Raw genomic sequence first — 56470 nt, forward strand, 5'->3', positions numbered from 1 at the left:
CGATCTTGCACAGCCGGGCCATGCCCACGTAGGTCATCGGGTTGAACATCGTCGGCCACGTGGTCCGGACCAGGTGTTCGGTCAACGGGCGGCTTTCGAAGCGATCCGTCAGCCAGCGCAGCGCCATCGGCGCCGACAGCGGATGCAGCATCATGTGCTCGTTGAAGGCGTCGCGGTGGTAGGTGACGTGCGCGCCGCCGGCAGAATACGCATCGGCAAGCACGTCGATGTCGTGCACGTCGATCAGGTAGTCGTGCACGGCCTGCACGATCAGCACCGGCGGCGTCGGGACCGCGGCACCCAGCTTGATGTGGTCGAAGACGTAGGTGACTTCCGGAGTGGACAGGATCTGCTCGAGCGGCTCGTCGAGGTAGTCGCCCATGTTCTTGCCGGCCATCCGCACCACGGCTTCCACCGTCGTCATCTTCTCCAGCGAGTCGAGCAGGGCGCGTCCCTCCTCGTTGGTGTGCTCTCGGATGACCCGGTCCAGATCGGGATAGATGTGCGCGAGCGCGGCTACCACCATCGCGGGAAGCCCCGACAGGAAGCTGCCGTTGAGCCGGCGGAAGGTGTTACCGAGGTCTCCGACGGGTGAGCCCAGGACCGCCCCGACGATGTCCAGTTCGGGCGCATATTCGGCGCACATTTCGGCGGCCCACGCGCTGGCCAGTCCGCCACCGGAGTATCCCCACAGCCCGACGGGGGCCGAGGAGGACAGGTTGAGGCGTTCCGAGCTCCGCGCGGCCCGGATGCCGTCCAGGACGCGGTAGCCGGGTTCGTACGGCGCGCCCCACAGGCCGCGCAGGCCCTCGTGGTCGGGCACCGAGACGGCCCACCCCTCGGCTACGGCGGCGATGATCAGGAAAAGTTCGAACTGGCCGATGGCGCCCAGCGCCTTCGCCCGGCGCCGCAGCGCGTAGGACGGGAAGCAGCGCGACGAGACGGCGTCGATCGCGCACTGGTACGACAGCAGCGGGCAGGACTGACCCGGAGCGAGGCCGGCGGGGGCGATCACCGTAGTGGCGGTGGCCTCCGGCTCGCCGTTCATGTCCATGGTCCGGTAGAGCAGCTGGACGGCTTTCATGGGTTGCGGGATCAGCCCGAGGAACGCCAGCTCCACGTCGCGCGAACGCAGCACGGTGCCTGGCTCGGCGTGCTGGAAGCCCAGCGGCGGCTGGTAGAACGGGTCGTCCGAGGGCAGCAGCGGACGCACCTTGCGCTGCAGTTCCTCGTGTGGCGGCCGCGCGATCCATTCCGCGCCGTGCGTGCCTGCCAGGTTGCCGAGCTCAGCCATTGAGGCTCCCTTCGTGGCCACCCGGCATTCTCCCGCACGAACGGCAGGTAACCAAAACGTAATCGCCGCAGTGTGAGCGACTTCTCGTCACACTGGTGAGGTCGGAGCGCTACTCAATTCGAATTGCCCTCCGTCGCCCGATGACGCTTCCCACCAGCCTAGCCCGGCAGCCCCGGCGGCTTGAGCGCGGCGAATTCGTCGGTCACCCGCAACGCCGCGTCGGTGAACCGATACATTGCGGCCGGACGTCCGCCGCTGCGCCCGGATTGTGCAATGGTGCCGGTCGCCGTGATCACGCCGCGCCGGGCCAGCACTCGCTGCAGGTTCGTCGCGTCGACCTGATAGCCCAGCGCGGCGCCGTAGATGTCGCGCAGCGTGGAAAGCGCGAATTCCCTTGGCGCCAAAGCAAAGCCGATATTGGTATAGGACAGCTTGGCGTTCAGCCGGGTGCGGGCGTTGTCCACCATCCGACCGTGGTCGAAGGCCATCGGCGGCAGGGAGTTCACCGGATGCCAGCGGGTGTCCGGCGGCAGCTCGGGGCTGGCGGGGGAGGGCACCAGGCCCAGGAAGGTCGACGCGATCACGCGCGTGTCCGGCACCCGGTGCGGGTCGGAGAACACCGCGAGCTGTTCCAGGTGTGCCAGCTCTTTGAGGTCGACCTTCTCGGCGAGTTGCCGCCGGACGGAAGTGATCATGTCCTCGTCGTTGCGCAGCTGGCCGCCCGGCAACGACCACCTGCCCTGTTGCGGATCCCTGGCGCGCTGCCATAACAGCACGTTCAGCTGCGGTTTCGCCGTGTGGCGTCCCTTCGTAACCTGTTCGGTCACTCCGCGAACCTGGAACACGACCGCGAGCACTTCGTGGGCGGTGCTACCATAGGCCATGTTTTCGATTATAAGTCGAAAACCTCCTGGGCTGAAAGGAGCCGCCATGACGATTATTAATCGCATGGACACGCTCGCCGAAAGCATGGTTGACGACATCACGAATTCACCCGCCGGGTACGCCGGTGTGGCCGGTGATGAGCAATGGGCGGCCGAGGTTCGCCGCCTGGCCAAGCTGCGCGGCGCCACCGTATTGGCGCACAACTACCAGCTGCCCGAGATCCAGGACGTCGCCGATCACGTGGGCGACTCACTGGCGCTGTCACGGATCGCTGCCGAGGCGCCCGAGGACACCATCGTGTTCTGCGGTGTGCACTTCATGGCCGAGACGGCCAAGATCCTGAGCCCCGACAAGACGGTGCTTATTCCGGACCAGCGCGCCGGGTGCTCGCTTGCGGACTCCATCACCGCCGACGAACTGCGCGCCTGGAAGGACGAACACCCCTGCGCGGTCGTCGTTTCCTACGTCAACACCACGGCGGCGGTCAAGGCGCTCACCGACATCTGCTGCACCTCGTCCAACGCGGTCGAGGTCGTCAAGTCCATCGACCCGGACCGCGAGGTGCTGTTCTGCCCCGATCAATTCCTCGGCGCCCACGTGCGTCGGATGACCGGTCGCGAGAACCTGCATGTGTGGGCGGGCGAATGCCACGTGCACGCCGGGATCAACGGCGACGAACTGGGCGACCAGGCCCGCGCCAATCCCGATGCCGAGCTTTTCGTGCACCCCGAATGTGGTTGCGCCACTTCGGCGCTGTATCTCGCGGGCGAGGGCGCCTTCCCGCCGGACCGGGTGAAGATCCTGTCCACCGGCGGCATGCTGGAGGCCGCCAACCAGACCGACGCCCGCAAGGTGCTGGTGGCCACCGAAATCGGCATGTTGTATCAATTACGCCGCGCCGCACCGCAAGTCGACTTCCGCGCGGTCAATGACCGGGCTTCCTGCAAGTTCATGAAGATGATCACCCCTGCCGCGCTGCTGCGCTGCCTCGTCGAGGGCGCCGACGAAGTCGATGTCGACCCCGATGTCGCCGCCGCCGGGCGGCGCAGCGTGCAGCGAATGATCGAGATCGGGCAGCCGGGTGGTGGCGAATGACGGCGAGCCCCCAGTGGACGCACAGCGCCGAGGTCGTCGTCGTCGGCACCGGCGTCGCGGGACTGGCCGCCGCGCTGGCCGCCAATCGCGCCGGGCGCAGCGTCGTGGTGCTGAGCAAGGCCGACCAGGCTCGCGGGGCGACCGCGACGCACTACGCGCAGGGCGGCATCGCGGTGGTGCTGCCCGACAATGACGACTCGGTGGAAGCCCATGTCGCCGACACCGTGGTCGCGGGCGCGGGTCTGTGCGATCCCGAGGCGGTGTACTCGATCATCGCCGACGGATACGCGGCGGTCGCCGAGTTGGTCGGCGACGGAGCACGATTCGATGAATCAACGCCCGGCAAGTGGGCGCTGACCCGCGAGGGTGGACACTCCCGGCGCCGCATCGTGCACGCCGGCGGCGACGCCACCGGTGCGGAAGTGCAGCGCGCCCTCGACCACGCCGCGCGCAGGCTGGACATCCGCACGGGCCATGTGGCGCTGCGGGTTCTGCACGACGGTGCCGCCGTGACCGGTGTCCTGGTCGGCACCCCGAGCGGGTACGGAATCATCAGCGCACCTTCGGTGATCTTGGCCTCCGGCGGCCTCGGGCACCTGTACGGCGCGACCACCAACCCCGAGGGCTCCACCGGCGACGGACTCGCTCTGGGCTTGTGGGCCGGTGTCGCGGTCAGCGATCTCGAGTTCATCCAATTCCACCCCACAATGCTCTTCGCCCCGGACGCCGCCAGCGGGCGGCGTCCGCTGGTCACCGAGGCCATCCGCGGTGAGGGCGCGAAACTGATTGACCGGCAAGGTGATTCGGTGACAGCCGGCGTTCATCCGATGGGAGATCTTGCACCCCGAGACGTCGTCGCCGCGGCCATCGACGCCCGGTTGAAGGCCACCGGCGATGCCTGCGTCTTCCTCGATGCGCGCCACATCGGCGACTTCGCCAACCGGTTCCCGACGGTGACGGCCGCCTGCCGGGCCGCCGGAATCGATCCCGTCCGGCAACCCATTCCGGTCGTCCCCGGGGCGCATTACAGCTGTGGCGGCATCGTCACCGATGTGTACGGCCAAACCGAGCTGCCCGGGTTGTTCGCCGCGGGCGAGGTGGCACGCACCGGACTGCACGGTGCCAACCGGCTGGCGTCCAACAGCCTGCTGGAAGGTCTGGTGGTCGGCGGGCGGGCCGGCAGATTGGCGGCCACACATGCCGCGACGACCGGGCGGGCGCACGCCGTCGCGCCCGAGCCGGTCGTCCACACCGCGCCCGAGCGCGCCGAACTGCAGCGCGCGATGAGCCGGGACGCTTCGGTGGTGCGCGACGCCGCCGGGCTGACCCGGCTGTCCACCGTGCTGTCACAGGCGCAGATCCGCCCGGTGTCCGGCCGCCGCGACTTCGAGGATGTCGCGCTGGCCGTCGCCGCCCGCGCGGTCACGGCCGCCGCCCTGGCCCGCACCGAGAGCCGGGGCTGCCACCATCGCGAGGAGTACCCGCAGACCGCTTCCGAGCTGGGTCGCAGCACTGTGCTGCGCCTGGCCGACAACGAGGACGCGGTGCTGGTGGAGGCCTTGGCGGCCGTCGTATGACCACGATGGACGACTGTGAACTGACCGCGGCGCGCGAGACCATCAAGCGCGGCCTGGCCGAGGACCTGCGTTACGGACCGGACGTCACCACCCTGGCGACGGTGCCCGCCGATGCGGTGGCGACCGCGGCCATGGTGCCCCGCGAGCCCGGCGTGGTCGCCGGCATCGATATCGCTTTGCTGGTGCTCGACGAGGTGCTCGGTGCCTGCGGCTACGAGGTGGTCGACCGCGTCGAGGACGGTGCCCACCTGGAGCCGGGTGAGTCGGTGCTGACGCTGCGAGCCGAAACCCGCGGCCTGCTGACCGCCGAGCGGACCATGCTGAACCTCATCTGCCACCTGTCCGGGATCGCCACCACGACGGCGCACTGGGTCGCCGCCGTGCACGGCACCAAAGCCAAGGTGCGCGATACCCGTAAAACCCTGCCCGGCCTGCGCGCCTTGCAGAAATACGCGATCCGGGTGGGCGGCGGCGTGAATCACCGGCTAGGGCTCGGCGACGCGGCCCTGATCAAGGACAACCACGTGGTGGCCGCGGGATCGGTGGTCGCCGCGCTGCGGGCCGTGCGCGAGGCGGCACCGGATCTGCCTTGCGAGGTGGAGGTGGATTCACTCGAGCAGCTGGATGAGGTGCTGCCCGAAAAGCCCGAGCTGGTCCTGCTGGACAACTTCCCGGTGTGGCAGACGCAGATGGCCGTGCAGCGCCGCGATGCGCGCGCACCCGCGGTCCTGCTCGAATCGTCGGGCGGCCTGCGACTGGACAATGCGGCCGCCTACGCCGCGACCGGCGTGGATTACCTGGCCGTCGGCGCGCTGACCCATTCGGTGCGGGTGCTCGACATCGGCCTCGATATGTAGGTGGCTGTGGTGCGCCGCTGCGCTGGTGCGCTGCTGCGTTGCTGCGCTGCCGAGCTGCGTTGCTGCGCTACGTTGCTCGAGTGTGCATCCTGGGCGGGACTTGTCCGCGTGTGCTGCCCTGGACGCACACTCAACGCCACCAGCGCACACTCAACGCGGCGCGGGCGCCCCGGAACGGCCTCAGACGATATCGCCGACGAATACCCCGATCCGGCGCAGCTGCATGCGCGCCATCCCCGGCAGGCCGTCCCCGTCCGAGCCGGCGGGCAGGATCCGAGGGTTGATCAGGTGCACCGTCCGGTTGCGGCTGAATTTTACGTCCGCCTCACCGGCCGCCAGCACGTTCTTCACCCAGTTCGTTTTGCCGTGACCCAGCGCGATCGCCAGCACATTGCCCTTGCGGTAGGGCGTGATGACGGTCTCGTACGGCTTGCCGGAGGTGCGGCCGCGATGCTGGATCGTCGCTGTCCCGGGCAGAAAGCGGGCAATCGGCTTCATTGCCGGGTTGAAGTATTTGATCTGGAAGCGCTCAAACCAGGGCGGGAAGACCATCGGGACGCCCGGGGCGTTGTTGGGGTGATCCTTGGCGGACATGGCGGCTCCCAGAGTCGGCAACGCGGGGTATGGCCTCAATACCGGCACTGTACCGGTCGGATATTGACTTGAGTTCCTCTGGGACAATGGACACCGTGAGCACCATCCAACCGTCGCCGATGACCCGTATCGACCTACGGGGCGCGGAGTTGACGGCTGCCCGGTTGCGGGCGGCGCTGCCCCGCGGCGGCGCCGACGTGGAGACGGTGCTGCCCACGGTCCGTCCGATCGTGCAGGCCGTCGCGGATCGCGGCGCAGAAGCCGCCTTGGACTTCGGCGCCACCTTCGACGGGGTCCGGCCACGGGCCGTCCGAGTGCCCGATGCCGCGCTCGAGAAGGCCCTGACCGAGTTGGACGCGGGTGTGGCCGACGCGCTGCGGGTGATGATCGAACGCACCCGCGCCGTGCACGCCGACCAGCGTCGCACCGACGTTACGACCACCCTTGGCCCCGGCGCGACGGTGACCGAGCGGTGGGTCCCGGTCGACCGGGTGGGTCTGTACGTGCCCGGCGGCAACGCCGTCTACCCCTCCAGCGTGGTGATGAACGTGGTGCCGGCGCAGGCCGCCGGCGTCGCCTCGCTGGTGGTGGCCAGCCCACCGCAGGCCCAGTTCGACGGCCTGCCGCACCCGACGATCCTGGCCGCGGCCCGGTTGCTGGGTGTCGACGAGGTGTGGGCCGTGGGCGGCGCGCAGGCGGTCGCGTTGCTGGCCTACGGTGGCACCGACCTCGATGGCGCCCCGTTGGCGCCCGTCGACATGGTCACCGGACCCGGGAACATCTACGTCACCGCCGCCAAGCGGCTGTGCCGGTCGCACGTCGGAATCGACGCCGAAGCCGGCCCGACGGAGATCGCCATCCTGGCCGACCACACCGCCGACCCCGCGCACGTGGCCGCCGACCTGATCAGTCAGGCCGAGCACGACGAGATGGCGGGCGCCGTGCTGATCACTCCCAGCGCGGACTTGGCCGCCGCCACCGACGCGGAGCTGGCCGTCCAGCTACAGACGACCGTGCACCGCGAACGGGTGACGGCAGCGCTCGGCGGACGCCAATCGGCCATCATCCTCGTCGATGACGTGGACGCCGGAGTCGAAGTCGTCAACGCCTATGCCGCCGAACACCTGGAGATCCAGACCGTCGACGCGGCCGCCGTAGCGGGCCGAATCCGTTCGGCCGGAGCCATTTTCGTCGGCCCGTATGCACCGGTGAGCCTGGGTGACTACTGTGCCGGATCCAATCACGTGCTGCCGACCGCCGGCAGCGCCCGGCATTCCAGCGGCCTATCCGTGCAGACCTTCCTGCGCGGCATCCACGTCGTCGACTACACCGAGGCGGCCCTGAAAGACGTGTCCGGGCATGTGATCGTGCTCGCCGAGGCCGAAGACCTGCCGTCACACGGTGAAGCGGTACGGCGGAGGTTCGAGCGATGAGCACCGAGAGGCCCACGCGCCAACCGAGACTGGATGACCTGCCGCTGCGCGACGACCTGCGCGGCAAATTGCCTTACGGTGCACCGCAATTGGACGTTCCGGTGCGGCTGAACACCAACGAGAACCCGCACCCGCCCAGCAAGGCGCTGGTGGACGACGTGGTGCGGTCGGTGGCCGAGGTCGCCGCCGAATTGCACCGCTACCCCGACCGCGACGCGGTGGCCCTGCGCACCGACCTGGCCGCCTACCTGAGCGCCCAGACCGGCGTCCAGCTGGGAGTCGAAAATCTTTGGGCGGCAAATGGTTCCAATGAGATCCTGCAACAACTGCTGCAGGCGTTCGGGGGTCCGGGGCGCACCGCCATCGGGTTTGTCCCGTCCTACTCGATGCACCCGATCATCTCCGACGGCACCCGCACCGAATGGCTGCAGGCCGCCCGGGCCGACGATTTCAGCCTGGCTGTCGACGTCGCCGTGGGCGCCATCACCGACCGCCGGCCCGATGTGGTGTTCCTCGCCAGCCCGAACAACCCGTCCGGGCAGAGTGTTTCGCTGCCGGACCTGCGGCGGCTGCTCGACGTGGTGCCCGGCATCCTGATCGTCGATGAGGCCTACGGCGAATTCTCTTCGCAGCCCAGCGCGGTGGAACTGGTGGGGGAGTACCCGACCAAGCTCATCGTCTCGCGCACCATGAGCAAGGCGTTCGCGTTCGCCGGTGGCCGGCTGGGCTACCTGATCGCCACTCCGGCGGTGATCGACGCGATGCTGCTGGTGCGGTTGCCGTATCACCTGTCGGTGCTCACCCAGGCCGCCGCACGCGCCGCGCTGCGGCACGCCGATGACACGCTGGGCAGTGTGGCGACACTGATCGCCGAACGCGAGCGCGTCTCAACCGCCTTGACCGGCATGGGTTTTCGGGTGATTCCTAGCGACGCGAACTTCGTACTGTTCGGGGAATTCGCCGATGCGCCGGCCACCTGGCAGCGCTATCTGGATGCCGGCGTGCTGATCCGCGACGTCGGAATCCCCGGCTACCTGCGCGCCACGACCGGACTCGCGGAGGAGAACGACGCCTTTCTGCGCGCCAGCGCCCAGATCGCCGCCACCGAACTCACACCAGTTACCCCCAGCCCCGTAGGAGCACCGTGACAGCGACCGCTACCCGCCGTGCGCGCATCGAGCGCCGCACGAAGGAATCCGACATCGTCATCGAACTCGACCTTGACGGCACCGGCCAGGTCGACATCGACACCGGTGTGCCGTTCTACGATCACATGCTCACGGCCCTGGGCAGTCACGCCAGCTTCGACCTGACCGTGCGGACCAAGGGCGACGTCGAAATCGAGGGACATCACACCATCGAGGACACCGCCATCGCGCTGGGGCAGGCGCTCGGCCAGGCCCTGGGTGACAAACGGGGCATCCGCCGGTTCGGCGACGCCTTCATCCCGATGGACGAAACGCTGGCCCACGCGGCGGTCGACGTGTCCGGCCGGCCCTACTGCGTGCACAGCGGAGAACCGGATCACCTGCAGCACACCACCATTGCCGGCAACTCGGTGCCCTATCACACCGTCATCAACCGGCACGTGTTCGAATCGCTGGCCATGAATGCGCGCATCGCGCTGCACGTGCGCGTCCTCTACGGGCGCGATCCGCACCACATCACCGAAGCGCAGTACAAGGCGGTTGCCCGCGCGCTGCGCCAGGCGGTCGAGTCCGACCCTCGGGTCTCGGACGTGCCGTCCACCAAAGGGATTTTGTGACCTCGCTTGTTCGGCCGAAAACCGTTGTGGTTTTGGATTACGGCTCGGGCAACCTGCGGTCGGCTCAGCGCGCTCTCGAGCGGGTCGGTGCGTCGGTCGAGGTGACCGGCGACGCCGATGCCGCGGCTGCCGCCGACGGATTGGTGGTGCCCGGCGTCGGCGCCTACGAGGCCTGCATGACCGGGCTACGCGGCATCGGCGGGGAGCGCATCATCGCCGAGCGGGTCGCAGCCGGTCGCCCGGTGCTGGGGGTCTGCGTCGGCATGCAGATCCTGTTCGCCCGCGGCGTCGAATTCAGTGTGGAGACGCAGGGATGCGGTCAGTGGCCGGGATACGTCACGCGACTGCAGGCGCCGGTCATTCCGCACATGGGCTGGAACGTCGTCGAATCCGGGCCCGGCACCGTGCTGTTCAGGGGGCTCGATGCCGACACCCGGTTCTACTTCGTGCACTCCTACGCCGCGCAGAAGTGGGAGGGTTCGCCCGAGGCGGTCCTGACGTGGGCCACCCACGAGGGCCCATTTCTGGCGGCGGTCGAGGACGGGCCACTGTCGGCGACCCAGTTTCATCCGGAGAAGAGCGGGGATGCCGGCGCGGCCGTGCTGAGCAATTGGGTACAGGGATTGTGAAGGACCTCGCGAAAGCGCTTTCTACCAAGCAACAGCCGGGGATGCACGTAACCCGTTGCAATCTCGGCACACAGGAGGGAATGTGTTGATCTTGTTGCCCGCGGTCGACGTGGTCGACGGCCGCGCCGTGCGTCTGGTGCAGGGCAAGGCGGGCAGTGAAACCGAATACGGCTCGGCGCTGGACGCCGCGATGACCTGGCAGCGTGACGGCGCCGAATGGATCCATCTGGTCGACCTGGACGCGGCGTTCGGGCGCGGCTCCAACCGCGAACTGCTGGCCGAGGTGGTCGGCAAGCTCGACGCGCAGGTGGAGCTGTCCGGCGGGATCCGTGACGACGATTCGCTGGCCGCCGCCATGGCCACCGGCTGCGCCCGCGTGAACCTGGGCACGGCGGCCCTCGAGAACCCGCAGTGGTGCGCCCGGGCGATCAGCGAACACGGCGACAAGGTCGCCGTGGGTCTGGACGTGCAGATCGTCGACGGTGAGCACCGGCTGCGCGGGCGGGGCTGGGAAACCGACGGGGGTGACCTGTGGGAAGTGCTGGAACGCCTTGACGGGCAAGGGTGTTCGCGGTTCGTGGTCACCGACGTGACCAAGGACGGCACGTTGGGCGGGCCCAATCTGGACTTGCTGGCGTCCGTCGCCGAACGCACCGACGCCCCGGTGATCGCCTCCGGTGGCGTGTCCAGCCTCGACGACCTGCGCGCCATCGCCACCCTCACGGGCCGCGGGGTCGAGGGCGCCATCGTCGGCAAGGCCCTCTACGCAGGGCGATTCACTTTGCCGCAGGCGCTGGCCGCGGTGGCGGAGTAGCACCGCATGGATGTGCACACGTTGGTGGCGCAGGCGTCGGCGATCCTCGACGACGCATCCGAGCCCTTTCTCGCCGGTCACCGCGCTGATTCCGCGGTCCGCAAGAAGGGCAACGACTTTGCCACCGATGTCGACCTCGCGATCGAGCGGCAGGTGGTCGCCGCGCTCGTCGAGGCGACCGGGATCGGGGTGCACGGCGAGGAATTCGGCGGCTCGGCCGTCGACTCGCCATGGGTGTGGGTTTTGGATCCCGTCGACGGCACCTTCAACTACGCGGCCGGATCGCCGATGGCCGGCATTTTGCTGGGCCTACTGCACCACGGCGAACCGGTAGCCGGATTGACCTGGCTGCCGTTCATGGACCAGCGCTATACCGCGGTGGCGGGCGGTCCGTTGCGCAAAAATGGGGTGCCGCAGCCGCCGCTGACCTCCATCGACCTGGCCGACGCCCTGGTCGGCGCCGGGTCGTTCAGCGCGGACGCGCGGGGCCGATTCCCCGGACGCTATCGAATCGCATTGCTGGAGAACCTCAGCCGGGTCTCGTCGCGTCTACGGATGCACGGCTCCACCGGGCTCGATCTTGCGTTCGTCGCCGACGGAATACTCGGTGCGGCAATAAGTTTCGGTGGCCACGTGTGGGACCATGCCGCCGGGGTCGCGCTGGTTCATGCCGCCGGTGGCGTCGTCACCGATCTGGCCGGTGAGCCGTGGACTCCCACGTCGGATTCCGCCCTGGCGGCCGGTCCCGCCGCACACGCCGAGATCCTCGAAATCCTGCGCGCCACCGGACGACCGGAGGACTACTGAGATGCCCCCGGACCCCAACGGCCTCGCGGTGCGAGTGATCCCGTGCCTGGACGTCGACGGCGGCCGGGTGGTCAAAGGTGTCAACTTCGAGAACCTCCGGGACGCCGGCGATCCCGTGGAGCTTGCGGCCGCCTACGACGCCGAAGGCGCCGACGAGCTGACCTTCCTCGACGTGACCGCATCGTCGTCGGGACGGGCCACCATGCTCGAGGTGGTGCGCCGCACCGCCGAGCAGGTCTTCATTCCACTGACCGTCGGCGGCGGGGTGCGCACCGTGGCCGATGTCGACGTATTGCTGCGTGCGGGAGCCGACAAGGTTTCCATCAACACCGCCGCGATCGCCCGGCCCGAGTTGCTGGCCGAGATGGCGCGGCAGTTCGGCTCTCAGTGCATCGTGCTGTCCGTCGATGCCCGCACGGTGCCGCCGGGCGCGGTGCCGACACCGTCGGGCTGGGAGGTCACCACCCATGGCGGGCGCCGCGGTACCGGGCTCGACGCGATCGAGTGGGCCTCGCGCGGAGCCGATTTGGGGGTGGGGGAGATCCTGCTGAACTCGATGGACGCCGACGGCACCAAAGCCGGATTCGACCTGGAGATGCTGCGGGCGGTGCGGTCGGCGGTCACGGTGCCCGTCATCGCCAGCGGTGGCGCCGGGGCGGCCGAACACTTCGCGCCCGCCATCGCCGCCGGGGCCGATGCGGTGTTGGCGGCCAGCGTGTTTCACTTTCGGGAGCTGACCATCGGTCAGGTGAAGGCCGCCATGGCCGCAGAGGGGATCACCGTGCGATGACGCTCGACCCGCAGATTGGCGCGCGGCTGAAGCGCAACGCCGACGGCCTGTTCACCGCCGTCGTGCAGGAGCGCGGCAGCGGTGACGTGCTGATGGTCGCCTGGATGGACGACGCGGCCCTGGCCCGAACCCTGGAAACCCGTGAGGCAACCTACTATTCACGGTCGCGGGGCGAGCAGTGGATCAAGGGAGCGACGTCCGGTCACACCCAGTATGTCCATTCGGTGCGCCTGGACTGCGACGGCGATACCGTGCTGCTGACGGTCGACCAGGTCGGCGCGGCCTGCCACACCGGCGACCACAGCTGCTTCGACGCCGACGTGCTGCTGGCACCGGAGCGCTGACCCGCCGAACGAACCGCTCCGGCAACACACCGAACAGGCCAGGGCAACTGCGCCTTCAGGTGCGTTTGATCTGACACAAGCTGTGGCGCGAGACGCTGACAACATCCAGCTCGAGCCCGTGGTAATCATTCGGCCACTCTGCGTTTCGTTCGCCGCGCTCAGTCCCGTGCGGCGCGGACCCTGCTGACGAACACCGCCCCGAGCGCCTTCGCCGAGTAGGGATCTTGACCGGTGATCAGTTCGCGATCCTCGACGACCTTGCTGCCCATCGGCAACACCGTCTGCTCCACCTTGGCGCCGCGGGAAGCCAGCAGCTGAGTGGGATCGTCGATGAGGTGTCCGTGGAAGCGGCGGGCCAGCGGGACGGTCGAGAGCATCGTGTCCACGACGGTCTTAAAGCACGTCATCCGGTAGCCGTCGTAGATCCAGCGGCCATCGACGCTGGGCGCAGCGGCCAGCGCGGCCGGAGCGTGACAGATCAAGCCAGTTGGGCGTTGCGCATCGTGGAAGTACCCCACGAGCGCACCGAAGTCGTCGTTGAGTGAGTCATCGCTGAACGCGTCGCGGTACAGCAAGTCGACCAACGGTGCATGCCCGCCAGGCACGAAGACAGCATCAAAACCGGCCAACCGCTGCCTGTCGTGCGCGATCTCTTCGAGTTTGGCGGGCTGGGCGAGGCCGAGTTCAAGAAGCCGCGTGTAGCTGGTCAGCGCCGCGTCACGCCTCTTTCGGGAGAGGCCGAAGTACATCAGGCTGCACGATGTGCCATCGATCGTGGGAATCGCGGCTCTCGGTGTCGCAAACGACAACTCGAAGCCGGCCTCGCGCATGGCGTCGGTTGGCTCGATCAACTCACCCAAATAGGTGCCCGTCGCCTCGTCGCCGCCGTCTCGCAGCGGGATCCGATCGGCAGCTGAGACCACCACAAGCACCCGCGGCGCCGTCATGATGCCTGCTCATACTCGCCGACATCCCCGACGGCGGCGACGATTTCGTTGCTGGCCACGGTGCCCCTATTCGTTTGATCCCGAATCAGTTTGAGTGCCCGGCGTGAGCAGTACCCCACGCTGTCAAGGACAAACAAGCGATCAACCGACACTCCATGCGTCGAAACGGCGTAGCGGCCCGGCTTTTCGATGAAGCCTTCTCTACTTTCGGGATGTGAGCATGCTACTGAGGCCGCCGCGGCGGCGAGGTAATCGCCGCTGAGCCCAGCCGAGGGCCGGCGGTCGGTTCCGGCAGGCGTGTCCAGAGTCACTTCCGCAGGCGTGGGCACACGACTTCGACAAGAATGGCAGTCAATGTCGAAATGGTCGTCCTGGAACATCGTTGTGCCGGTGCTTTCCGTCGTCGTGCTGGCATTGATCTGGGGCAAGACGCTCGGGCCCGTGCTGGTCGGGCTGACGGCGTTGTTTCTCATCGGCGCCGTGGTGGCCGCGGTGCATCACGCGGAGGTGGTCGCACACCGGGTCGGCGAGCCGTTCGGATCGTTGGTGCTCGCGGCCGCGGTGACGGTCATCGAGGTCGCCCTGATCGTCGAGCTGATGGCGTCCGGCGGTAACGAGACGGCGACACTGGCCCGGGACACGGCGTTCGCCGCGCTGATGATCACCACCAACGGCATCGCGGGACTGTCGCTGCTGCTCGGTTCCCGGCGCTACGGCGTGACGTTGTTCAACGCCGAAGGCAGCGGCGCCGCGCTGGCGACGGTGACCACCCTGGCGACGCTGAGTCTGGTGCTGCCCGCGTTCACCACCACCACCGTGGGCAAGGAGTTCTCACCCGGGCAGCTCACCTTCGCCGCGGTCGCCTCGCTGCTGCTCTACCTGATGTTCGTGTTCACGCAGACCGTGCGGCACCGCGACTTCTTCCTGCCGATTGCGCAGAAGGGCCAGAAGAGCCTGTTCGCCGACGAAAGCCATGCGGATCCGCCGACCACCCGCGCGGCGCTGACGAGCCTCGCGCTGATGCTCGGCGCCCTGGTGGCTGTGGTGGGCCTGGCCGAGGAGGAGTCACCGGCCGTGGAGAGCGCGGTGACCGCGGTCGGCTTTCCGCAGTCGTTCGTGGGCGTGATCATCGCGGCGCTGGTGCTACTGCCCGAGACGCTCGCTGCGGTGCGGGCGGCGCGGCAGGGCCGCATCCAGATCAGCTTGAACCTGGCGTATGGCTCGGCGATGGCCAGCATCGGACTCACCATTCCCGCGATCGCGCTGGCGTCGATATGGCTCAAAGGGCCGCTGGTGCTCGGCCTGGGCGCCGTCCAGCTGGTGTTGCTTGCCCTGACCGTCGTGATCAGCATGCTGACGGTGGTGCCCGGGCGGGCGACCCGCCTGCAGGGCGAGGTGCATCTGGTGCTGCTGACCGCCTACGTGTTCCTGGCGATCAACCCCTGACGGCTACGCGCGGGCCCGCAGCGTCGTCAGCGCCTTGTCGGCGTGGCTGTCCATGTTGAACTCGCTGGAGATCACCTCGAGCACCGTGCAGTCGGTGTCGATGACGAATGTCGTGCGTTTGACCGGCATCAGCTTGCCGAGCAGGCCGCGCTTGACGCCGAACTGGGTGGCGACGGTGCCGTCGGCGTCCGACAGCAGCGGGTAGTCGAACTTCTGCATGTCGGCGAACTTGGCCTGCTTCTGTACGGCGTCGGCGCTGATCCCCACCCGGTTCGCCCCGACTGCGGCGAATTCGGAGGCCAGGTCGCGGAAATGGCACGCTTCCTTGGTGCAGCCGGGCGTCATCGCGGCCGGGTAGAAGAACAGGACGACGGGCCCCCCGGAAAGCAGTTCGCTGAGCTTGCGCGGCGTCCCGGTCTGATCGGGTAGTTCGAAGTCCGCGACGGTGTCACCAGGTTTCATGGCGGACACGCTACGCCGCCGTCGGCGTCAGGCTGGGTCTGATTGCCTGACTCCTCCTCACCCCGTCCCGGGCTGCATCGTCGTCAGGCTGGGCCGGAGCACAGCAACGCGTCTGGGAGGATGGTTCGGTGCACGCCCACCTCGCCGCGACGACCTCACGAGAGGATTTCCGCCAGCTGGCAGCCGGGCACCGCGTGGTCCCGGTGACCCGCAAGGTGCTGGCCGACAGTGAGACGCCGTTGTCGGCCTACCGCAAACTCGCCGCCGACCGCCCGGGCACTTTTCTGCTGGAATCGGCCGAGCACGGCCGTTCCTGGTCGCGGTGGTCGTTCATCGGTGCGGGAGCGCCGTCGGCATTGACCGTGCGCGACGGTGAAGCCGTCTGGCTGGGCGTTGTGCCGCAAGACGCACCGACCGGGGGCGACCCGCTGCAGGCGCTGCGGGCCACGTGCGAGCTGCTGGACACCGGCCCGCTCCCGGGGCTGCCGCCGCTTTCGGGGGGCATGGTCGGATTCTTCGCCTATGACATGGTCCGGCGCCTGGAACGACTGCCTGAACTGGCGGTCGACGACCTCCAGCTCCCCGACATGTTGCTACTGCTGGCCACCGATGTGGCGGCGGTCGATCACCACGAGGGCACCATCACGCTTATCGCGAACGCCGTGAACTGGAACGGGACCGACGAGCGGGTCGACGAGGCCTACGACGACGCGATCGCCCGCCTCGACGTGATGACCGCGGCGCTGGGCCAGCCGTTGTCGTCCACCGTCGGCACGTTCGAGCGGCCCGAGCCGCGCTACCGCGCGCAGCGCAGCGTCGAGGAGTACGGAAAGATCGTCGACTACCTCGTCGACCAGATCGCCGCGGGCGAGGCCTTCCAAGTGGTGCCCTCGCAACGGTTCGAAATGGACACCCACGTCGATCCGATCGACGTGTACCGAATGTTGCGGGTCACCAACCCGAGCCCCTACATGTATCTGCTGCAGGTCCCGAATGACGCTGGCGGAACGGACTTTTCAATCGTCGGCTCCAGCCCCGAGGCGCTGGTCACCGTCGCCGACGGCACCGCGACCACCCATCCGATCGCCGGAACGCGGTGGCGCGGGGGCACCGACGAAGAGGACCAGCTGCTGGAGAAGGAGCTGTTGGCGGACGAGAAGGAACGCGCCGAGCACCTGATGCTGGTCGACCTGGGCCGCAACGACCTGGGCCGGGTCTGCGCGCCGGGCACCGTGCGCGTCGAGGACTACAGCCATATCGAACGCTATAGCCACGTCATGCACCTGGTGTCGACTGTGACCGGCACGCTCGGCGAGGGCCGTACCGCGCTGGACGCGGTGACCGCCTGCTTCCCGGCCGGCACGCTCTCGGGCGCACCTAAGGTCCGGGCCATGGAGCTCATCGAAGAGGTGGAGAAGACTCGCCGCGGCCTGTATGGCGGCGTGGTCGGCTACCTGGACTTCGCCGGCAACGCCGACTTCGCGATCGCCATTCGCACCGCTTTGATGCGCGACGGTACCGCCTACGTGCAATCCGGTGGTGGGGTAGTCGCGGACTCCAACGGCCCCTACGAGTACACCGAGGCGACCAACAAGGCCCGCGCGGTGCTCAGCGCGATCGCGGCCGCCGAGACGCTGACCGAACCCGCGGTCGATGAGTGAGGCCGGCGCTGACACCGGACGGCCGAAGAGCCGGTGGCTGATCCGAATTGCCCAGGTAGTGCTGGTGGTTGCCGCCGGGACGTTGTGGGTGGCCTCGCGCCTGCCGTGGGTCGTCATCCGGTCGTTCGACGGGTTGGGGCCGCCCAAACAGGTGACCTTGGCCGGCGCCGCGTGGTCGACGGCGCTGCTGCCGTTGGCGTTGCTCCTACTCGCCGCGGCCGTCGCCGCCATCGCCGTGCGGGGGTGGCTATTGCGCGCGCTCGCGGGCCTGCTGGCGGTAATCAGTCTGGCGGTCGGTTACCTCGGCGTCAGCCTGTGGGCGGTGCCCGACGTGGCGGTCCGCGGCGCGGAGCTGGCGCACGTCTCGGTGATGTCGCTGGTCGGGAGCGAGCGGCGGTACTGGGGCGCGGGCGTCACGGTAATCGCCGCGGCGTGCACCCTGTTTGCCGCCGTTTTACTCATGCGGTCCGCGTCGGACTCGGGGTCGGCCCGGTCGAGCGCCATAAAGTACGCGGCACCGGCGACGCGCCGGTCGATTGCGCGACGCGAACAGGCCGACGGGGCGATGCTGGAGGAGCCGGAGACGCCGGGAATGTCGGAGCGGATGATCTGGGACGCGCTTGACGAGGGACGCGACCCAACCGATCGGGCAGGCGAGTCTGACACCGAGGGTCGGTGACGGGCCGCAAGCCGTGGGCCGCTACCCTTCATTGACGTCGTCGCAATCGGCTGGGGACACGAAGTGGCCGTGGGATGACAGCGGGGCGACAGGGCGAAGGGAAACGACAGGCATGAGTCCGGCAACCGTGCTTGACTCCATCCTCGAGGGAGTCCGGGCCGACGTTGCCGCGCGCGAAGCGCTCATCAGCCTGTCAGAGATCAAAGCCGCCGCGGCGGCCGCGCCGCCGCCACGCGATGTGATGGCCGCCTTGCGCGAGCCTGGAATCGGCGTCATCGCCGAAGTCAAGCGCGCCAGCCCGTCGGCGGGTTCCCTGGCGACCATAGCCGATCCGGCCAAGCTGGCCCGCGCCTACGAAGATGGCGGCGCGCGCATCATCAGCGTCTTGACTGAGGAGCGCCGTTTCCACGGCTCGCTCGATGACCTCGACGCGGTTCGCGCGGCGGTCTCGATACCGATTCTGCGCAAAGACTTTGTCGTGCAGCCCTATCAGATTCACGAAGCGCGTGCGCACGGCGCCGACATGCTGCTGCTCATCGTCGCCGCGCTGGAGCAGTCGGCGTTGGTGTCGATGCTGGACCGCACCGAATCGCTGGGCATGACAGCGCTCGTCGAGGTGCACACCGAAGAGGAAGCGGACCGGGCGCTCAAGGCCGGGGCCAACGTAATCGGCGTCAACGCGCGCGATCTGGCGACACTGGAGGTGGACCGGGATTCCTTCGCGCGCATCGCTCCCGGGCTGCCCAGCAACGTGATCAGGATCGCCGAGTCCGGTGTGCGCGGTACCGGAGACCTGCTGGCTTATGCCGGTGCGGGCGCCGACGCCGTCTTGGTCGGCGAAGGCCTGGTCAAAAGCGGTGATCCACGCGCCGCGGTCGCCGACCTGGTTACCGCGGGCACCCATCCGTCCTGTCCGAAACCGGCTCGCTAGTCACTAGGTCACTCCAAAAGCCCCTGCGCTGATACGTTGAACCCATGAGCCATCCCCGCGTAGAGCCTTGGTGATGGTGGACCTGTCCCGCCCGGACCTTCCGCTCCCGAGCGCAGCCATCGCCGAACCCACCCGTCACGAACCCGATGCGGGTGGCCATTTCGGTGTGTACGGCGGGCGCTACGTCGCCGAGGCGTTGATGGCCGTGATCGAAGAGGTCACCGCCGCCTACGAGAAGGAACGTGTCAACCAGGATTTCCTGGACACCCTGGATTACTTGCAAACGAACTATGCGGGCCGACCGTCACCCCTGTATGAGGCCCCCCGGCTGTCCGAACAGGCCGGCGCCCGCATCTTCCTCAAGCGAGAAGACCTGAACCACACCGGTTCTCACAAAATCAACAACGTGCTCGGGCAGGCGTTGCTGGCCCAGCGGATGGGCAAGAAGCGGGTGATCGCCGAGACCGGGGCCGGCCAGCACGGCGTGGCGACCGCCACCGCGTGTGCCTTGTTCGGCCTCGAATGCGTCATCTACATGGGCGCCGTCGACACCGAGCGTCAGGCGCTCAACGTGGCTCGGATGCGCTTGCTGGGAGCCACGGTCGTCTCGGTCCAAAGCGGTTCGAAGACGCTCAAGGACGCCATCAATGAGGCGTTTCGGGATTGGGTTACCAATGCCGACAACACCTTCTACTGCTTCGGCACCGCGGCCGGGCCGCATCCGTTTCCCGCCATGGTGCGCGACTTTCAACGCATCATCGGCCTCGAGGCGCGCGCCCAGATTCAGGCCCAGGCGGGGCGGTTGCCCGACGCCGTGGTGGCCTGTATCGGTGGCGGTTCCAATGCCATCGGCATCTTCCACCCATTCATCGACGACCCGGACGTGCGGTTGATCGGATACGAGGCGGCCGGTGATGGTGTCGAAACCGGAAGGCACGCTGCGACATTCAGCGGCGGCTCACCCGGTGCGTTTCAGGGATCGTTCTCGTATCTGCTGCAGGACGAGGACGGACAGACCATCGAATCTCATTCCATCTCAGCGGGTCTCGATTACCCGGGAGTGGGTCCAGAGCATGCGCATCTGCGCGAGACGGGGCGCGCCGAATACCGTCCGATCACCGACTCCGAGGCAATGGATGCGTTCCGCGTCCTGTGCCGCACGGAGGGGATCATTCCGGCGATCGAATCGGCGCACGCGGTAGCCGGTGCTCTGAAATTAGGCCCCGAATTGGGGCGGGGCGCGATCATTGTGGTGAACCTGTCCGGGCGCGGCGACAAGGACGTCGAAACCGCCGCGAAATGGTTCGGGCTGTTGGGATCCAGCGATCGATGACGGTCAAACACAGCGAGACGGACAAGCTCGGGTCTATCTTCGATGGCTGCCGCAAAGACAACCGCGCGGCGCTGATCGGCTATCTGCCCACCGGTTACCCCGATGTGCCGACGTCGGTGAACGGGATGACCGCACTGGTCGAATCGGGTTGCGACATCATCGAAGTCGGGGTTCCCTATTCGGATCCCGGCATGGACGGCCCGACCATCGCCAAGGCCACCGAGATCGCGCTGCACGGGGGAGTGCGCGTTCGCGACACACTCGCCGCGGTCGAGGCGATCAGCGCGGCCGGCGGCCACGCCGTGGTGATGACCTACTGGAACCCGGTGGTGCGCTACGGGGTTGAGGCGTTCGCGCGGGATCTCGCATCGGCCGGCGGGTACGGCCTGATCACGCCCGATCTCATCCCGGATGAGGCCGGGCAGTGGTTGGCGGTCTCCGAGGAGTATCGGCTGAACCGGATCTTTCTCGTCGCGCCATCCTCGACACCGCAGCGGTTGGCGATGACGGTCGAGGCGTCGCGTGGCTTCGTCTACGCGGCGTCGACGATGGGCGTGACCGGGGCCCGTGACGTCGTGTCCAACGCGGCGCCCGAGCTGGTGAGCAGGGTCAGGGAGGTATCCGACATACCGGTTGGTGTCGGTCTGGGGGTGCGATCGCGAGAGCAGGCCGCCCAGATCGGCAGTTACGCCGACGGTGTCATTGTCGGGTCCGCGCTGGTGTCGGCACTGGGAGACGGGGGGTTGACTGCATTGCGTGCATTGACTGAGGAACTCGCCGCCGGTGTGCGGCAGAGGGCGGCCGCCTCGTGACGAAGCTACTGGCCTATTTCCCGAGCCCGTCGCAGGGTGTGTGGCACCTCGGGCCGCTGCCCATCCGGGCTTACGCGCTGTTCATCATCGCCGGCATTGTGGCCGCGTTGCTGATCGGTGACCGGCGCTGGGAAGCCCGCGGCGGCGAGCGCGGCGTGATCTACGACATCGCGCTGTGGGCCGTGCCGTTCGGGTTGATCGGTGGTCGGCTCTACCACCTGGCCACCGACTGGCGCACTTACTGGGGTCCCGGTGGCGCGGGACTCGGAGCGGCTGTGCGGATCTGGGACGGCGGCTTGGGCATCTGGGGCGCGGTAGCGCTCGGAGGCGTTGGCGCCTGGATCGGTTGCCGCCGGCGTGGCATTCCGCTTCCGGCGTTCGCCGACGCGCTGGCTCCGGGAATCATTCTGGCGCAGGCGATCGGTCGGCTCGGCAATTACTTCAACCAGGAGCTTTATGGCCGCGAAACCACGCTGCCGTGGGGCCTGGAGGTCTTCTACCGCCGAGACCCGTCGGGATACATCGACCCGCATTCGCTGGATGGCGTCTCGACTGGCCAGATCGCATTCGTGGTGCAGCCGACGTTTCTGTACGAATTGATCTGGAACGTCCTGGTTTTCGTCGCGTTGATCTACGCCGACCGGCGCTTAAATTTGGGCCACGGCCGACTGTTCGCTCTGTATGTGGCGGGCTATTGCGTGGGGCGGTTCTGTGTCGAGCTGCTGCGCGACGACACCGCCACCCACATCGCCGGCATCCGGATCAACTCGTTCACATCGACTTTCGTGTTCATCGGGGCCGTGGTGTATCTGATGGCGGCGCCAAAGGGCCGCGAAGATCCCGAGAGCCTGCGCGGCAACCAGTATCTCGACGAGGGAGCGGCCGACGCCGGGTCGGAGGATGAGCCCGCAACGGTGGCCGTCGCGACGGCTGCGGCGGGCGCTGTGGCCGCGGCCGACGCGCCGCCAGGCTCGGCGGACTCGGCGGAACCGCCCGCCGAGGTGGGGCCGAGCGATGCCGGGGCAGACGAGCCCGCGGCCGAAACGGAAGCCGAAGCGCCGGAAGCCGAGGCCGAAACCGAGGCCTTAGCCGGGGATTCCGAGTCGGACGAGCCCGTAGCCGAGGCTGAAGAGCTCGAGTCGGAACCGGAAGAGGCGGAGCCGGAAGAGGCGGAACCGGAAGAGGCGGAAGCGGAAGAGCCAGAGGCGGAAGAGTCAGAAGCCGAAGTCGAAGCCGAACAGTCCGAAGCGGAACCGGACGAGCCAGAAGCGGAAGCCGAAGCGGTAGCGGAGGATTCCGACGCCCAGGAGTCCGAAGCCGACAAGCCCGAGGCCCAAATCCAGGAACCGGAAGCGAAAGCCGCAGAGACCGAGGGCGATGAGCCGGAAGCCGAGGAACCGCGAACCGAGGCTGAAGACGAAGAACCGGAAGCCGCAACGGAAGACGAGCCCGTGGACGAGGATTCGGACGACGAACCTGTCGCCGAAACAGCCGAAACCCCCGAAGCTGAAACGGCCGACGTCGACTTGACGGCGGCCACCGAACCCGAACCCGAAAACCCCGTCGCTGAAGACTCCGCCGTAACGACCCCGGCCCAGCCTGAAGGCCGTCGGCGATGGGCCTCGCGATTGCGGAACCGCTTGCCGGGCCGCTAACCGCCGCCGTGCCCCGATTCGCACGGCGGAGCGCAACGGATCTGGCATGCTGAAAGCGTGACCAACGCAAGGTCAGCGGGTAGGTGATGCAACCTCATCCACCCGCGCACGCTCCGGGACAACCCCATCCGCACGGCCAGCGGCGTCATCGCCTCTTCATCGCGGCCGGTACCGGCGTGGCGCTGGGTGGCGCGCTCGGCTATGTCGCGCTAGCCGACCCACACAGCCCGAGTTCGATCTACCCGGCGTGTCCGTTCAAGTGGCTCACCGGCTGGAATTGCCCGTTTTGCGGTGGCCTGCGGATGACGCACGACCTGTTGCACGGTGACTTGATGGCCGGCATCCACGACAACGTCTTCGTGCTGGTAGGAATCCCGCTGCTGGCCGCATGGATGTTGGTGCGGCGCGCCCGCGGCAAGGGGTTGCCGTCCCGAGCGGCGTTGCTGACGGTCGTCGTCGCGACGATCGCTTGGACGGTGCTGCGTAACCTGCCCGCCTTCCCGTTGTTTCCCACCGTTCTTGGTGGGTGAAAGCACACTGCGCGGCGGCGGTTATGTGCGGGCCGCGGGGGGCACACACGACTATGCTGGGTCGGCGTGAGTAGACGCGGAAAGATCGTCTGCACCCTTGGCCCTGCGACCAGTTCGGATGACGCGATTCTGGCCCTGGTTGGGGCCGGGATGGACGTCGCCCGGTTGAACTTCAGCCACGGCGACTACGCCGATCACAAAGCCGCCTACGAGCGTGTGCGGTCCGCTTCCGACGCCACGGGCCGAGCCGTCGGCGTGCTCGCTGACCTGCAGGGCCCCAAGATCAGGCTGGGACGTTTCGCCACCGGGCCCACGTACTGGGCCGACGGCGAAACGGTGCGGATCACCGTCGCCGACTGCGAAGGCGACCACGACCGGGTGTCGACCACCTACAAGAAGTTGGCCGAGGACGCCGCCGTCGGTGACCGGATTCTGGTCGACGACGGCAAGGTCGGCCTGATCATCGACGGCATCGAGGGCGACGACGTCATCTGCACGGTCGACGAGGGTGGGCCGGTCAGCAACAACAAGGGAATCTCGCTGCCCGGCATGAACGTGTCCGCACCGGCCTTGTCGGAGAAGGACATCGAAGACCTCACCTTCGCGCTGGAACTCGGTGTCGACCTGGTCGCGCTCTCCTTCGTGCGTTCGCCAGCCGACGTCGAGTTGGTGCACGAGGTGATGGACCGCGTCGGCCGGCGGGTGCCGGTGATTGCGAAGCTGGAGAAGCCGGAGGCCGTCGACAATCTGGAAGCCATCGTGCTGGCCTTCGACGCGATCATGGTGGCCCGCGGCGACCTGGGCGTCGAACTGCCCTTGGAAGAAGTTCCGCTGGTGCAGAAGCGGGCCATCCAGATGGCCCGGGAGAACGCGAAACCGGTGATCGTTGCGACCCAGATGCTCGATTCGATGATCGAGAGCTCAAGGCCGACCCGGGCTGAGGCCTCTGATGTCGCCAACGCCGTCCTCGACGGCGCCGACGCGGTGATGCTGTCCGGGGAAACCTCGGTGGGCAAGTATCCGCTGGCGGCCGTTCGGACGATGGCGCGCATCATCTGCGCGGTCGAGGACAATTCCACGGCCGCGCCGCCGCTGACCCACGTGCCGCGCACCAAACGCGGGGTGATCTCCTACGCGGCCCGCGACATCGGCGAGCGGCTCGACGCCAAGGCACTGGTCGCATTCACCCAGTCCGGCGACACGGTCAAACGCCTCGCGCGCCTGCACACCCCGCTGCCGCTGCTCGCCTTCACCGCATGGCCCGAGGTGCGCAGCCAGCTGGCCATGACCTGGGGCACCGAGACGTTCATCGTCCCGATGATGACCTCTACCGACGGCATGATCCGCCAGGTCGACAAGTCGCTGCTGGAGCTCGGTCGCTACAAGCGTGGCGACCTAGTGGTCATCGTCGCCGGCGCGCCACCTGGCACAGTAGGGTCCACCAACCTCATCCATGTGCACCGGATCGGGGAGGACGACGTCTAACTAGAGGAGAAGGTGTGGCGGCCGGCTGTGAGTCTGAAGAGCCAGAAGAAGCCGCGACACAGACCCATTCGGATTTCGCGGAGCTGCTGGCGACACTCGACCTCGATCGTGTCGACGACGGCCTGTTCATCGGCTCGCATCCGAGCAAGAACCCGATGCGGACCTTCGGTGGCCAGCTGATGTCGCAGTCGTTCGTCGCGAGCAGTCGCAGCCTGCTTCGCGACGACCTGCCGCCGAGCGCGCTGTCGGTGCACTTCATCAACGGGGGCGACACCGGCAAGGACATCGAATTCCACGTGACCCGGCTGCGCGACGAGCGCCGCTTCGCCAATCGGCGCGTCGACGCGATGCAATCCGGCACGCTGCTGTCCTCGGCGCTGATCTCCTACATGGCCGGCGGCCGCGGCCTGGAACACGGCGTCGAGCCGCCGGAGGTGGCCGAGCCGCACACGCAGCCCACGATCGGCGAACTGTTGCGTGGCTACGAGGAGACGGTTCCGCACTTCGTCAATGCACTGCAGCCCATCGAATGGCGTTACACCAACGACCCGGCATGGGTGATGCGCACGAAGGGCGACCGGCTCCCGCACAATCGGGTCTGGGTCAAGGCCCTGGGCGACCTTCCCGACGACCCCTTATTGCACACGGCAACAATGGTGTATTCGTCGGACACCACGGTATTGGACTCGGTAATCACAACGCACGGTCTTTCCTGGGGATTCGACCGTATATTCGCCGCGTCGGCCAATCATTCCATTTGGTTTCACCGGCAGGTCAACTTCAACGACTGGGTGTTGTACTCCACATCGTCGCCGGTAGCAGCCGATTCGCGCGGGCTGGGCACCGGGCACTTCTTCGATCGGTCCGGGCAACCGCTGGCCACGGTGGTGCAAGAGGGCGTGCTCAAATACTTCCCTTCTTCGGGCCGTTAAACCGTGACCGAATAGCCGGGGAATCTTCCCGTCGAATTCGGCCCCGAAACGGTCATCTCCGGGCGTAGCTTTGACCTATCCGGGTATTTCGGTGCAGACAAGGTGTCGGCGCATCGGGAGGTGATTGTGAACGGGCCAGTGGTGGACGTCACGGTGGCAAGAACCCGCGCGCGCGAACGCGTTGTCGTGTCGGTCGATTCACTCGCGGCCCGCTTGATCGGTGCTCTGGCGCTGTTCTGCGCCGCATGCTGGTTCATCGGGATACTCGCCCGGCACCACACCCAGCCGAGCTGGGACTACACCGACCGGTTGGCCTGGTCGCTGACCGTGCTGGTGGCGGTGGCCTGGATGGCTCGCGGCATCTTCCTGGGTCGGCCCGTGACGACGATGCATGCCATCGCTGCCGCCCTTTTCGTGCTGGTCGGGCTGGGCCTGCATGTGCTGTCTTTCGATCTGTTTGGCGACATGGTGATCGCCGGCTCGGGCATGGTGTTGATGTGGCCGACGCCCTCATATCCTCGGCCCGGTGATCTGCCGCGGGTGTGGAAGTTGGTCAACTCGACCGGCGGCGACGCGATCGCGCCGTTCGCCATGCAGACCGGCAAGAGCTATCACTTCACCCCCGACGGCACCGCGGCGCTGGCTTACCGGACACGGATGGGAATCGCCGTGGTCGGCGGTGACCCGATCGGTGATGAGGCGCACTTCCCGGAACTGGTAGCCGATTTCGCCGCTACCTGCCACACCCACGGATGGCGCATCGCCGTGGTGGGGTGTGGCGAGCGGCGGCTGAGCCTGTGGAACGATTCGACGATACTGGGACAATCGTTGCGGCCCATACCGATTGGCCGCGATGTAGTGGTCGACGTGCCCGGCTTCGATATGGTGGGCCGCAAGTTCCGCAACCTGCGTCAAGCGGTGCAACGCACCCACAACTGCGGTGTGACAACCGAAATCGTGGCCGAGCAGGAACTCGACGACAAGCTGCTGGGCGAACTGACCGAGGTGGTGCGGGAGTCATCCAAGGGGGCCCACGCCGACCGCGGATTCCACATGAACCTCGACGGCGTCCTGGAAGGCCGATTCCCCGGAATCCAGCTGATCATCGCGAGGGACAAAGCGGGCACCGTGCAGGCGTTTCACCGGTACGCCACGGCGGGCGCGGGTAGTGACATCACCCTCGACGTGCCGTGGCGCCGGCGCAGTGCCCCCAACGGACTTGACGAGCGGCTCAGTGTCGACATGATCATGGCGGGCAAAGAGACTGGGGCGCAGCGGGTATCGCTTGCATTCGCCGCGTTCCCCGAGATTTTCGACGACAAGAACCGCGGCTGGACCCAGCGCGTCTTCTATCGGTTGACCCACGTTCTCGATCCGTTGATCGCCCTCGAGTCGTTGTACCGGTATCTACGCAAGTGGCATGCCCTTGGCGCCCGGCGCTACGCGGTTATCTCCATGATGCAGATCATCCCGTTATTGTTCGTGCTGTTGTCGCTGGAGTTCATGCCGCGCCGGCGACACCTCTGAGTGCGCCTGCGTCTGCTTGTCATCGAGGTCTAATTGCCGACAGCCCAGCCCCTCGGGCAGATGGTGAGTCGCCACCACCACCGTCCGCTGGGGAGAAATCAACCCCGAGTGCGGGTCCAACAGACCTCGCAAAATCTGTTCCGCGTCGGTGGCATCGAGGTGTTCGGTGGGCTCGTCGAGCAGCACGATCCCCGCGGGCGAGATCACCGCCCGGGCGAGCAATAGCCTTCTGCGCTGGCCGGCCGAAAGGGCTTGCGCCCCACCGGTGAGCACCGTGGACAAACCGTCGGGCAGACCGGCGATCCACGCGTGCAGGCCGACCGCTTCCAGTGCTGCCGTCAATTCGTCGTCGGGGCAGTCTCCCCGCGCGACCAACAGGTTGTCGCGAATGGTGGTGGCAAAGATATGGGCGTCTTCGGCGAAAAAGCCGATCGCGCCGCGCAAATCGCCTTCGTCGAACTCGCTCACGTCGGTATCGTCCAGCCTCACCCGCCCGTCCAGTGGCGGCAGCAGGCCGGCCAGCGTCATCAGCAGGGTCGTCTTCCCGGAGCCGCTGGCACCGGTGACGCCCAGCCGCGCGCCCGGCGCCAGGTCCACCTTGATGCGGGTCGAGCGTGCCGCATCGTCGTGACCCGAACGCACGTCCGCGGACAATTCCGCGCACGCGGGAGGAGCCCCCGAGCGAGTGGGCGCGCTCGCCGTCGCGTTCCCGGGCCCGGGCGGGCTCAGTTCGAGCAGTCGGCGCGCGACGATCCGCGACCGGGTCAGTTGAACGGCGGCGGCCGGCAACGGCGTCATCGCCTCGAAGGCCGACAACGGAAGCAGCATCAGCACGGCCAGCGTGGTGGGCGCGACCGCGTGCGCCAACCCAATCCCGGACACCACCGCGCCCAGCACGCTGGCCCCGATCGCCGCGGTGGGCATCGCCTCGGCAATGGCGGCCGGCTTGGCCGCGGCGTCCAGCGCATCGCCCCAAGCGCGTTGGCGGCGTTGTGATTCGGCGATGATATCGGGAAGCAGACCGGCCACCCGGAGCTCGGACGCGTGTTCGAGGGCGATCATGGCCGACGTGTCACGCCCCGAATGATGCTGCCGGGCAAGGTCTTCCTGCGTAGCGGCGGCGCGACCTGCGAGCCGGGGAGCGACAAACCCGGCGATCAGCAGGCAGATGGCGAGCACGACGGCCGCCGACGGTGAGATGGCACCGACGACCGCAGTTGCCGCCAGCGCGAGCACCATTGCGACGCCGATCGGCACCAGGGCGCGCACCAGGACGTTGGCCAGCTCGTCGACGTCAGCGCCGACCCGGGCCACCAGTTCACCGCTGTGCAACCGGATGGAGGCCGCCGCCGGTCCGCGCGCCAGCCGCTGGTAGATCTGTACCCGCGCGGTGGCGGCCGCGCGCAGGGCCGTGTCGTGGGTGGCCAGTCGTTCGCAGTAGTGCAGCACACCCCGCGAGATCGCGAACATGCGAACCGCGACCGCCGCCACCGACAGGTCCAGCACGGGCGGCATCTGCCAGGCCCGGGTGATCAGCCATGCCGAAACCCCGGCCAAGGCCAGTGCACTGCTTAGCGAGAGCACGCCGAGCCCAATCGCCGCCAGCACGCGGGGCAGCCGCGGGCGCAGCAGGTCGGCGGCGGCCAGCAGGAGCCCAGCGCGGCGACGCGACGCTGAATCAGGCCGGTGCATAACGCACCCCCCGCTCGGCGACGACTTCGATGACCTGGTCGCCGATGGCCAGCACGGGCGCACGGTGGCCGACGACGATCACGGTCGCACCGGCCCGCGCCCGCTCGACGACGGCCCGCAAGACGCGTTCCTCGGTGGCTGCATCAAGGTGCGCCGTCGGCTCGTCGAGCAACAGCACGGCGGCCGTCGACCCGAGCGCCCGGGCCAGACCCAGCCGTTGTCGTTGTCCCAGTGACAACCCGACACCGCCGCGCCCGAGCGCGGTGCTGCCCGCATCGGGCAGCTCGGCCAATACCGCGTCGAACCCGGCATCGGCACAAGCCTTTTCGGCGTCTTCGAGGTTCCCGAGCAGCCTCAGGTTTTCAGCGACGGTGCCCGGCACGAGCACCGGGCGTTGCGGAAGCCAGGACAGCTGCGCCCACCATCGGGTCGGCTCCAGGTCGGCGACGTCGACGCCGTCCACGACGACCCGGCCCGACGAGGGCGCGCTGATGCCGGCGATCGCCTGCAGGGTGGTGCTCTTGCCGGCACCGTTGCGTCCGGTCAGCACCGTAACCGACCCGGGTTCGATGACCGCGCTCAGATCGCGCGGCGCCTGGCCGTCGCGGCCGTCCACTCTCAGATGCTCGAGGCGAATCCGCGCGCCGCGCGCGGTGACCGTCTGAGTCCTGGCCTTCGACGCGATCGGCTCGCCGATGAGGGCGAACGCCGCTCCGGCGGCGGTCCTGCCGTCCTGCGCGGCGTGAAATTCCACCCCGATGCGGCGCAGCGGCCAGTAGACGTCCGGCGCCAGTAGCAGGACCGTCAAACCGGTGGTCAGGGGCATCTCGCCGAACACCAGTCGAAGGCCTATCCCGACGGCGATCAACGCCACCCCGAGCGTGGCCAACAGTTCCAGCACCAAGGCCGACAAGAAGGCGATCCGCAGCGTCGCCATGGCCGAACGGCGGTGCGCGGCAGCCAGTTCGGCGATGCGGTGCTCGGGCCCGGAGCTGCGCCCCAGCGCGCGCAGGGTGGGGATGCCGGCGATCAGGTCCAGCAACCGGGCGTGCAGCGTCGTCATCGCGGCCAGCGCCGCGGCCGACCGGTCAGCGGTTGCGAGTCCGATCAGCACCATGAAGATCGGTATCAGTGGCAGCGTGATCGCCACGACCACCGCCGATTTCAGGTCGTAGGCCGCTATCACGGCGACGGTGGCCGGGGTCAGGATCGCGGCCAGCAGCAACGTCGGCAGGTAGCCGGTGAAATAGGGGCGTAAGCCATCCAGCCCGCGGGTGACCACGACGACGGCGGAGTCGCGTTGCTTCGCGAGTTCACTGGGTTGCCTGGCGGTCACCGTGGCAAGCACCTGCCCGGACAGATCGGCGATGACCGCGCTGGCTCCGCGTTGCCCCAACCGGGCCTGAAGCCAATGCACCAACGCGCGGACTAGCCAAAGCGCCAACAGGATCGACAGCGGAGCCAAAAAAGCGTGCAAGCTCCGGGCGGCGGGGTCCCCGACGGCGCGGGCGACGATGCTCGCCAAGACGATCGCCGAGCCGATCGCGCAGCCGGAGATCAGCACGCCGCAGCCCACCACGGCGACCAGGTAGCGGCGCAGAGCCGCCGACGCCCGCCACAGTCTCGGGTCCAGGGGCGCCCGGCTGGTACGTTCCGTACCGCTCAGGACGCGCGCCTTGCCAGGCCGACGGGCGCGGGTATCCGGTCGGCCGAGATCCGTTGCCGGAATATCCAATACGACCAGGCTTGGTAGATCACCGTCAGCGGAGCCATGAACGCCGTCACCCACGTCATCACTTTGAGGGTGTAGTGGGTGGAGGAGGCGTTGTAGATGGTCAGGCTCCATTGCTTGTCCAGCGTGGAGGGCACCAGGTTCGGATACAGCGAGGCGAAGAGAAGGATCACGACGGCCGCGACCACCAGTGCGACGCAGGTGAACGCCCAGCCGTCGGAGGCGCGCCGCCACACCAGCAGCACTGCCGCCAGTTGCGCCGCCACCGCAACGGCCAGCACCAACCAGCTCCAGCCCTTGCCATGAGCCAGCTGCGTCCAAAGTCCAAAGGCCGCAACCAGTCCGGTGACGGGAAGCGATAACCAGACGCCGAATCGGTACGCGTCGTCGCGGATTGCGCCGGAGGTCTTCAACGCGACGAACGTCGCTCCGTAGAACAAGAACAACCCGGCGGTGGCCAAGCCGCCCAGCACCGTGTAGGCGTTGAGCACATCGGTGATCGAGAGGTGAATGTGGCCGTTCGCCTCTACCGGGAGTCCACGCACCAGGATGGCGAACGCAACACCCCACAAGACGGCCGGCAGCCACGACCCGGCCGCGATGCCGACGTCGGCCCAGCCGCGCCATCTGGTGTCATCGATCTTGCCGCGCCACTCGATCGCCACCGCGCGCACGATCATGCCGAACAGGATCGCCAACAGTGGCAGGTAAAGCGTGGAGAACACGGTGGCGTACCAGCCGGGGAAGGCGGCGAACATGGCCGCGCCACCGACGATCAGCCAAACCTCGTTACCGTCCCACACCGGTCCGATGGTGTTGAGCGCCGTGCGGCGCAGCGGTTCGGGCTCACCGATGCCGATGCGTGCGAACGGCTCCATCAACATGCCCACGCCGAAGTCGAAGCCCTCGAGGATGAAGAATCCCAGGAACAGCACTGCGATGATGCCGAACCACAACTCCTGCAGTCCCACCGTCTCAACTCCTTTCGGTGTCGGTAAGCCCTCGTCAGTACGCGAAGGACAGAGGTGCCACCTCGTCATCGCTGGGCGCCTGTGGGGGAGCGGGTTCCGCGTCGTGTTCCAGCGGCCCTTCGACGACGTAGCGCTTGAGCAAGAAGAACCAGAGGACCGCGAGCACCGCGTAGACGAGGGTGAAGGTCACCAGCGAGGTGATAACCATGCCGGGCACGTGATTCGACACCCCTTCGCGGACCGTCATCCGAATCGATTGGTCCCCAGTGGGATTGGGTGCCACCACCCATGGCTGGCGGCCCATCTCGGTGAATACCCACCCCGAAATGTTGGCGAGAAACGGCGTGGGAATGGTGAGCAGCGCGAACCAGGACATCCAGCGGCTCTCGGGTGTTCGCCCGCCGCGGGTAACCCAAAGTACGGTCAGGGCGAACAACACTGGGATCACCAGGAATCCGATCATCGCCCGGAAGGACCAGTACGTGACGAACAGGTTCGGCCGATAGTCGTCGGGTCCGAAGCGCTGCTGGTACTCCTGTTGCAACTCGTCGACCCCGCGCAGCGTCACGCCGCTGAACTTGCCCTCGGCCAGGAACGGCAGCACGTAGTGCACCTTGATGACTTCGGCAACGCTGCCGCAGTTGTTGTGCGTTCCGATCGTCAGCACGGAGAAATCGGGGTCGGTCTGCGTATGACACAACGCCTCGGCCGAGGCCATCTTCATCGGCTGCTGCACGAACATCAGCTTGCCCTGACGGTCACCGGTGAAGAACAGGCCGACAGTGGCGAGCAGCACCACGCCGCAGCCCAGGATGGCCGCCGGGCGAAACACGGTGCGGGCATCGATTTGTGCTTCGGGCCTGGCCGACCCGGGCGGGCGTGAGCGCACCATCCACCAAGCGCTGACTGCGGCGACGAACGTGCCCGCGACCAGCAGCGCCCCGGTCACGGTGTGTGAAAACGCCGCTTGCGCAGTGTTATTGGACAGCAGGGCGAAGATGTCGTCCAGCTCGGCGCGTCGCGTCGCCGGGTTGTAGTGCGCGCCGACCGGGTGCTGCATGAACGAGTTCGCCGCGATGATGAAGAACGCCGACGCGTTGACGCCGAACGCAACGATCCAGATGCAGGCAAGGTGTATCAGTTTCGGCAGTCTGCTCCAGCCGAAGATCCACAACCCGATGAATGTGGACTCGAAGAAGAAAGCGAACAAGCCCTCCATCGCCAGGGGCGCACCGAAGATGTCGCCGACGAACTTCGAGTACTCCGACCAGTTCATCCCGAACTGAAATTCTTGGACGATCCCGGTCGCCACGCCGATGGCGAAGTTGATCAGGAACAGCTTGCCGAAGAACTTGGTCAGTCGGTACCAGGCGGTATTACCGGTGGCCACCCACACCGTTTGCATGATGGCGATCAGGGGCGCCAAACCGATGGTGAGCGGCACGAAGATGAAGTGGTAGACGGTAGTGATACCGAACTGCCACCGCGAAATATCGACGACATTCATCTGTCATCTCCCGAGACTGCGGAGGGCCGATCAACGGCTACGACAGAGTGTAGTAGATGAGTCGGCGCCAGCGCTACCTGCGGCCTCCTCAGCCGGCGAGGGTCCTGGACGCCTTGCGGATTCCGAACGACGAAACGATCTCGAACACGCCGATGACCACGAACCACGCGCCGACCACGATGGTCAGGGTGACGATGGATTGGAACGGCGAGGCCAGGACGACGATGCCGGCGAGCAGGCTGATCGCGCCGACGAAGATGTTCCAGCCTCGTCCCGGTAGGTGCGGGTCGCTGATCGCCGAAATCGTTGTTGCGACACCGCGGAAGATGAACCCGATGCCAATCCAGATGGCCAGCAGCAGGATTGCGTATCCCTGACCAAAATGGCGGAAAGCCAGCAACGCCAGAATCAACGAGGCTGCGCCACTGATGAACAGCAGGATCCGGCTTCCCGCCGAGACATGAAGTGAGAACGCAAAGACGACCTGCGCGATACCGGTAATCAGTAGATAAACGCCGAACGCGACGGCGGCGACCAGGATGGAAATTCCCGGCCACGCCAACACCAGGACACCGAGGACAAGCGACAGAATTCCCGACAGCAGAGCGGATTTCCACAGATGCGGCAGCAAGCTCGGAACAGGGTGGGTTCCAGGAGAGCCAGGGGAGATAGTCATGGCCGCAGTCTGGCACAAACGTGCGCCGCGGTACAGGGACCTTGGTCAGACGTGGACCGTGCGTGGATCCTCGGCACGCAGGTCGGTGGGTTCTTCGCCTGCCCTGCGGCCGATTAGATACCAGGTGCGCATAACGCCTTTGCCCTTGATTTCGATGCGGCCGCGCTCTTGCAAAACGAAGTCGTGTTTGAGGCGTTCGTACATCGCCTCGGGCACTTGGATTCGGCCCACCGAATCGGTGGCCTCCATCCGCGACGCGACGTTAACCGCGTCGCCCCACACGTCGTAGAAGAACCGGCGCGAACCCACGACGCCGGCCACGACGGGTCCGCTGGCCATGCCCATCCTTAAGGGGACGGCCTGGCCATGCGGATCATCCAGTGCAGCAGCAACATTGGCCATATCAATCGCGAAATCGGCCAAGGCGAAGGCGTGATCCGGCCGCGGCCGCGGGACGCCGCTGACCACCATGTAGGAGTCTCCGCTGACCTTGATCTTCTCCAGGCCGTGCTTGTCGACCAACTCGTCGAAGGCGCTGTACAGCCGGTCCAGGAACTGCACCAGGTCGGCCGGCGCTGTGCTGCTGGCACGTTCGGTAAAGCCGACGATGTCGGCGAACAAGACCGAGGCCTCGTCGTACTTGTCGGCGATGACGTTTCGGTCGGCGCTCTTGAGACGCTCGGCGATGCTGCCCGGCAACATGTTGGCCAGCAGCGCCTCCGACCGCTGGAACTCGGCTTCCATCACCGTCTCGGCACGCTGCGTGTCGCGCAGCGCGTACCAGACTGTGATGAACACCATGACGCAGGCGGAGATGATGGTGACGATGAACATCATGGACTGTGCCCACGCCGGCACCAGACCAGTATCGCGGGGAACGAGAAATTCCAACCCGATGACGAGGCCGGCGGCGATCGCCGCCAGGCTTGCGGCCAAGACGATGTGTTCAAGGCCCAGCAGCAACACCACCAGGCAGGCACCCACCACCAAGAAATATTGGGAGCCCGATGATGTGCCCGCATCCCAACAGCTGGCAGAGACGGTGACGTAGGCCGCGCCGATAAAGGTCAGCGGCGCAACCAGATCACCGAAGCGGTGCAGCCACGGCACGCCCGCGAAGATCAAGGCCGAGACGACGTTGAGGAGAAGCATCTGCCATATCCAGGCACCAGTGACCACCTGCAGCACGACGAAATTGGTGCTCACTACGACCGCCAGCCAGGCAGCGATCGTGAGCACTCGATACTGGCGTGCGGCGCTGTCGGCATAGTGCTGATTGCGGTCGCGTGACTGAGCGCGCGCCGCGGCCACGCAGTCCGGGCGCTCCAACGAGCCGTCTAGGCGCCTTGGTGGGGCACCACATTTCCTGGCCGCCACGGGTGTAAGCCTAACCGCTGAGCAGCGGCTTGTCGGCTGTCTTAGGAAAAATCGGGAATGAGCAGACCACCCGGCCGGGTGAATCCCGGTACTAGCTCGCCATCGGAGATCGCCGTTTGGCATACCGCACCGAGTCGCCAACAGGCCGGATTCCGACCAAATCGGATTTTCGCCGCAGCGATTCCGGGCGAGGCCTGCGAGCAACCGATCGGGCGCTGGGCCTGACATCTGCGATGGGCCGGAGGTGTTCTCGGCGCTTGGGCCGCAACCGGCTCTTTTTCATTGCGCGCCACCGAGCAAACCACGCGATCGGCTGTTTCGCCGCACAGATCGGGGCCAGCAGCGCCAACGCCACAAAAATGGCTTGCTGTAAATGTGACACTTCCGTTCTCCAATCTTTGGCAGCCGACGCGATCACCCCTGCACCGCGGCGACATGCGTCAAAGCGTATGAGAGGACACCGGCGACTCCACCTAACGACGCGCCAAATTGCGCCTGCGAATGGTCACTATTCGATAACCGGTGCCGATGTCGGCATCTTCGGATGGCGCGGTGGGCGTGGAGGACCATTTTTCCGCCCGGCGAAATAACTACCGCGGGCAAAACGTGAAAAAATTGCTACCACCCAATCTTGCACGATTACTTACATCGGGGTTTGTCAAATAGCCCAGAGCGGATTCAATCGCGCGCTGGGGCGTCATCCCGGTTGGCGCGGCTCGCATGCGATGCCGTCGTGATTTGGTCAGCGCTGACCGGTGGGCGGGGGGCGGCAGGGCTAGCCGTCGCATTGGGTGACGGGGCCGCTCTAGCCCACCTGCCAATATTCGTTCATCGGCTGGGCGAATTTGTCATTGTTTGTGAGTCGGGGAAGTTGCAGGGAGTCTTCGATCGTGCGGAGCAGGCTGTAGTGGTTATTGTACTTGGCTGCAACGATGTGGCCCTGTCGCATACCGGAATTCGGTGACGGGATGACAATCATGGGGACGTGGTTGCCTTCGTTGCCGATGCCTAGTGACAGGTTGTTGTAGTCCTCGTCCCAGGTGATGAAGATGGCGCTGCGTTGCGTCTGGAATGCGGGCGAGTTCAGGATCGTGGGCAGTGTGGCCGCGAGGAACTGGTCGCCAGACTTGATGTTGTATTGATGATTCGTCAGCAGGCTGAGGATGAACTCAAGGTTGACCGGGCCTTCCATGTTGTGGTTTTCGTCCGCAGCCCACCACACATAGTTCGGAGTGGTGGCGGCCGTGGCGAGATCCGTGGCCATCCGCTCCAGTGGCAGCACGTGTGCCTGGCAGCGAGCGGTGTTGGCGACTATGTCGTGGAAGGCCAGAAACGGTAGTTCGCCGGGGCTGTAGGGGCCCGAGGACTGCGTGGAACACGGTGTGGGCATCGATTGCTCGTAGGAGGCCCACCCCTTGCCCGCCCTCTCGACGTTGTCGGCCAGGTTGGGTTGGTCGAAGCAGTCCAACTCGCAGTTGTAGTTGAAGCCGAAATCGGATCCACCGAGGATCGGGTAGTAGTTCGGAAGGCTCGGATGGGTTTGCGCGTAGTAGTTTTCGCCATATCCGTAGTTGTTGATGAGGCCGTTGGTGTATGGCGCATTGCGGCTGCCGACGATATCTTTTACGCCATGGTTCTCTAGATAAATCATGAATACGTGGTCCAGGGGGCCGACTTTCGACGTCGGTGGTGTCGGCGGCGGCGGGGGAGGCAGCGGGGTGCCGACCGTGAACGAGAGATTGTCGGCGTAGGCGTTGTTGTAGTTGCCGATTACCGGGTTTCTGTCTTTGAGGGTCACGACCACGCTCGCGCTGCGGGTTCCCCGGGGAATCATCCCGGCGGTATCACGTTGCAGAAGCGCCGTTTTCAAGCGGCGATCCAGCACAGTGACCGGACCGATCTTGCCGGCGCCCAGCGGGGATTGGTGGTCGGCGGCAACGAAAGTGACAGTGACCGAGGCTTCGGACGGGTCTTCAAGGAAGCCTCCGAGCCATCCGCTCAGGCTGTATGGCACTGTGCCGGTGTCGATTTGCGGTGCCGCACTGGACAGATCGACGAATTGGGTGAGCGTTGATGTGGCCACGTTTCCACCGCCGAAGAATTGCACGGCGCCGTCGGGGGGTCCGTTCTGCGACCGTGGAAATCCCAGGGCCGCTGGGAGAGTCGGCCCCGGCGACCCGAGCGGCCACGGCAGCCGGCGCATGGTGCCATACTTGATCACGGTGGGTGTGCCGGTCACGGTCCACGCCGGGATGGACACCGAACTGTATGCCGACAGAGACGGATCGCCGAATTCGGCACCCGGATTCATCAACAGATTCGGGCTCATCACGACGGCGGCGGACGCTTTCGGCGCAGTGAACGCTGACAGCACCAGCAGGGCAGCCCCGGCGGCACCAGCCACACGACCAAGCCGACACAACATCAGGTACCACCTCTGCGTTAAGGTGCCGCGAATTTGCTCCGTCGATCGTGAGCTATGTCACGCTGAACTCCTATGTTCTTGCGCGAATTGATATCCAGCAGTTGCCATTCGGTGACCGAGTTGGTGAAGCGATTATCGGCGGAATGGTGTATGTGCGACCCTGATTCCGCGTGAAAGCAGGCCTTAAGCGGGGGTAATGCGTGACGCGGCGATGCCGCTCTGAGGGGCGACATTAAGAATCAGATCCGGAGTCGCGGACGTTTTCGACGCTGCTGCGGACTAGCCGATTTTGCGGGCGGGACCAGGCTTGAAAACGCCGACTGAGCTGGTCTTTCCTGGTGCCCTCGGTGAGATTCGAACTCACACTGGACGGGTTTTGAATCCGTTTCCTCTGCCAGTTGGGATACGAGGGCATGCGGCCTCTTACCTTAGAGGCAGCCTCCCACCATAGAGGATCAGGAGTGCTCACCTGTCCCACCGCCCCCGAGGTGGCTGGCCTGAGGCGTTCACGACACAATATCCGTCATGACAGGCCCCACGACCGACACCGACGCCGCTGTGCCGCGCCGGGTCCTGATCGCTGAAGACGAAGCGCTCATCCGAATGGATCTCGCCGAGATGCTCCGAGAGGAGGGTTACGAGATCGTCGGGGAGGCCGGCGACGGACAGGAAGCCGTCGAACTGGCCGAGCGCCATCAGCCGGATCTGGTGATCATGGATGTGAAGATGCCGCGACGCGACGGCCTCGACGCGGCCTCGGAGATAGCCAGCAAGCGGATCGCCCCGATTGTGGTGTTGACCGCCTTCAGCCAACGCGACTTGGTGGAGCGGGCGCGGGACGCCGGCGCGATGGCCTATCTGGTCAAGCCATTCACCATCAGCGACCTCATCCCGGCCATCGAATTGGCCGTCAGCCGCTTCAGTGAGATCGCCGAGCTCGAACGCGAGGTGGCTTCGCTGTCCGACCGGCTGGAGACCCGCAAGCTCGTGGAGCGCGCGAAGGGGCTGCTGCAGAGCGAACAGGGCATGACCGAGCCCGAGGCCTTCAAGTGGATTCAACGGGCCGCGATGGACCGCAGGACCACGATGAAGCGGGTGGCCGAAGTCGTCCTGGAGACCTTGGATCCGTCCAAAGACGCGTGAGTGTGAACCCACGGCGTCCAGTGTGAGCTGGTGGTGCAGACACGCCGACGCCAGCCACCGTGGTCGCACACTGAAAGCCGTGGTTGCACAATGCCAGCGGCGGTAGACCTTAACGCGCGACGATCACCGACGAGCCGTGCCCGAACAGGCCTTGGTTGGCGGTGACGCCGACTTTGGCGTTCTCGACCTGCCGGCCGGTGGCCTGGCCCCGCAGCTGCCAGGTCAACTCGCAGACCTGGGCGATCGCCTGGGCGGGAATGGCCTCGCCGAAGCACGCCAGCCCGCCCGACGGGTTGACCGGGACCCTGCCGCCGATCGTGGTCGCGCCGCTGCGCAGCAGCTCCTCGGCTTCACCCTTGGCGCATAGGCCCAGGTGCTCGTACCAGTCGAGTTCCAGCGCGGTGGACAGGTCGTAGACCTCGGCCAGGCTCACGTCCTCGGGCCCGATGCCCGCCTCGGCGTAGGCCGCGTCGAGGATCTGATCCTTGAACACCCGCTCCGGTGCAGCCACGGCAGCGGTGGAATCCGTTGCGATATCAGGCAATTCGGGCAGGTGCTGCGGATAGCGGGGGGTGACCGTGCTGACCGCACGCACCGATGGCACGCCGTCGAGCGAGCCGAGGTGCTTGCGGGCGAACTCGGCGCTGGCCACGATCAGCGCCGCGGCACCGTCGGAGGTGGCGCAGATGTCGAGCTGCCGTAGCGGGTCGGAGACCACCGGACTGGCCAGCACGTCCTCGACCGAAGATTCCTTGCGGTAGCGGGCATTCGGGTTCTGCAGGCCGTGCTGGGAATTCTTCACCTTCACCGCAGCGAAGTCCTCGGAGGTGGCGCCGTAGAGGTCCATCCGCCGGCGCGCGAGCAGCGCGAAATACACCGGGTTCATCGCACCGATGAGGTGAAAGCGCTGCCAGTCGGGGTCGTTCTTGCGCTCACCGCCGACCGGGGCGAACGCGCCCTTCGGCGTGGTGTCGGCGCCGATGACCAGCGCGACGTCGCAGAAGCCGGCCAGGATGTGAGCGCGGGCGCTCTGCAGCGCCTGCGAACCGCTGGCGCAGGCGGCGTAGCTCGAGCTGACCGGCACGCCGTTCCAGCCGAGCTTCTGAGCGAACGTCGACCCCGCGATGAAGCCCGGGTAGCCGTTGCGGATGGTGTCGGCGCCCGCGACCAACTGGATCTGCTGCCAGTCCAGCCCGGCCTCGGCGAGCGCGGCGCGCGCGGCGACCACGCCGTATTCGGTGAAGTCGCGGCCCCATTTGCCCCAGGGGTGCATCCCGGCGCCTAGGATGTAGAGCGGTTCCGGAGCGCTCATGAGGCCACCTTCCACGCGTGCACGAGGCGTTCGACGCCGTTGTCGTCGGTGAACAGGGTCATGGTGGTCAGCTCCATCTCGATGCCGACTTTCAGGTCCGCCGCGAGCGTGCCCTCGACCACCTTGCCGAGTACGATGATTCCCTCGTGGGCCAACTCCACCGCGGCGATGGCGAACGGCTCAAACGGGTCGGCCACCGGGTAGGGCGCGGGTGGCGGGTACCGGTTTTCGGTGTAGCTCCACAGCGTTCCCCGGGTCGACAAAGCTACGGACTCTAGGGCATCGCTGGCGCAGGCAGGGTTGGGGCAGTTGTTCTCTCGCGGCGGGAAGACGTAGGTGCCGCATTCGGGGCACTTGCTGCCGATCAGATGGGGATTTCCGGCGTCATCGGTGGCGAACCACCCGTCGATCGCGGGTTCATGACTGGTGACCTCTGGCACTGGGCCAGACTACCCAGCTCAAACCCAAAACTGAAACGTGTTGCAGTTCTCCTGGTGGCACGGCTGGGGCGCCTGGCCCGTCACACCGGGTGCTTAGAGTGAGACCCGTGCCCGCCACGAAAACCACTACGAAGGCCAGCGAGGAACAAACCGCGCCGACGCTGATGCTGCTGGACGGCAATTCGCTGGCGTTTCGGGCGTTCTATGCGCTGCCCGCCGAAAACTTCAAAACCCGCGGCGGGCTTACCACCAACGCGGTCTACGGCTTCACCGCCATGCTGATCAACCTGCTGCGCGACGAAGCCCCGACCCATATCGCCGCGGCGTTCGACGTGTCCCGGCGGACGTTCCGCTCCGAGCGCTACCCGGAGTACAAGGCGAACCGGTCGGCAACGCCGGACGAGTTTCGCGGCCAGATCGACATCACCAAGGAAGTCCTCGCGGCACTGGGGATCACCGTGCTCGCCGAGGAGGGGTTCGAGGCGGACGACCTGATCGCGACCCTGGCCACGCAGGCCGAAAACGAGGGCTACCGGGTGCTGGTGGTCACCGGCGACCGCGACTCGTTGCAGTTGGTCAGCGACAACGTGACGGTGCTGTATCCGCGCAAGGGGGTCAGCGAGTTGACCCGGTTCACCCCGGATGCCGTCGTCGAGAAGTACGGGCTGACGCCCACGCAGTACCCCGACTTCGCCGCCCTGCGCGGCGATCCCAGCGACAATCTGCCCGGCATCCCCGGCGTGGGGGAGAAGACCGCCTCCAAGTGGATCGGCGAATACGGGTCGCTGCAGGCGCTGGTGGACAACGTCGACTCGGTGCGCGGCAAGGTGGGTGACGCGCTGCGCGAACATCTGGCCAGCGTCATCCGCAACCGCGAGCTGACCGATCTCGTCAAGGACGTGCCGTTGTCCCAAACCCCGGACACGTTGCGGCTGCAGCCGTGGGATCGCGACCAGATTCACCGGCTCTTCGACGACTTGGAGTTCCGGGTGTTGCGGGACCGGTTGTTCGAAACGCTGGCCGCGGTGGAGCCCGAGGTGGACGAGGGTTTCGACGTGCGCGGCGGCGCGCTGCAAGCCGGCGAGCTGGCCGTGTGGTTGGCCGAGCACAGCTCGGGAAAGCGGTTCGGCCTCGCCGTCGTCGGTACCCACCTGGCCTACGACGCCGACGCCACCGCGCTGGCAATCGTCTCCGCCGACGGCGAGGGCCGCTACATCGACACCGCGACGCTGGATCCCGAAGACGAAGCGGCGCTGGCGTCTTGGCTGGCCGACCCCGGCCCGCCCAAGGCGCTGCACGAAGCCAAGCTGGCGATGCACGACCTGGCCGGACGGGGCTGGACGCTGGCCGGCGTCACCTCCGACACCGCGCTGGCGGCCTATTTGGTGCGCCCGGGGCAGCGCAGCTTCTCCCTCGACGACCTTTCGCTGCGCTACCTGCGCCGCGAACTACGCGCCGAAAACCCTGAACAGCAACAGCTTTCGCTGCTCGATGATACCGAGGGCACCGACGACCAGGCGGTGCAGACGCTGATCTTGCGCGCCGTGGCGGTGCTGGATCTGGCCGAAGCGCTCGACGAAGAGTTGGCCCGCATCAACTCCACCTCGCTGTTGAGCGGCATGGAGCTGCCGGTGCAGGCGGTGCTGGCGGGGATGGAAAACGCCGGTATCGCAGTCGATTTGGACCTGCTCAACGAGCTGCAGAGCGATTTTGCCCACCTGATCCGCGACGCGGCCGAGGCGGCGTATGCGGTGATCGGCAAGCAGATCAACCTGGGCTCGCCAAAACAGTTGCAGGCGGTACTCTTCGACGAGCTGGAGATGCCGAAGACCAAGCGCACCAAAACCGGCTACACCACCGACGCGGATGCCCTGCAATCGCTTTTCGACAAGACCGGCCATCCGTTCCTGCAGCATCTACTGGCCCACCGCGATGCCACCCGGCTCAAAGTCACCGTCGACGGGTTGCTGAACTCGGTGGCCTCGGATGGGCGCATCCACACCACGTTCAACCAAACCATCGCCGCGACGGGCAGATTGTCGTCGACCGAGCCGAATCTGCAGAACATTCCGATCCGCACCGAGGCGGGCCGGCGGATTCGCGATGCGTTCGTCGTCGGCGATGGCTACAGCGAGCTGATGACGGCCGACTACAGCCAGATCGAGATGCGGATCATGGCGCACCTGTCCAAGGACGCGGGTCTCATTGAGGCGTTCAACACCGGGGAGGACCTGCACTCATTCGTCGCCTCGCGGGCATTCGGTGTGCCGATCGAAGAGGTCACCGCCGAGTTGCGCCGGCGGGTCAAGGCGATGTCCTATGGCCTCGCCTACGGATTGAGCGCCTACGGACTGTCCGCCCAGCTGAAAATCTCCACCGAAGAAGCCAAAGACCAGATGGAGCAATACTTCGCCCGGTTCGGCGGGGTGCGTGACTACCTGATGGACGTCGTGGACCAGGCCCGCAAGGACGGTTACACGTCAACGGTCTTCGGCCGCCGGCGCTACCTCCCGGAACTTGACAGCAGCAACCGTCAGGTGCGCGAAGCCGCCGAGCGCGCGGCGCTCAACGCGCCGATTCAGGGCAGCGCGGCCGACATCATCAAGGTGGCGATGCTCGAGCTCGACAAGGCGATCGCAGACGCCGGTCTTTCCTCGCGGATATTGCTGCAGGTGCACGACGAGCTGCTGTTCGAGGTCGCGTCCGGCGAGCGAGAACAGCTGGAGGCGTTGGTACGCGACAAGATGGGCTGCGCCTATCCGCTCGACGTCCCGCTCGAAGTCTCGGTGGGTTACGGCCGCTCATGGGACTCCGCCGCGCATTAGGCGGCGATCCGGACGGTGTGGCGCACGGAGGCCGCCGAGGCGTATCGGCTGCTCAATAACGGTCCCCGAGCCGGCGGTACCGCTCGCTTGCAGGGGACACGTCACGGCGAAAACCGCCTGAAAATGCGCCGTGGCGTCACATTCGGGCAACCGTTCGGCCCGAACAGTCGGCACTGCGTTTGGCCAGCATGTGCACAGTCGAGTAGCCTCGACAGGTAAATCCCAATTGTCCCTACGACCAAACCTGTCCGGAGCAACCCAACAACATGCCGAGTCCCGCCGTCACCTCGCCGCAAGTAGCCGTCAACGACATTGGCTCGAGCGAGGACTTTCTCGCCGCAATAGACAAAACGATCAAATATTTCAACGATGGCGACATCGTCGAAGGCACGATCGTCAAAGTGGACCGGGACGAGGTGCTCCTCGATATCGGCTACAAGACCGAAGGGGTCATCCCCGCCCGCGAACTCTCCATCAAGCACGATGTCGACCCCAATGAGGTCGTTTCCGTCGGTGATGAGGTCGAAGCCCTGGTCCTCACCAAGGAGGACAAAGAGGGTCGCCTGATTCTCTCCAAGAAGCGCGCGCAGTACGAGCGCGCCTGGGGCACCATCGAGGCGCTCAAGGAGAAGGACGAGGCCGTCAAGGGCACCGTCATCGAAGTGGTCAAGGGTGGCCTGATCCTCGACATCGGGTTGCGCGGCTTCCTGCCCGCCTCGCTGGTGGAGATGCGACGGGTGCGCGATCTGCAGCCGTACATCGGCAAGGAGATCGAGGCCAAGATCATCGAGCTCGACAAGAACCGCAACAACGTGGTGCTGTCGCGGCGCGCGTGGCTGGAGCAGACCCAGTCCGAGGTGCGCAGCGAGTTCCTCAACCAGCTGCAGAAGGGCGCCATCCGCAAGGGTGTCGTCTCCTCCATCGTCAACTTCGGTGCATTCGTCGACCTCGGCGGTGTGGACGGTCTGGTGCACGTTTCCGAGCTGAGTTGGAAGCACATCGACCACCCGTCCGAGGTCGTCCAGGTCGGTGACGAGGTCACCGTGGAGGTGCTCGACGTCGACATGGACCGCGAGCGGGTTTCGTTGTCACTCAAGGCGACTCAGGAAGACCCGTGGCGTCACTTCGCCCGTACCCACGCCATCGGCCAGATCGTGCCCGGGAAGGTCACCAAGCTGGTTCCGTTCGGTGCGTTCGTGCGTGTCGAGGAGGGCATCGAAGGCCTGGTGCACATCTCCGAATTGGCCGAGCGCCACGTCGAGGTCCCCGACCAGGTGGTTGCCGTCGGCGACGACGCAATGGTCAAGGTCATCGACATCGACCTGGAGCGCCGCCGGATCTCGCTGTCGCTCAAGCAGGCCAACGAGGACTACACCGACGAGTTCGACCCGGCGAAGTACGGCATGGCCGACAGCTACGACGAGCAGGGCAACTACATCTTCCCCGAGGGCTTCGACTCCGAGACCAACGAATGGCTCGAGGGATTCGACAAGCAGCGCACCGAGTGGGAGGCGCGCTACGCCGAGGCCGAGCGCCGGCACAAGATGCACACCACGCAGATGGAGAAGTTCGCCGCCGCCGAGGCCGCCGGGCACCCCGAGCAGTCGCCGGGCAACGGTGCTCCTCCGGAGAAGGCGGGCGGATCGCTGGCCAGCGATGCCCAATTGGCCGCTCTGCGGGAGAAACTCGCCGGCAACGCGTGATCCTTACCTGAGGACGCCATGCTGCGTATCGGGTTGACCGGTGGCATCGGCGCCGGCAAGTCGGCGCTGTCGTCCGCGTTCGCGCAACGCGGCGCCGTCATCGTCGACGGGGACGTCATCGCGCGTGAGGTCGTTCAGCCGGGAACCGAGGGCCTGGCCTCGCTGGTCGAGGCGTTCGGAAGCGACATTCTGCTTCCGGACGGATCGCTGGATCGACCGGCCCTGGCCGCCAAGGCTTTCCGCGACGACGAGGCTCGCAAGACGTTGAACGGGATCGTCCACCCGCTGGTGGGCAATCGCCGTTCGGAGATCATCGCCTCGGTGCCCGAGGATTCCGTTGTGGTCGAAGACATTCCGCTGCTGGTGGAGTCCGGGATGGCGCCGCTGTTCCCGCTCGTCGTCATCGTGTTCGCCGATGTCGAGGTGCGGCTGCGGCGCCTGGTCGACCAGCGCGGCATGCCGGAAGATGACGCCCGCGCGAGGATCGCCGCGCAGGCCAGCGATGAGCAGCGGCGGGCGGTCGCCGACATCTGGCTGGACAACTCGGGCAGCACCGAGGACTTGGTCCAGCACGCCCACGACGTGTGGAACAACCGCATCGTCCCGTTCGCGCACAACCTGAGCGCGCACCAGATCGCCCGGGTTCCGGCCCGGTTGGTGCCGCCCGACCCGAGTTGGGCGGATCAGGCGCAACGAATCGTGAACCGCCTGCGGACCAGCTGCGGTCACCGGGCGCTGCGTGTCGATCACATCGGCTCGACCGCCGTGCCGAACTTCGCCGCCAAGAACGTCATCGACGTCCAGATCACCGTCGAATCCCTCGCCGTCGCAGACGAACTCGTCGAGCCGTTGCTGTCCGCTGGGTACCCGCGGGTCGAGCACATCAGCGAGGACGTGGCCAAGGACGACGAAGCGGCCCTGTGGCGCAAGCGCATTCACGCCTCGGCCGACCCAGGCCGGCCGACGAACGTGCATATCCGGGTGGACGGCTGGCCCAATCAGCAGTTCGCCCTGCTGTTCGTCGACTGGCTCAAGGCCAACCCCGATGCGCGTGCCGCCTACCTGTCGGTCAAGCAGGCGGCTGAAAAGCAAGCGGACGGCGAGACCGCTTCCTACATCGAGGCAAAGGAGCCGTGGATGCTCGACGCCTACCGGCGGGCGTGGGAGTGGGCGGACTCGACCGGCTGGCGGCCGTAGGCCGCCCTGTCAGCGCGTCGCGCGCGCCAGTAGGTAGCGCCGCTCGGGCAGGCTGCGAGTGCGTTGGGCCGCAAGGAGATAGTGCTCCCGCGCGGCGTCCCGCTCGCCGAGTTCATCGAGGAGATGCGCCCGGACGGCGTCCACGCGGTGGTGGCCGCGCAGGGCGGGATCCGTCGCGGCTTCGTCGAGCGCGTCGAGACCGGCAGCGGGCCCGCGCACCATTGCCACGGCGACGGTCCGATTGAGCGCGACCATGGGCCCGGGCGTGAAGGCGACCAGAACGTCGTATAGCGCGAGGATCTGCGGCCAATCGGTCGCGGCGAAGTCGGTCGCCTCGTCGTGCACGGCGGCGATCGCTGCCTGCAGTTGGTAGGGACCCGGCTTCGCCACGGGCAGCGTCGCTTCGACGATCGCGACACCCTCGGCGATGGCGGATTGATCCCACCGGCTGCGGTCCTGCTCGGCGAGCGGAATCAGCGCGCCGTCCGGGCCGGTGCGGGCGTTCCGCCGCGCCTCGGTCAGCAGCATCAGAGCGAGCAAACCGGCGACCTCGCCCTCGTCGGGCAGGCTGGTCCGCAACTGCCGGGTCAACCTGATGGCTTCGCTCGTGAGCTCCACCCGGTTCAGAGCCTCTCCCGATGTGGCGGTGTGGCCTTCGTTGAAGACCAGATATAGCGTGCTCAACACCGCGGGCAGCCGCTCGTCGCACTGGCGCGCCGTCGGCGTCCGAAATTGCGCACCCGTTTCCCGGATGCGCGCCTTGGCCCGGCTGATTCGTTGCCCGACCGTCGCTTCGGGAAGGAGCAGGGCGCGCGCGATCTCCGCGGTGGTCAGGCCGCCGAGCGCGCGCAACGTCAGCGCGACCTGCGATGGTGCGGTGAGCTCGGGGTGGCAGCACAAAAACAGCAGGGCCAGCGTGTCGTCAACCTCCGGCACCGCCCCGAACGCCGGCTCCAGCGTGTAGGAGTGCTCGCGGCGCCGGCGTGCGGCCTCGCTGCGATAGGTCTCGATCAGCCGCCGCGACGCGGCCGTGATCAGCCAGCCGGTCGGGTTTTTCGGGACGCCGTCCACCGGCCAGCTACGGGAGGCCGCGAGCAGCGCCTCCTGTACCGCGTCTTCGCAGTCGTCGAAGTCGCCGTTGCGGCGCACGAGCACGCCGAGCACACGCGGGGCGAGCTCGCGCAGCAGCCCGAGGGCGTCATCGGATTGCGGAGCGGGGCTCACATATCCATCCCCCTCAGATCCAGCACCGGCCGGACCTCGACGAGACCCCACACCGCATCGGGCACCCGCGCCGCGATCTGCAGGGCGCGGTCCTCGCCGTCGCAGTCGACCAGCAGGAAGCCGGCCAGATGCTCCTTGGCCTCGGCGAAGGGCCCGTCGCTGATCACCGTCTGGTTGTCGTCGACCTTGACTCGTTTCGCCAGAGCGGGATCCGCGAGGCCTTCGCTCGCCACGAGCTCACCGGATTCGGCGAGCTCCGCGCTGAGCGCGACGTGATCGTGGCCGAACCGCTCCCGCATGTCCTCGGGCAACGCCTTCCAGCGCTCGAGGAACTGCGGATTGCTCTGGATCAGGATCATGTACTTCACTACGGCCTCCCGGCATCTCCGCGAATCTGAAAAAGTATTGCGCTCCTGTGTCGAAACCGGGGCGCCTGATTCGACACCCCTGTAAAGGCACCGCTTCAAGGGCCCCACGAGAAGGGATCAAACATGCAGATCAGCCGCACCGGAACCGACATACATGCTGTTCTCGACAAGCTCGTGGCCGCGCACGCCGCGCATGACGCCGAGGCGCTTTTCGCGCTCAACACGAACGACATGGTGGCGTATTCGCTTGCGCCGCCGCTACAGCAGGGCCCCGACACCCCGTACGGCACCGTGGCGGGAATCCAGGCGTGGTTCGCGGGATTCGAGCGCCCGATGGAGATCTCCTTCCGCGACCCGGTCGTGACGCAGGACGGCGACCTCGCGTTCGTCCATTCCCTGACGAAGATGACATTCACCCGTGCCGGTGAAAGCGAATCGCACTCGACCTGGTACCGCTCGACCTTCGGCCTGCGCCGCATCGACGGTTCCTGGCGTATCGCGCACCGGCACGACTCGACACCGTTCTACATGGACGCGTCGTTCCGCGCGGCCACCGACCTCGAACCCTGAGCGATGTACGTTGTGCTGCAGGTAGGTTCAGCCCGGCAAGGGCGTGCCGCACTGCAGCACACCGCTGTTCGGGTCGGCGTTTCCGGGTGTGGGTTTGACCATCTGGTCGGTCTGGGTGAAAACATTGTCGTCGGAGTCGATTTCGCAGTGCACGTTTGCCGCGTAAGGGAAATGCAGCACGATCCGCATGCCGGCCTGCTGCGGGTCGGGAAGCACGGTGTTGGCCTCGAATACATTGCCGGGCATGGAAGGCAGGGTGGTGGTGTTCGTCTGGCCGCCGTTGGTGATGAAGGTCGCCTGGGTACCCGTCGTCAGCGCGTCGATCCTGGTGCGGTAAGTGATGTTGTGCAGGTCCGCCCGCGCGGTCGGCGGCACCACCTGAGCGCCGAGGGCGACGACCGTCACCGCGGCGAAGGGCAGCAGTCGACGGGCCGCGCAGCTCATAATTGCCGAGATTACGCGCAGCTGATTCTCCGAACCAATAGTCAGGGCTGGCAGCGCGCACACCACAGCGTCGTACGGCCAGCCACCCGACTGTGGTCGAGACGGGTGCCGCAGCGCGGGCAGTGCGGGTCCGGATCGTCGCGTGCCCCGGTGAGCCAGCGCGAAAGGCCAGGAACCCGACCGTGGCGTACCGCGGTGCTCAGCACTTGCGTCATTGCACGATGCAAATCCTTGACGGCGTCGTCGCCCAGCTCCGCTACCGGAAGGGTGGGCCGCAGTTTGGCCCGCCAGCAGATTTCGTCGACGAGCAGGTTGCCCAGCCCCGCGATCACCGACTGGTCCATCAGCGTCGGCTTCAGCGGCCTGGACCCCTTGCGCCGCCCGGCAATCACGTCGCGAAACTCTCGCAGGCCCATGCCCAGCGCGTCGGGCCCCTGCGAACCCAATAGGTCGGCGAGCTCGTCGTCGTCGGCGAGCCAGACCCCGCGCAGCTTGCGGAGGTCGGCATAGCGCAGTTCACCTTGGTCGAGCGACACCACCAGTCGCTCATACTTTTCCGGCTCGGCGTCGGCTTTGGCGTAGTACGGGTGCCCGGTCATGCCGCTGTGGATCAGCAGCGTCGGACCGTCGGTCGGCAGTATCAGCCATTTGCCGTGCCGGCGCGGGGCTTCGAAGCGGTGCCCGGCCAGGCGCCGGGCGAGGGCGGCGGCGGTGGCGTTGCGCAGAATTCCGGGGTCGCGGACGTCTACGTGTTGAATTCGTTGGCCGGGCAAGGTTTTAGCCAGCTCCCGCCGGAACCCTTCGACATCCGGCAGTTCAGGCACGAAGTTTCGCTAATCGTTCGAGCGGCCCTGTCAGCGAGCGGGAGTGCCGAAACATGTCTGCCCACGGATCGCCTTGCCCAGCGAGCCGTTTGGGAACATCGCGAATGCTGAACCGATCGGCGCGCAGACCGCGCGTGTCCAGTTCGTCCCACTGCAGCGGGGTGGCCACCGGCGCACCCGCGCGGGCGCGCACCGAGTAGGGCGCGACGGCGGTCTGCGCGTAGCCGTTGCGCATGACGTCCAGGTAGATGCGGCCCTCGCGTTTGTCTTTGCGGGCTTCCACGGTGCGGTGCGCGTCGTCGTCGGGGTTGCTGTCCTGGACGACGAAAGGCATGTCACGGGCATACCCGCCGTCCGATCGAGAAAACGGCTACCGTCCGCGCCAGGTCAGTGGCATGCCGTGGTGTGCCAGCCACCGCGACAGGTCATAGCCGTTGGCGGCCAGGCCATCGACGGCGGCCACGGCGCGTCGCACCGCCCGCTCGGCCACCTCGGGCGTCAGCAATCCGTGGCGGCCGGCGTCCAGCAGCTCGTCGATATCGGTGAGTTCGGCACTGGCGCCGGTGCGGACCTCGATGTCCAAATAGTGGTCCTCGGAATGCCACACGGTGGGGCCGGGCAGGTATTGGCCCACATCCAGGTAGTAGTCATGGTCGCGTTCATGCCCGGGATTGAAGTGAAACACGGTGGCGCGCAAGCCCAACGACGGCAGTAGCCACGACTCGAGGTAATGGAACTGGACGCGACCGGGAGTGGGGCGGGCGATGTAGAGGCCCCAGGGCTGCACTGCGTACTCGTCGACGGTCCGCACGATGCCCTTGGGATCGGTGTTGGTGCGGGCCAGGAGGTCGAACGTCTCGTGCTTCGGCGGGTGAATGGTGTCACCCTACCGCTGCTGGGCGATTCGTTATCGGCGCAAGCGGATCTTCCATCGCACGAAGCCGGCGTAGAAGAGCGACAGGGCGGCCAGCATGCCCATGTCGAGCAGCCAGATCTTCGACGTGTGTTGCCAGAACCGATCCTGGGACAGCAGCGAATCGGGCACCAGGTGGCGCAGATCCACCGTCGACGATGCCGCGGCGTAGCCCCAGCGCGCCGGCATCGCCCACGAAAGCTGGTTCAAACCGAGCCGGCCGGTCACCGGCACCATCCCGCCGCACAGCACCAGCTGCGCCATCACCGTCACCACGAACAGCGGCATGATCTGCTCGCTCGAGCGCACCAGCGACGAAATCGCCAGGCCGAGAACGGCCGAGGCGACGCACGTCGCCGCGACGGTCGCGAACAGCTCGACGGTGGCCCCGATGGTCGAGTGGCCGAACAACACCGCGCCGCGTGTGGGGGCGCTCTTGCCGATCACCACGATTGCCGTGACGATCGCCGACTGCAGTATCGCGAACCCGCAGAACACCGCGCTCTTGGCGAGCAAGTAGGCGGTGGTCGACAACCCCACCGCTTGCTCGCGCTGAAAGATGGGGCGTTCGCCGACCAGATCGCGAATTGTCAAGGCGGTGCCCATGAATGCCGCCGCCGGCATCAGCAGGGCCAGTATCTGCGCGGCTTCGTCGGGTGTGCCCGCGGTGGGTGCGGGTAAATGAAAACCGTTGTTGCCCGGCACGGTCAGAGACAGCGAGCCCAGGATGAACGGCAGCAGCGCGAGAAAAGCGAAATAGGCGCGGTCGGCGATCACCAGGCGGACCTGCCGCCGGGCGATGGTCGAGATCTGGCGCCGCACGCTGGTGTGAACCGGTTCGCCGAGGCTGCTCGGCTCGTCGGTCTTGTCCGGCAGGTACTTCTGGGACCGCTTCTCGGCCTCGTTCTGTTCCAGGAAGCGGCGGTTGGCTTCGTCGGGGTCGGCGCCGACCTGGGTGAAGATCTTCGCCCAGTTGGTGGTGCCCATCGCCCCGCCGATCTGGTCGGGCGCGCCGCAGTACGCGGTCTTGCCGCCGGGAGCCATGAGCAATACTTGGTCGCACACGTCCAGGTAGGACAGCGAGTGGGTCACCACCAGCACGACCCGACCGGCATCGGCCAACTGGCGCAGCATCGTCATGACCTGCAGATCCAGCGCGGGATCCAGACCCGAGGTCGGCTCGTCGAGAATCAGCAATGACGGCCCGGTCAGCAGCTCGAGCGCCACCGAGGCGCGTTTGCGTTGTCCCCCGGACAGCTTTTCGACGCGGGTATCGGCGTGCTTGGTCAGGTCGAGTTCTTCGAGCACCTGGGCGACGACCTTGGCACGGTCCGCTTTGCTGGTGTCGGGGGGCAGCCGCAGCTCGGCGGCATAGCCCAGCGCCTGGTTGATGGTCAGCTGGCGATGTACCACGTCGTCCTGCGGGACGATGCCGATCCTGCTGCGCAGGGATGCGTACTCGGCGTGAATGTCGTGGCCCTCGAACGTCACTGAACCGGAGGTCGGGGTGGTGTAACCGGCGATGAGCCGGGCCAGGGTGCTCTTTCCGGCGCCCGAACCGCCGATCACGGCGGTCAACGTGCCGGGGCGCGCGGTCAGCGAGATGTCGTCCAGCAGTTGTTTGCCGTTGTCGACGACGTACTTGACGTTGCGCACTTCGAGACCGCCGGTGCGGGTGGCGGCGCTGCTGTGTTCGGTCAGGGTGCCGTCGCGGAACATCAGGTCGACGTTTCCGATGGTGACGATGTCGTCCTCGGACAGGATGGCCGACCCGACCCGGGTGCCGTTGACGAACGTTCCGTTGACGCTGTTGTCCCGGATCTCGGTGCCCAGTTGGGTGGGCACCAAGCTGGCGTGCTGACGTGAGGCCAAGACATCGGAGACGACGATGTCGTTCTCGGGGGCGCGGCCGATCGTCATGGCGCCGGCCGTGCCCGCGGCCGACGACGCGCGCGGCGAGAGCAATTTCACAAAACGCGTCGCCAGGTTCGACACGTCGGCCGTCTTGGCGTCGATCACAGTGAATTCCGCTGCGGGCGTGGCGGATGGCTGGGGCGGTGGCCCGGTTTCGCCCGCGCCGGGGGGCGTGACCTGCAACCTTGCCGGCGAGCCGGGGTCGATGACGGTCGTCTCCTCGGGTGGTGTGCCTCGTGGCGCCGGTGGCGGTGGCACGCGGGGCGGTGGCGCCTGTCGCGGCGGCACCGCCGGCTGTCGCGGCGGTGCATTCGGCGGCCTCGCCGGCTGCCCGGGTGGTGCGGGACGCGACTGCGCGCCCTGCGGACCGCCGCGCGCCGGGCTCCTGTTCGCGCCGCCGGGCCGGCTCTGGGGGCGCTGCGGCGGGCGTGTCGGATTCGTTTGCTCAGCAAGCGCCGACCAGGCCAGGGTCGGCGGCCCGGAGTCGTGGCTCGGCCGGGTTCGGGGCGGCAGGCCGGCATGACCCGTCTGCGGTCCGATCGCAAACGTAAGTCGCGGTCCTTGCGGGTTTCCGACGTTAATGCTCTGGCCGTCGTGGATATCGACCACCGGCATCCGGTAGCCGTTGAGGTAGGTCCCGTTCAGCGAGCCGTTGTCGATTGCCAGCCAACGGCCTTGATCGAACCGCAGGATCAGATGCGCGCGCGAGATCCTCGGATCGACGATGCGCACGTCGGCCTGTTCATCGCGTCCGACGACCACCTCGTGGCCGGCCGCAAAGGATCGTTGGGACCCGTCATGCCGAATTGTCAGGATGGGCGGGGCGGGTCGAGTCACTACTCAAGTATCGGCCCGGATTGGCAGTGCGCTCTATTGGACTCAGCTGTGACTTCGCTTTGTTTCAATTCGGCGACTCATAGCGCATTCATAGCCTGCTGCGATGAATCGCCTACTGCGGTGGGGCATTATTCGATCGGGGAAGGGTAGCGATCTTCGATTGTGTCCGCTGGTGCCCAGCACAGTGTCGTGCTGGCCGACAGCGAGACGGAGTACAGGGCCCAATCGCGATGCGCATGCCCGTGGTGTGCGATCCGCATCACATTGCGGCGACACCTCGGCGGTGCCGGGACACGAGGGGGCGAGACATTGACGAACGAGCACAAGGGAACTACGCGGCGCATCAGCGTCGGGCGAGTGCTGCTGAGCAATCCGCGACAAGCCCGGGAGGCGTTGCGCGCGGGTTTTCACTCGTTGCCGGCCATGCCCATCGGTCAACTGTTCCGCCGGATACCCCCCATCGATTCGGCGCCGAACTCCGAACCCGCAGTGGCGCAACAGCCCAACGAGTCCTCTGAGTCGCGCCTTGCGGTGAGTAACGGCGCGTCGTTCGCCGGCTACACGATTCTGCGGAAGCTGGGCGCCGGCGGCATGGCCGAGGTTTATCTCGCTCTGCATCCCAGGCTGCCCCGGCGTGACGTGATCAAGGTCCTCGCCGAGGCGGTAACCGCCGACCCCGAGTTCCGCGAAAGATTCAATCGGGAGGCCGATCTCGCGGCGACGCTGTGGCATCCGCACATCGTCGGTGTGCACGACCGTGGCGAATTCAACGGGCATCTGTGGATTTCGATGGACTACGTCGAGGGCACAGATGCCTCGCGGCTGGTCAAGGAGAACTACGCCGAGGGGATGCCGATCCGCGAGGTGTGCGCCATCGTGCAAGCGGTCGCGGGCGCGCTGGACTACGCCCACGATCGCGGCCTGCTGCACCGCGACGTCAAGCCCGCCAACATCCTGCTCGCCCATCCCGAAGAGGGAGAGCGTCGAATCCTGTTGGCGGACTTCGGTGTCGCACGTCACCTGGGGGACATCAGCGGGATCACCGAAACCAACGTCGCGGTCGGAACGGTGGCGTACGCCGCGCCCGAGCAGCTGACGGGTTCGCCCATCGACGGGCGGGCGGACCAATATGCGTTGGCCGCAACGGCTTTCCATCTTCTCACCGGGGCACCTCCGTTTCAGCACTCCAACCCGATCGCGGTGATCAGTCAGCACCTGCACGAAGACCCCCCTCGACTCAGCGATTTCCGACCCGAGCTGGCCGAGCTCGACGAGGTGTTCTTCCGAGCCCTCGCCAAACAACCGGAGGAGAGGTTCGAGCGGTGCCGTGCGTTCGCCACCGCCGTCAGCGAGTCGCTAAGCGATGTCTCGGAAGTCGGCGGCGGTTTCCAGCCCTGCGCCGCCGTAGCGACGCCGCATCGCCGGCACGGGCCCGGTGGCGTCATCGTTGGGCTGAGTCAACGGTTTTCGTCGAAGACCCGATGGGCGACCGCGCTGGTGTGTGCGGTCCTCATCGCCGTCGCGGCGACCTGGTCGATCCTCTACTCCGTCCAGCCCGTCACGCCGCCGAGCAACCCCGCGCTCGCGTCGAAACCGTCCGTCCCGGCCGCGAGTGCCACACCCGCCCCGGGCGGGCCGGTGCGCGGACCGGTGCTCCAAGGGACGTACAAGCTGAACTACGACCAGACCAAGCGCACCACCAATGGCATCTCGATCCGGCATGCCGGGGCCGTCACCAGCTGGTGGGCGTTCCGGTCGGTATGCACCACCAACGGATGTGCGGCCACTGGTACCCAGCTGGACGATCCAACCCATCAAGTGGCCAACACCATCGATGGCGGACAGACCGACACCCTGCGCTTCGTCGGTGGCTACTGGCAGGGCACTCCGGCGCAGCAGCGGGTGGGCTGCGCTCAGCCCAATGGACAGGTCAGGGCCACCCAGCAGGAAACCATCGCCTGGTCGCTGGCGCCGCAGGCCGACGGCACGCTGCGCGGCACCTTGACCGAGACGGTGCTGAGCAATGAGTGCGGCGCCCAGGGGGCGGTGGTGCGGGTGCCTGTGGTGGCCACCCGGACCGGCGATGCGCCCGCCACGCTGACGTTGAGCGATCCCACCCAGGTGATCAACACCTCGACCACCGCGTCGGCCCCGGCGCCGCCGGTGCTCGGCGGGCTGTGCAGTGACGTCGGCAAGGTCGCCTACGACCCGACCAACAACGAGCAGATCGTCTGCGAAGGCAGCAGCTGGGCCAAGGCGCCGATCACGATGGGCGTACACGCCGCCGGCAGCTCATGCGACCGGCCGGGCACGCCGGTGTTCGCCATGAGCACGTCCAGCGACGGCTACCTGCTGCAATGCGATCCAATCACCCGGACGTGGACGCGGCCGGCTGGGTAGTTTCCAGGGTCGGAGTCTTCGCGCACCAATAGATGAGCCTCGAATCCGCTACCGCATCCGCTAGCACGTTCGAGAATCACCCTGTACTTCTTGAGAGGTACGGACGTGACGGATGTGGCTGGGCGCCTGGCGCTGACCCGACGGACCAGCTCGACGACACTTGTCGGTGATCGGTTCTACCCTGGTGGCATGGCATTCGCCACGGAACATCCCGTAGTAGCGCATTCGGAGTATCGCGCTGTCGACGACGTCGTGCGCGTCGGCGGCGACTTCGAGGTGGTCAGCCCGCACGATCCCGCCGGAGATCAGCCGGCCGCCATCGAGGAGCTGCAACGCCGGATCAGGGCGGGGGAGCGCGATGTCGTGTTGCTCGGCGCCACCGGTACCGGAAAATCGGCCACCACCGCCTGGCTCATCGAGCGGCTGCAGCGGCCCACCCTGGTGATGGCACCCAACAAGACGCTGGCCGCCCAGCTGGCCAATGAGCTGCGAGAAATGTTGCCGCACAACGCGGTCGAATACTTCGTCTCGTACTACGACTACTACCAACCCGAGGCGTACATCGCGCAGACCGATACCTACATCGAGAAGGACAGCTCGATCAACGACGACGTGGAGCGGCTACGGCACTCCGCGACGTCCTCGTTGCTGTCGCGCCGCGACGTGGTCGTGGTGGCGTCGGTGTCGTGCAT

Annotated in this window: 49 protein-coding genes, 1 tRNA gene and 1 pseudogene; 29 read left to right on the forward strand and 22 right to left on the reverse strand. The window is 66.8% G+C overall.

Features of this window, described 5'->3' with window-relative positions; genetic code table 11:
• Positions 1–1294, reverse strand: a 1294-nt coding sequence (locus tag VFW69_RS18750) for a lipase family protein (protein ID WP_526503337.1), incomplete at its 3' end; no start/stop codon positions are given.
• Between the two features lie 158 nt (positions 1295–1452).
• Positions 1453–2178: an NUDIX domain-containing protein gene (locus VFW69_RS18755; RefSeq protein ID WP_526503339.1), complete on the reverse strand. Its 726-nt coding sequence runs from the start codon at positions 2176–2178 to the stop codon at positions 1453–1455.
• Positions 2179–2224: 46 nt separating this feature from the next.
• On the opposite strand from VFW69_RS18755, the gene nadA reads away from it, so the two are divergent.
• Genes nadA through nadC form a run of 3 tightly spaced genes read left to right on the forward strand, consistent with a single transcriptional unit; the run spans position 2225 to position 5708 of the window.
• A complete protein-coding gene (gene nadA, locus VFW69_RS18760) occupies positions 2225–3274 on the forward strand; it encodes a quinolinate synthase NadA (RefSeq protein WP_526503341.1) in 1050 nt (349 codons plus the stop codon).
• Positions 3271–4851 (forward strand): L-aspartate oxidase, encoded by a 1581-nt coding sequence (locus VFW69_RS18765; RefSeq protein ID WP_526503343.1) that lies wholly within the window; start codon positions 3271–3273, stop codon positions 4849–4851. The genes nadA and VFW69_RS18765 overlap by 4 nt, the downstream gene beginning before the upstream one ends.
• The gene (nadC, locus tag VFW69_RS18770; RefSeq protein WP_526503345.1) at positions 4848–5708 is read left to right on the forward strand and encodes a carboxylating nicotinate-nucleotide diphosphorylase; all 861 of its coding nucleotides are present in this window, start codon (positions 4848–4850) and stop codon (positions 5706–5708) included. The genes VFW69_RS18765 and nadC overlap by 4 nt, the downstream gene beginning before the upstream one ends.
• A gap of 180 nt (positions 5709–5888) precedes the next feature.
• Here nadC and VFW69_RS18775 read toward each other — a convergent pair whose 3' ends face one another.
• Positions 5889–6302, reverse strand: coding sequence for a nitroreductase family deazaflavin-dependent oxidoreductase (locus VFW69_RS18775; protein ID WP_526503347.1), 414 nt, complete (start codon positions 6300–6302; stop codon positions 5889–5891).
• Positions 6303–6388: 86 nt separating this feature from the next.
• Between VFW69_RS18775 and hisD the strand changes: the two genes are divergently transcribed.
• The 8 genes from hisD to hisI all read left to right on the forward strand — a co-directional run bounded on the left by hisD (position 6389) and on the right by hisI (position 12884).
• A complete protein-coding gene (hisD, locus tag VFW69_RS18780) occupies positions 6389–7735 on the forward strand; it encodes a histidinol dehydrogenase (RefSeq protein ID WP_526503349.1) in 1347 nt (448 codons plus the stop codon).
• A complete protein-coding gene (locus tag VFW69_RS18785; RefSeq protein WP_526503351.1) occupies positions 7732–8883 on the forward strand; it encodes a histidinol-phosphate transaminase in 1152 nt (383 codons plus the stop codon). Before hisD ends, VFW69_RS18785 begins: the two co-directional genes overlap by 4 nt.
• Entirely contained in the window at positions 8880–9500 is a 621-nt protein-coding gene (hisB, locus tag VFW69_RS18790; RefSeq protein WP_526503353.1) for an imidazoleglycerol-phosphate dehydratase HisB, read from the forward strand. The genes VFW69_RS18785 and hisB overlap by 4 nt, the downstream gene beginning before the upstream one ends.
• On the forward strand, positions 9497–10129 hold the full coding sequence (hisH, locus tag VFW69_RS18795) for an imidazole glycerol phosphate synthase subunit HisH (RefSeq protein ID WP_526503355.1): 633 nt from the start codon (positions 9497–9499) through the stop codon (positions 10127–10129). The genes hisB and hisH overlap by 4 nt, the downstream gene beginning before the upstream one ends.
• Positions 10130–10211: 82 nt before the next feature.
• The gene (priA, locus tag VFW69_RS18800; protein WP_526503357.1) at positions 10212–10943 is read left to right on the forward strand and encodes a bifunctional 1-(5-phosphoribosyl)-5-((5-phosphoribosylamino)methylideneamino)imidazole-4-carboxamide isomerase/phosphoribosylanthranilate isomerase PriA; all 732 of its coding nucleotides are present in this window, start codon (positions 10212–10214) and stop codon (positions 10941–10943) included.
• A 6-nt stretch (positions 10944–10949) separates the two neighbouring features.
• Positions 10950–11750, forward strand: a complete 801-nt coding sequence (locus VFW69_RS18805; protein ID WP_526503359.1) for an inositol monophosphatase family protein — start codon at positions 10950–10952, stop codon at positions 11748–11750.
• A 1-nt stretch (position 11751) separates the two neighbouring features.
• Positions 11752–12540 (forward strand): imidazole glycerol phosphate synthase subunit HisF, encoded by a 789-nt coding sequence (gene hisF / locus VFW69_RS18810; RefSeq protein WP_526503361.1) that lies wholly within the window; start codon positions 11752–11754, stop codon positions 12538–12540.
• Positions 12537–12884: a phosphoribosyl-AMP cyclohydrolase gene (gene hisI, locus VFW69_RS18815; RefSeq protein ID WP_526503363.1), complete on the forward strand. Its 348-nt coding sequence runs from the start codon at positions 12537–12539 to the stop codon at positions 12882–12884. Before hisF ends, hisI begins: the two co-directional genes overlap by 4 nt.
• A gap of 158 nt (positions 12885–13042) precedes the next feature.
• On the opposite strand, the gene VFW69_RS18820 is transcribed toward hisI, so the two are convergent.
• The gene (locus tag VFW69_RS18820) at positions 13043–13831 is read right to left on the reverse strand and encodes a DJ-1/PfpI family protein (protein WP_526503365.1); all 789 of its coding nucleotides are present in this window, start codon (positions 13829–13831) and stop codon (positions 13043–13045) included.
• A 354-nt stretch (positions 13832–14185) separates the two neighbouring features.
• On the opposite strand from VFW69_RS18820, the gene VFW69_RS18825 reads away from it, so the two are divergent.
• The gene (locus VFW69_RS18825) at positions 14186–15277 is read left to right on the forward strand and encodes a calcium:cation antiporter (protein WP_526503367.1); all 1092 of its coding nucleotides are present in this window, start codon (positions 14186–14188) and stop codon (positions 15275–15277) included.
• 3 nt (positions 15278–15280) lie between these two features.
• Here VFW69_RS18825 and VFW69_RS18830 read toward each other — a convergent pair whose 3' ends face one another.
• Positions 15281–15739: a peroxiredoxin gene (locus VFW69_RS18830; protein ID WP_526503369.1), complete on the reverse strand. Its 459-nt coding sequence runs from the start codon at positions 15737–15739 to the stop codon at positions 15281–15283.
• A gap of 128 nt (positions 15740–15867) precedes the next feature.
• Here VFW69_RS18830 and VFW69_RS18835 point away from each other — a divergent pair, with 128 nt between their 5' ends.
• From VFW69_RS18835 to VFW69_RS18880, 10 genes are all read left to right on the forward strand, one after another.
• Positions 15868–17400, forward strand: coding sequence for an anthranilate synthase component I (locus tag VFW69_RS18835; protein WP_526503371.1), 1533 nt, complete (start codon positions 15868–15870; stop codon positions 17398–17400).
• Positions 17393–18079, forward strand: coding sequence for a TIGR02234 family membrane protein (locus tag VFW69_RS18840; protein ID WP_526503373.1), 687 nt, complete (start codon positions 17393–17395; stop codon positions 18077–18079). The genes VFW69_RS18835 and VFW69_RS18840 overlap by 8 nt, the downstream gene beginning before the upstream one ends.
• 112 nt (positions 18080–18191) lie before the next feature.
• Complete coding sequence (gene trpC / locus VFW69_RS18845) at positions 18192–19010, forward strand: indole-3-glycerol phosphate synthase TrpC (protein ID WP_526503375.1); 819 nt, start codon at positions 18192–18194, stop codon at positions 19008–19010.
• 73 nt (positions 19011–19083) lie between these two features.
• The gene (gene trpB / locus VFW69_RS18850) at positions 19084–20343 is read left to right on the forward strand and encodes a tryptophan synthase subunit beta (protein WP_526503377.1); all 1260 of its coding nucleotides are present in this window, start codon (positions 19084–19086) and stop codon (positions 20341–20343) included.
• Positions 20340–21155 (forward strand): tryptophan synthase subunit alpha, encoded by an 816-nt coding sequence (trpA, locus tag VFW69_RS18855; RefSeq protein WP_526503379.1) that lies wholly within the window; start codon positions 20340–20342, stop codon positions 21153–21155. Before trpB ends, trpA begins: the two co-directional genes overlap by 4 nt.
• Complete coding sequence (locus VFW69_RS18860) at positions 21152–22810, forward strand: prolipoprotein diacylglyceryl transferase (protein WP_526503382.1); 1659 nt, start codon at positions 21152–21154, stop codon at positions 22808–22810. Before trpA ends, VFW69_RS18860 begins: the two co-directional genes overlap by 4 nt.
• An 86-nt stretch (positions 22811–22896) precedes the next feature.
• Positions 22897–23340, forward strand: a complete 444-nt coding sequence (locus tag VFW69_RS18865) for a DUF2752 domain-containing protein (protein ID WP_526503426.1) — start codon at positions 22897–22899, stop codon at positions 23338–23340.
• A 66-nt stretch (positions 23341–23406) separates the two neighbouring features.
• Positions 23407–24825 carry a pyruvate kinase gene (pyk, locus tag VFW69_RS18870; protein WP_526503384.1) on the forward strand — a complete coding sequence of 473 codons (1419 nt, stop codon included), beginning with the start codon at positions 23407–23409 and terminating at the stop codon, positions 24823–24825.
• Positions 24826–24839: 14 nt separating this feature from the next.
• Positions 24840–25757 carry an acyl-CoA thioesterase II gene (locus VFW69_RS18875; RefSeq protein WP_526503386.1) on the forward strand — a complete coding sequence of 306 codons (918 nt, stop codon included), beginning with the start codon at positions 24840–24842 and terminating at the stop codon, positions 25755–25757.
• A gap of 126 nt (positions 25758–25883) precedes the next feature.
• Complete coding sequence (locus VFW69_RS18880) at positions 25884–27284, forward strand: phosphatidylglycerol lysyltransferase domain-containing protein (protein ID WP_526503388.1); 1401 nt, start codon at positions 25884–25886, stop codon at positions 27282–27284.
• Here VFW69_RS18880 and cydC read toward each other — a convergent pair.
• From cydC to VFW69_RS18920, 8 genes are all read right to left on the reverse strand, one after another.
• Positions 27231–28976, reverse strand: coding sequence for a thiol reductant ABC exporter subunit CydC (gene cydC, locus VFW69_RS18885; RefSeq protein ID WP_526503390.1), 1746 nt, complete (start codon positions 28974–28976; stop codon positions 27231–27233). The genes VFW69_RS18880 and cydC overlap by 54 nt on opposite strands.
• Positions 28963–30576, reverse strand: a complete 1614-nt coding sequence (gene cydD, locus VFW69_RS18890; protein WP_526503428.1) for a thiol reductant ABC exporter subunit CydD — start codon at positions 30574–30576, stop codon at positions 28963–28965. The genes cydC and cydD overlap by 14 nt, the downstream gene beginning before the upstream one ends.
• Before the next feature lie 62 nt (positions 30577–30638).
• Positions 30639–31679, reverse strand: coding sequence for a cytochrome d ubiquinol oxidase subunit II (gene cydB, locus VFW69_RS18895; protein ID WP_526503392.1), 1041 nt, complete (start codon positions 31677–31679; stop codon positions 30639–30641).
• 34 nt (positions 31680–31713) lie between these two features.
• Complete coding sequence (locus VFW69_RS18900) at positions 31714–33186, reverse strand: cytochrome ubiquinol oxidase subunit I (RefSeq protein WP_526503394.1); 1473 nt, start codon at positions 33184–33186, stop codon at positions 31714–31716.
• 88 nt (positions 33187–33274) lie between these two features.
• The gene (locus tag VFW69_RS18905; protein WP_526503396.1) at positions 33275–33880 is read right to left on the reverse strand and encodes an HdeD family acid-resistance protein; all 606 of its coding nucleotides are present in this window, start codon (positions 33878–33880) and stop codon (positions 33275–33277) included.
• A 27-nt stretch (positions 33881–33907) separates the two neighbouring features.
• Positions 33908–35239, reverse strand: coding sequence for an adenylate/guanylate cyclase domain-containing protein (locus tag VFW69_RS18910; protein ID WP_526503398.1), 1332 nt, complete (start codon positions 35237–35239; stop codon positions 33908–33910).
• A gap of 805 nt (positions 35240–36044) precedes the next feature.
• Entirely contained in the window at positions 36045–37499 is a 1455-nt protein-coding gene (locus VFW69_RS18915; RefSeq protein ID WP_526503400.1) for an alkaline phosphatase family protein, read from the reverse strand.
• 501 nt (positions 37500–38000) lie between these two features.
• Positions 38001–38077 (reverse strand) — tRNA-Leu (locus VFW69_RS18920).
• A gap of 112 nt (positions 38078–38189) precedes the next feature.
• Here VFW69_RS18920 and VFW69_RS18925 point away from each other — a divergent pair.
• Positions 38190–38807 carry a two-component system response regulator PdtaR gene (locus VFW69_RS18925; RefSeq protein WP_526503402.1) on the forward strand — a complete coding sequence of 206 codons (618 nt, stop codon included), beginning with the start codon at positions 38190–38192 and terminating at the stop codon, positions 38805–38807.
• 109 nt (positions 38808–38916) lie between these two features.
• Here the strand turns inward: VFW69_RS18925 and VFW69_RS18930 are convergent, their stop codons facing one another.
• Together VFW69_RS18930 and VFW69_RS18935 are read right to left on the reverse strand one after the other, a co-directional pair.
• Complete coding sequence (locus VFW69_RS18930; RefSeq protein ID WP_526503404.1) at positions 38917–40119, reverse strand: lipid-transfer protein; 1203 nt, start codon at positions 40117–40119, stop codon at positions 38917–38919.
• Complete coding sequence (locus VFW69_RS18935; RefSeq protein WP_526503406.1) at positions 40116–40559, reverse strand: Zn-ribbon domain-containing OB-fold protein; 444 nt, start codon at positions 40557–40559, stop codon at positions 40116–40118. Before VFW69_RS18935 ends, VFW69_RS18930 begins: the two co-directional genes overlap by 4 nt.
• 164 nt (positions 40560–40723) lie before the next feature.
• Between VFW69_RS18935 and polA the strand changes: the two genes are divergently transcribed.
• The 3 genes from polA to coaE all read left to right on the forward strand — a co-directional run bounded on the left by polA (position 40724) and on the right by coaE (position 46284).
• On the forward strand, positions 40724–43384 hold the full coding sequence (gene polA, locus VFW69_RS18940) for a DNA polymerase I (RefSeq protein WP_526503430.1): 2661 nt from the start codon (positions 40724–40726) through the stop codon (positions 43382–43384).
• 266 nt (positions 43385–43650) lie between these two features.
• On the forward strand, positions 43651–45087 hold the full coding sequence (rpsA, locus tag VFW69_RS18945) for a 30S ribosomal protein S1 (protein WP_526503408.1): 1437 nt from the start codon (positions 43651–43653) through the stop codon (positions 45085–45087).
• An 18-nt stretch (positions 45088–45105) separates the two neighbouring features.
• The gene (coaE, locus tag VFW69_RS18950) at positions 45106–46284 is read left to right on the forward strand and encodes a dephospho-CoA kinase (RefSeq protein ID WP_526503410.1); all 1179 of its coding nucleotides are present in this window, start codon (positions 45106–45108) and stop codon (positions 46282–46284) included.
• A 9-nt stretch (positions 46285–46293) separates the two neighbouring features.
• Here the strand turns inward: coaE and VFW69_RS18955 are convergent, their stop codons facing one another.
• Entirely contained in the window at positions 46294–47508 is a 1215-nt protein-coding gene (locus tag VFW69_RS18955) for an RNA polymerase sigma factor (protein ID WP_526503412.1), read from the reverse strand.
• A complete protein-coding gene (locus VFW69_RS18960; protein ID WP_526503432.1) occupies positions 47505–47867 on the reverse strand; it encodes a YciI family protein in 363 nt (120 codons plus the stop codon). The genes VFW69_RS18955 and VFW69_RS18960 overlap by 4 nt, the downstream gene beginning before the upstream one ends.
• A 132-nt stretch (positions 47868–47999) precedes the next feature.
• Here VFW69_RS18960 and VFW69_RS18965 point away from each other — a divergent pair, with 132 nt between their 5' ends.
• Positions 48000–48446 carry a nuclear transport factor 2 family protein gene (locus tag VFW69_RS18965; RefSeq protein WP_526503414.1) on the forward strand — a complete coding sequence of 149 codons (447 nt, stop codon included), beginning with the start codon at positions 48000–48002 and terminating at the stop codon, positions 48444–48446.
• A gap of 27 nt (positions 48447–48473) precedes the next feature.
• Here the strand turns inward: VFW69_RS18965 and VFW69_RS18970 are convergent, their stop codons facing one another.
• The 5 genes and pseudogenes from VFW69_RS18970 to VFW69_RS18990 form a co-directional block, all read right to left on the reverse strand.
• Entirely contained in the window at positions 48474–48890 is a 417-nt protein-coding gene (locus tag VFW69_RS18970) for a hypothetical protein (protein WP_526503416.1), read from the reverse strand.
• Between the two features lie 41 nt (positions 48891–48931).
• Positions 48932–49714 carry an Fpg/Nei family DNA glycosylase gene (locus VFW69_RS18975; protein WP_526503418.1) on the reverse strand — a complete coding sequence of 261 codons (783 nt, stop codon included), beginning with the start codon at positions 49712–49714 and terminating at the stop codon, positions 48932–48934.
• Positions 49707–50060: pseudogene (gene ligD / locus VFW69_RS18980) on the reverse strand (non-homologous end-joining DNA ligase LigD); the annotation flags it as partial. The gene VFW69_RS18975 and the pseudogene ligD, both read right to left, overlap by 8 nt.
• 24 nt (positions 50061–50084) lie before the next feature.
• A complete protein-coding gene (locus tag VFW69_RS18985; RefSeq protein WP_526503420.1) occupies positions 50085–50525 on the reverse strand; it encodes a ribonuclease FAU-1 family protein in 441 nt (146 codons plus the stop codon).
• A gap of 96 nt (positions 50526–50621) precedes the next feature.
• Positions 50622–53378, reverse strand: coding sequence for an ATP-binding cassette domain-containing protein (locus tag VFW69_RS18990; RefSeq protein WP_526503422.1), 2757 nt, complete (start codon positions 53376–53378; stop codon positions 50622–50624).
• 423 nt (positions 53379–53801) lie between these two features.
• Here VFW69_RS18990 and VFW69_RS18995 point away from each other — a divergent pair, with 423 nt between their 5' ends.
• Both VFW69_RS18995 and VFW69_RS19000 read left to right on the forward strand, forming a co-directional pair.
• Positions 53802–55778 (forward strand): serine/threonine-protein kinase, encoded by a 1977-nt coding sequence (locus VFW69_RS18995; RefSeq protein WP_526503434.1) that lies wholly within the window; start codon positions 53802–53804, stop codon positions 55776–55778.
• Between the two features lie 189 nt (positions 55779–55967).
• Positions 55968–56470: DEAD/DEAH box helicase family protein (locus VFW69_RS19000; RefSeq protein ID WP_526503424.1), on the forward strand; the 503-nt coding region annotated here is incomplete at its 3' end.

Origin of the sequence: Mycobacterium sp. (genome assembly GCF_036273375.1) — a bacterium.
Taxonomy (GTDB): domain Bacteria; phylum Actinomycetota; class Actinomycetes; order Mycobacteriales; family Mycobacteriaceae; genus Mycobacterium.

What these genes read in the sequence shown, in the direction of transcription:
- rpsA (WP_526503408.1), top strand. Translation starts at nt 43,651, where the DNA reads ATGCCGAGTCCCGCCGTCACCTCGCCGCAAGTAGCCGTCAACGACATT.
- trpA (WP_526503379.1), top strand. Translation starts at nt 20,340, where the DNA reads ATGACGGTCAAACACAGCGAGACGGACAAGCTCGGGTCTATCTTCGAT.
- nadC (WP_526503345.1), top strand. Translation starts at nt 4,848, where the DNA reads ATGACCACGATGGACGACTGTGAACTGACCGCGGCGCGCGAGACCATC.
- hisD (WP_526503349.1), top strand. Translation starts at nt 6,389, where the DNA reads ATGGACACCGTGAGCACCATCCAACCGTCGCCGATGACCCGTATCGAC.
- trpB (WP_526503377.1), top strand. Translation starts at nt 19,084, where the DNA reads ATGGTGGACCTGTCCCGCCCGGACCTTCCGCTCCCGAGCGCAGCCATC.
- hisF (WP_526503361.1), top strand. Translation starts at nt 11,752, where the DNA reads ATGCCCCCGGACCCCAACGGCCTCGCGGTGCGAGTGATCCCGTGCCTG.
- VFW69_RS18825 (WP_526503367.1), top strand. Translation starts at nt 14,186, where the DNA reads ATGTCGAAATGGTCGTCCTGGAACATCGTTGTGCCGGTGCTTTCCGTC.
- hisI (WP_526503363.1), top strand. Translation starts at nt 12,537, where the DNA reads ATGACGCTCGACCCGCAGATTGGCGCGCGGCTGAAGCGCAACGCCGAC.
- VFW69_RS18755 (WP_526503339.1), bottom strand. Translation starts at nt 2,178, where the DNA reads ATGGCCTATGGTAGCACCGCCCACGAAGTGCTCGCGGTCGTGTTCCAG.
- VFW69_RS18830 (WP_526503369.1), bottom strand. Translation starts at nt 15,739, where the DNA reads ATGAAACCTGGTGACACCGTCGCGGACTTCGAACTACCCGATCAGACC.
- VFW69_RS18960 (WP_526503432.1), bottom strand. Translation starts at nt 47,867, where the DNA reads ATGATCCTGATCCAGAGCAATCCGCAGTTCCTCGAGCGCTGGAAGGCG.
- VFW69_RS18925 (WP_526503402.1), top strand. Translation starts at nt 38,190, where the DNA reads ATGACAGGCCCCACGACCGACACCGACGCCGCTGTGCCGCGCCGGGTC.
- VFW69_RS18785 (WP_526503351.1), top strand. Translation starts at nt 7,732, where the DNA reads ATGAGCACCGAGAGGCCCACGCGCCAACCGAGACTGGATGACCTGCCG.
- VFW69_RS18965 (WP_526503414.1), top strand. Translation starts at nt 48,000, where the DNA reads ATGCAGATCAGCCGCACCGGAACCGACATACATGCTGTTCTCGACAAG.
- VFW69_RS18900 (WP_526503394.1), bottom strand. Translation starts at nt 33,186, where the DNA reads ATGAATGTCGTCGATATTTCGCGGTGGCAGTTCGGTATCACTACCGTC.
- VFW69_RS18775 (WP_526503347.1), bottom strand. Translation starts at nt 6,302, where the DNA reads ATGTCCGCCAAGGATCACCCCAACAACGCCCCGGGCGTCCCGATGGTC.
- coaE (WP_526503410.1), top strand. Translation starts at nt 45,106, where the DNA reads ATGCTGCGTATCGGGTTGACCGGTGGCATCGGCGCCGGCAAGTCGGCG.
- VFW69_RS18820 (WP_526503365.1), bottom strand. Translation starts at nt 13,831, where the DNA reads ATGACGGCGCCGCGGGTGCTTGTGGTGGTCTCAGCTGCCGATCGGATC.
- VFW69_RS18930 (WP_526503404.1), bottom strand. Translation starts at nt 40,119, where the DNA reads ATGAGCGCTCCGGAACCGCTCTACATCCTAGGCGCCGGGATGCACCCC.
- polA (WP_526503430.1), top strand. Translation starts at nt 40,724, where the DNA reads ATGCTGCTGGACGGCAATTCGCTGGCGTTTCGGGCGTTCTATGCGCTG.
- VFW69_RS18765 (WP_526503343.1), top strand. Translation starts at nt 3,271, where the DNA reads ATGACGGCGAGCCCCCAGTGGACGCACAGCGCCGAGGTCGTCGTCGTC.
- cydC (WP_526503390.1), bottom strand. Translation starts at nt 28,976, where the DNA reads ATGCACCGGCCTGATTCAGCGTCGCGTCGCCGCGCTGGGCTCCTGCTG.
- VFW69_RS18995 (WP_526503434.1), top strand. Translation starts at nt 53,802, where the DNA reads ATGCCCATCGGTCAACTGTTCCGCCGGATACCCCCCATCGATTCGGCG.
- VFW69_RS18805 (WP_526503359.1), top strand. Translation starts at nt 10,950, where the DNA reads ATGGATGTGCACACGTTGGTGGCGCAGGCGTCGGCGATCCTCGACGAC.
- VFW69_RS18970 (WP_526503416.1), bottom strand. Translation starts at nt 48,890, where the DNA reads ATGAGCTGCGCGGCCCGTCGACTGCTGCCCTTCGCCGCGGTGACGGTC.
- nadA (WP_526503341.1), top strand. Translation starts at nt 2,225, where the DNA reads ATGACGATTATTAATCGCATGGACACGCTCGCCGAAAGCATGGTTGAC.
- VFW69_RS18840 (WP_526503373.1), top strand. Translation starts at nt 17,393, where the DNA reads ATGAGTGAGGCCGGCGCTGACACCGGACGGCCGAAGAGCCGGTGGCTG.
- trpC (WP_526503375.1), top strand. Translation starts at nt 18,192, where the DNA reads ATGAGTCCGGCAACCGTGCTTGACTCCATCCTCGAGGGAGTCCGGGCC.
- VFW69_RS18865 (WP_526503426.1), top strand. Translation starts at nt 22,897, where the DNA reads ATGCAACCTCATCCACCCGCGCACGCTCCGGGACAACCCCATCCGCAC.